The sequence below is a fragment of the Nonomuraea basaltis genome, from assembly GCF_005893125.1.
In the GTDB taxonomy this organism is placed as follows: domain Bacteria; phylum Actinomycetota; class Actinomycetes; order Streptosporangiales; family Streptosporangiaceae; genus Nonomuraea; species Nonomuraea basaltis.
Map to the genome: position 1 here is coordinate 57,033 of NZ_VCJS01000012.1, position 56,942 is coordinate 113,974.

At 70.0% G+C, this 56,942-nt stretch carries 51 protein-coding genes and 1 pseudogene (2 of these 52 cut by a window edge); 29 read left to right on the forward strand and 23 right to left on the reverse strand.

Going from position 1 to position 56,942, the window contains the following annotated elements; translation table 11 throughout:
- The 3 genes in view from EJK15_RS08130 to EJK15_RS08140 are tightly spaced (at most 51 nt apart) and all read right to left on the reverse strand, a layout consistent with a single transcriptional unit that may run on beyond the window.
- Positions 1-772: the 5' portion of a sensor histidine kinase gene (locus EJK15_RS08130; RefSeq protein WP_138709753.1), read on the reverse strand. 347 nt of this gene lie to the left of the window's left edge; the window shows 772 of its 1,119 coding nt (coding positions 1-772); it begins with the start codon at positions 770-772; the stop codon falls past the left edge of the window.
- A complete protein-coding gene (locus EJK15_RS08135; protein ID WP_138709754.1) occupies positions 772-1,887 on the reverse strand; it encodes a sensor histidine kinase in 1,116 nt (371 codons plus the stop codon). Before EJK15_RS08135 ends, EJK15_RS08130 begins: the two co-directional genes overlap by 1 nt.
- 51 nt (positions 1,888-1,938) lie before the next feature.
- Positions 1,939-3,069 carry a glycoside hydrolase family 18 protein gene (locus EJK15_RS08140; protein WP_138709755.1) on the reverse strand — a complete coding sequence of 377 codons (1,131 nt, stop codon included), beginning with the start codon at positions 3,067-3,069 and terminating at the stop codon, positions 1,939-1,941.
- Between the two features lie 219 nt (positions 3,070-3,288).
- Between EJK15_RS08140 and EJK15_RS08145 the strand changes: the two genes are divergently transcribed.
- From EJK15_RS08145 to EJK15_RS08160, 4 genes are all read left to right on the forward strand, one after another.
- Positions 3,289-4,203, forward strand: a complete 915-nt coding sequence (locus EJK15_RS08145) for an LLM class F420-dependent oxidoreductase (protein WP_138709756.1) — start codon at positions 3,289-3,291, stop codon at positions 4,201-4,203.
- Positions 4,204-4,248: 45 nt separating this feature from the next.
- Complete coding sequence (locus EJK15_RS08150; protein WP_138709757.1) at positions 4,249-5,847, forward strand: 3' terminal RNA ribose 2'-O-methyltransferase Hen1; 1,599 nt, start codon at positions 4,249-4,251, stop codon at positions 5,845-5,847.
- Positions 5,831-8,290 (forward strand): polynucleotide kinase-phosphatase, encoded by a 2,460-nt coding sequence (locus tag EJK15_RS08155; RefSeq protein WP_138709758.1) that lies wholly within the window; start codon positions 5,831-5,833, stop codon positions 8,288-8,290. The genes EJK15_RS08150 and EJK15_RS08155 overlap by 17 nt, the downstream gene beginning before the upstream one ends.
- A gap of 70 nt (positions 8,291-8,360) precedes the next feature.
- The gene (locus EJK15_RS08160) at positions 8,361-9,764 is read left to right on the forward strand and encodes a sugar porter family MFS transporter (RefSeq protein ID WP_138709759.1); all 1,404 of its coding nucleotides are present in this window, start codon (positions 8,361-8,363) and stop codon (positions 9,762-9,764) included.
- A gap of 130 nt (positions 9,765-9,894) precedes the next feature.
- Here the strand turns inward: EJK15_RS08160 and EJK15_RS08165 are convergent, their stop codons facing one another.
- Positions 9,895-10,746 (reverse strand): CAP domain-containing protein, encoded by an 852-nt coding sequence (locus EJK15_RS08165; RefSeq protein WP_171074175.1) that lies wholly within the window; start codon positions 10,744-10,746, stop codon positions 9,895-9,897.
- Positions 10,747-11,462: 716 nt separating this feature from the next.
- On the opposite strand from EJK15_RS08165, the gene EJK15_RS08170 reads away from it, so the two are divergent.
- From EJK15_RS08170 to EJK15_RS08200, 7 genes are all read left to right on the forward strand, one after another.
- Positions 11,463-13,220 (forward strand): ABC transporter substrate-binding protein, encoded by a 1,758-nt coding sequence (locus EJK15_RS08170; RefSeq protein WP_138709761.1) that lies wholly within the window; start codon positions 11,463-11,465, stop codon positions 13,218-13,220.
- 72 nt (positions 13,221-13,292) lie between these two features.
- Positions 13,293-14,288, forward strand: a complete 996-nt coding sequence (locus EJK15_RS08175) for an ABC transporter permease (protein ID WP_138709762.1) — start codon at positions 13,293-13,295, stop codon at positions 14,286-14,288.
- Positions 14,285-15,169, forward strand: coding sequence for an ABC transporter permease (locus tag EJK15_RS08180; RefSeq protein ID WP_138709763.1), 885 nt, complete (start codon positions 14,285-14,287; stop codon positions 15,167-15,169). Before EJK15_RS08175 ends, EJK15_RS08180 begins: the two co-directional genes overlap by 4 nt.
- The gene (locus EJK15_RS08185; protein ID WP_138709764.1) at positions 15,166-16,107 is read left to right on the forward strand and encodes an ABC transporter ATP-binding protein; all 942 of its coding nucleotides are present in this window, start codon (positions 15,166-15,168) and stop codon (positions 16,105-16,107) included. The genes EJK15_RS08180 and EJK15_RS08185 overlap by 4 nt, the downstream gene beginning before the upstream one ends.
- Positions 16,107-16,982: an ATP-binding cassette domain-containing protein gene (locus EJK15_RS08190; RefSeq protein ID WP_138709809.1), complete on the forward strand. Its 876-nt coding sequence runs from the start codon at positions 16,107-16,109 to the stop codon at positions 16,980-16,982. Before EJK15_RS08185 ends, EJK15_RS08190 begins: the two co-directional genes overlap by 1 nt.
- A gap of 10 nt (positions 16,983-16,992) precedes the next feature.
- Positions 16,993-18,096, forward strand: coding sequence for a glycoside hydrolase family 2 protein (locus EJK15_RS08195; RefSeq protein ID WP_240776831.1), 1,104 nt, complete (start codon positions 16,993-16,995; stop codon positions 18,094-18,096).
- Positions 18,093-18,299, forward strand: a complete 207-nt coding sequence (locus tag EJK15_RS08200) for a hypothetical protein (RefSeq protein ID WP_138709765.1) — start codon at positions 18,093-18,095, stop codon at positions 18,297-18,299. Before EJK15_RS08195 ends, EJK15_RS08200 begins: the two co-directional genes overlap by 4 nt.
- Here the strand turns inward: EJK15_RS08200 and EJK15_RS08205 are convergent.
- From EJK15_RS08205 to EJK15_RS08215, 3 genes are all read right to left on the reverse strand, one after another.
- Positions 18,289-18,963, reverse strand: a complete 675-nt coding sequence (locus EJK15_RS08205) for a DUF6879 family protein (RefSeq protein ID WP_138709766.1) — start codon at positions 18,961-18,963, stop codon at positions 18,289-18,291. The genes EJK15_RS08200 and EJK15_RS08205 overlap by 11 nt on opposite strands.
- Before the next feature lie 87 nt (positions 18,964-19,050).
- Positions 19,051-19,584, reverse strand: coding sequence for a DUF1707 SHOCT-like domain-containing protein (locus EJK15_RS08210; protein WP_138709767.1), 534 nt, complete (start codon positions 19,582-19,584; stop codon positions 19,051-19,053).
- Positions 19,585-19,587: 3 nt separating this feature from the next.
- The gene (locus EJK15_RS08215; protein ID WP_138709768.1) at positions 19,588-20,304 is read right to left on the reverse strand and encodes a PadR family transcriptional regulator; all 717 of its coding nucleotides are present in this window, start codon (positions 20,302-20,304) and stop codon (positions 19,588-19,590) included.
- Positions 20,305-20,597: 293 nt separating this feature from the next.
- On the opposite strand from EJK15_RS08215, the gene EJK15_RS08220 reads away from it, so the two are divergent.
- Together EJK15_RS08220 and acnA are read left to right on the forward strand one after the other, a co-directional pair.
- Positions 20,598-21,323, forward strand: coding sequence for a metal-dependent hydrolase (locus EJK15_RS08220; RefSeq protein ID WP_276615372.1), 726 nt, complete (start codon positions 20,598-20,600; stop codon positions 21,321-21,323).
- A gap of 144 nt (positions 21,324-21,467) precedes the next feature.
- On the forward strand, positions 21,468-24,200 hold the full coding sequence (gene acnA, locus EJK15_RS08225; RefSeq protein ID WP_138709770.1) for an aconitate hydratase AcnA: 2,733 nt from the start codon (positions 21,468-21,470) through the stop codon (positions 24,198-24,200).
- Positions 24,201-24,364: 164 nt separating this feature from the next.
- Here the strand turns inward: acnA and EJK15_RS08230 are convergent.
- From EJK15_RS08230 to EJK15_RS08240, 3 genes and pseudogenes are all read right to left on the reverse strand, one after another.
- Positions 24,365-24,649: pseudogene (locus EJK15_RS08230) on the reverse strand (neutral zinc metallopeptidase); the annotation flags it as partial.
- Positions 24,650-24,902: 253 nt separating this feature from the next.
- Positions 24,903-25,235 (reverse strand): type II toxin-antitoxin system PemK/MazF family toxin, encoded by a 333-nt coding sequence (locus tag EJK15_RS08235; protein ID WP_138709772.1) that lies wholly within the window; start codon positions 25,233-25,235, stop codon positions 24,903-24,905.
- Positions 25,216-25,446 (reverse strand): hypothetical protein, encoded by a 231-nt coding sequence (locus EJK15_RS08240; protein WP_138709773.1) that lies wholly within the window; start codon positions 25,444-25,446, stop codon positions 25,216-25,218. The genes EJK15_RS08235 and EJK15_RS08240 overlap by 20 nt, the downstream gene beginning before the upstream one ends.
- Positions 25,447-25,636: 190 nt before the next feature.
- Between EJK15_RS08240 and EJK15_RS08245 the strand changes: the two genes are divergently transcribed.
- The 5 genes from EJK15_RS08245 (at position 25,637) to EJK15_RS08265 (ending at position 30,967) form a co-directional block, all read left to right on the forward strand.
- Positions 25,637-26,368, forward strand: coding sequence for a sulfite exporter TauE/SafE family protein (locus EJK15_RS08245; RefSeq protein WP_240776833.1), 732 nt, complete (start codon positions 25,637-25,639; stop codon positions 26,366-26,368).
- 167 nt (positions 26,369-26,535) lie between these two features.
- Positions 26,536-27,645, forward strand: coding sequence for a sugar ABC transporter substrate-binding protein (locus tag EJK15_RS08250; protein WP_138709774.1), 1,110 nt, complete (start codon positions 26,536-26,538; stop codon positions 27,643-27,645).
- Positions 27,646-27,702: 57 nt separating this feature from the next.
- Positions 27,703-28,467: an ATP-binding cassette domain-containing protein gene (locus EJK15_RS08255; RefSeq protein WP_138709775.1), complete on the forward strand. Its 765-nt coding sequence runs from the start codon at positions 27,703-27,705 to the stop codon at positions 28,465-28,467.
- Complete coding sequence (locus EJK15_RS08260; RefSeq protein ID WP_138709776.1) at positions 28,464-29,726, forward strand: sugar ABC transporter permease; 1,263 nt, start codon at positions 28,464-28,466, stop codon at positions 29,724-29,726. The genes EJK15_RS08255 and EJK15_RS08260 overlap by 4 nt, the downstream gene beginning before the upstream one ends.
- A gap of 35 nt (positions 29,727-29,761) precedes the next feature.
- The gene (locus EJK15_RS08265; RefSeq protein WP_138709777.1) at positions 29,762-30,967 is read left to right on the forward strand and encodes an ROK family transcriptional regulator; all 1,206 of its coding nucleotides are present in this window, start codon (positions 29,762-29,764) and stop codon (positions 30,965-30,967) included.
- On the opposite strand, the gene EJK15_RS08270 is transcribed toward EJK15_RS08265, so the two are convergent.
- From EJK15_RS08270 to EJK15_RS08280, 3 genes are read right to left on the reverse strand one after another with little or no spacing between them, the layout of a single operon-like run.
- Entirely contained in the window at positions 30,964-31,713 is a 750-nt protein-coding gene (locus tag EJK15_RS08270; protein ID WP_138709778.1) for a neutral zinc metallopeptidase, read from the reverse strand. The genes EJK15_RS08265 and EJK15_RS08270 overlap by 4 nt on opposite strands.
- Before the next feature lie 36 nt (positions 31,714-31,749).
- Complete coding sequence (locus tag EJK15_RS08275) at positions 31,750-32,562, reverse strand: neutral zinc metallopeptidase (protein WP_138709779.1); 813 nt, start codon at positions 32,560-32,562, stop codon at positions 31,750-31,752.
- 56 nt (positions 32,563-32,618) lie between these two features.
- Complete coding sequence (locus EJK15_RS08280) at positions 32,619-33,467, reverse strand: neutral zinc metallopeptidase (RefSeq protein WP_240776834.1); 849 nt, start codon at positions 33,465-33,467, stop codon at positions 32,619-32,621.
- 168 nt (positions 33,468-33,635) lie between these two features.
- Here EJK15_RS08280 and dxs point away from each other — a divergent pair, with 168 nt between their 5' ends.
- Positions 33,636-35,528, forward strand: coding sequence for a 1-deoxy-D-xylulose-5-phosphate synthase (gene dxs / locus EJK15_RS08285; protein ID WP_138709812.1), 1,893 nt, complete (start codon positions 33,636-33,638; stop codon positions 35,526-35,528).
- Here dxs and EJK15_RS08290 read toward each other — a convergent pair.
- Complete coding sequence (locus tag EJK15_RS08290; protein WP_138709780.1) at positions 35,491-36,111, reverse strand: DedA family protein; 621 nt, start codon at positions 36,109-36,111, stop codon at positions 35,491-35,493. The two genes, dxs and EJK15_RS08290, sit on opposite strands and share 38 nt — an antisense overlap.
- Positions 36,112-36,213: 102 nt before the next feature.
- On the opposite strand from EJK15_RS08290, the gene EJK15_RS08295 reads away from it, so the two are divergent.
- Complete coding sequence (locus EJK15_RS08295) at positions 36,214-37,686, forward strand: amino acid permease (RefSeq protein WP_138709781.1); 1,473 nt, start codon at positions 36,214-36,216, stop codon at positions 37,684-37,686.
- 29 nt (positions 37,687-37,715) lie between these two features.
- Here the strand turns inward: EJK15_RS08295 and EJK15_RS08300 are convergent, their stop codons facing one another.
- From EJK15_RS08300 to EJK15_RS08315, 4 genes are all read right to left on the reverse strand, one after another.
- Positions 37,716-38,096 carry an SSI family serine proteinase inhibitor gene (locus EJK15_RS08300; RefSeq protein ID WP_138709782.1) on the reverse strand — a complete coding sequence of 127 codons (381 nt, stop codon included), beginning with the start codon at positions 38,094-38,096 and terminating at the stop codon, positions 37,716-37,718.
- 89 nt (positions 38,097-38,185) lie between these two features.
- Positions 38,186-40,273: a 3-hydroxyacyl-CoA dehydrogenase NAD-binding domain-containing protein gene (locus tag EJK15_RS08305; RefSeq protein WP_138709783.1), complete on the reverse strand. Its 2,088-nt coding sequence runs from the start codon at positions 40,271-40,273 to the stop codon at positions 38,186-38,188.
- Entirely contained in the window at positions 40,270-41,433 is a 1,164-nt protein-coding gene (locus EJK15_RS08310; protein WP_240776840.1) for a thiolase family protein, read from the reverse strand. Before EJK15_RS08310 ends, EJK15_RS08305 begins: the two co-directional genes overlap by 4 nt.
- A gap of 61 nt (positions 41,434-41,494) precedes the next feature.
- Positions 41,495-42,223 (reverse strand): hypothetical protein, encoded by a 729-nt coding sequence (locus tag EJK15_RS08315; protein ID WP_138709785.1) that lies wholly within the window; start codon positions 42,221-42,223, stop codon positions 41,495-41,497.
- A gap of 332 nt (positions 42,224-42,555) precedes the next feature.
- On the opposite strand from EJK15_RS08315, the gene EJK15_RS08320 reads away from it, so the two are divergent.
- On the forward strand, positions 42,556-43,941 hold the full coding sequence (locus EJK15_RS08320) for an LCP family protein (protein ID WP_138709786.1): 1,386 nt from the start codon (positions 42,556-42,558) through the stop codon (positions 43,939-43,941).
- Between the two features lie 379 nt (positions 43,942-44,320).
- Here EJK15_RS08320 and EJK15_RS08325 read toward each other — a convergent pair whose 3' ends face one another.
- The gene (locus EJK15_RS08325; protein WP_138709787.1) at positions 44,321-45,052 is read right to left on the reverse strand and encodes an SDR family NAD(P)-dependent oxidoreductase; all 732 of its coding nucleotides are present in this window, start codon (positions 45,050-45,052) and stop codon (positions 44,321-44,323) included.
- Here EJK15_RS08325 and EJK15_RS76205 point away from each other — a divergent pair.
- From EJK15_RS76205 to EJK15_RS08355, 6 genes are all read left to right on the forward strand, one after another.
- Positions 45,046-45,177, forward strand: coding sequence for a hypothetical protein (locus EJK15_RS76205; protein ID WP_276615371.1), 132 nt, complete (start codon positions 45,046-45,048; stop codon positions 45,175-45,177). The two genes, EJK15_RS08325 and EJK15_RS76205, sit on opposite strands and share 7 nt — an antisense overlap.
- Before the next feature lie 362 nt (positions 45,178-45,539).
- Positions 45,540-46,622: a hypothetical protein gene (locus EJK15_RS08335; RefSeq protein WP_138709788.1), complete on the forward strand. Its 1,083-nt coding sequence runs from the start codon at positions 45,540-45,542 to the stop codon at positions 46,620-46,622.
- Between the two features lie 278 nt (positions 46,623-46,900).
- Complete coding sequence (locus EJK15_RS08340; RefSeq protein WP_240776835.1) at positions 46,901-47,896, forward strand: LacI family DNA-binding transcriptional regulator; 996 nt, start codon at positions 46,901-46,903, stop codon at positions 47,894-47,896.
- Positions 47,893-48,666 carry a sugar phosphate isomerase/epimerase family protein gene (locus EJK15_RS08345; RefSeq protein WP_138709790.1) on the forward strand — a complete coding sequence of 258 codons (774 nt, stop codon included), beginning with the start codon at positions 47,893-47,895 and terminating at the stop codon, positions 48,664-48,666. The genes EJK15_RS08340 and EJK15_RS08345 overlap by 4 nt, the downstream gene beginning before the upstream one ends.
- Positions 48,667-48,692: 26 nt before the next feature.
- On the forward strand, positions 48,693-49,613 hold the full coding sequence (locus EJK15_RS08350) for an alkaline phosphatase family protein (RefSeq protein WP_138709791.1): 921 nt from the start codon (positions 48,693-48,695) through the stop codon (positions 49,611-49,613).
- Between the two features lie 80 nt (positions 49,614-49,693).
- On the forward strand, positions 49,694-52,264 hold the full coding sequence (locus EJK15_RS08355; RefSeq protein ID WP_138709792.1) for a PEP/pyruvate-binding domain-containing protein: 2,571 nt from the start codon (positions 49,694-49,696) through the stop codon (positions 52,262-52,264).
- A 91-nt stretch (positions 52,265-52,355) separates the two neighbouring features.
- On the opposite strand, the gene EJK15_RS70315 is transcribed toward EJK15_RS08355, so the two are convergent.
- Positions 52,356-52,901 (reverse strand): RNA-guided endonuclease InsQ/TnpB family protein, encoded by a 546-nt coding sequence (locus EJK15_RS70315; RefSeq protein WP_240776836.1) that lies wholly within the window; start codon positions 52,899-52,901, stop codon positions 52,356-52,358.
- A gap of 92 nt (positions 52,902-52,993) precedes the next feature.
- On the opposite strand from EJK15_RS70315, the gene EJK15_RS08370 reads away from it, so the two are divergent.
- Positions 52,994-53,152 carry an Arc family DNA-binding protein gene (locus EJK15_RS08370; RefSeq protein WP_138709794.1) on the forward strand — a complete coding sequence of 53 codons (159 nt, stop codon included), beginning with the start codon at positions 52,994-52,996 and terminating at the stop codon, positions 53,150-53,152.
- Between the two features lie 110 nt (positions 53,153-53,262).
- On the forward strand, positions 53,263-53,547 hold the full coding sequence (locus EJK15_RS08375; protein WP_138709795.1) for an MDR/zinc-dependent alcohol dehydrogenase-like family protein: 285 nt from the start codon (positions 53,263-53,265) through the stop codon (positions 53,545-53,547).
- Between the two features lie 63 nt (positions 53,548-53,610).
- On the opposite strand, the gene EJK15_RS08380 is transcribed toward EJK15_RS08375, so the two are convergent.
- The 3 genes from EJK15_RS08380 to EJK15_RS08390 form a co-directional block, all read right to left on the reverse strand.
- Positions 53,611-54,648, reverse strand: coding sequence for a sugar phosphate isomerase/epimerase family protein (locus EJK15_RS08380; RefSeq protein ID WP_171074176.1), 1,038 nt, complete (start codon positions 54,646-54,648; stop codon positions 53,611-53,613).
- 77 nt (positions 54,649-54,725) lie between these two features.
- Positions 54,726-55,889, reverse strand: a complete 1,164-nt coding sequence (locus tag EJK15_RS08385) for a dihydrodipicolinate synthase family protein (protein ID WP_138709814.1) — start codon at positions 55,887-55,889, stop codon at positions 54,726-54,728.
- Positions 55,889-56,942, reverse strand: partial view of a Gfo/Idh/MocA family protein gene (locus EJK15_RS08390; RefSeq protein WP_138709796.1) — the 3' portion only. Its footprint extends 92 nt past the window's final position; only the last 1,054 of its 1,146 coding nucleotides appear in the window; its start codon lies beyond the right edge, outside the window; its stop codon occupies positions 55,889-55,891. Before EJK15_RS08390 ends, EJK15_RS08385 begins: the two co-directional genes overlap by 1 nt.

Consider the following 56,942-nt stretch of genomic DNA (forward strand, 5'->3'; position numbering starts at 1 on the left):
CCAGGTCGATGGCCCGGTAGTTCTGCACGACGGTACGCACCTCGCGTAACGACCGCCTGGCCAGGTCGCGTACCGCGAACATCTCGGCCGCGGCCGCCGCGGGGTCGGCGCGCAGCGCCTGCTCGGCGTGGGACGTCCGGGCCGCGACGTCGGTGAGACTCTGGCCGAGCAGGTCGTTGAGGTCGCGGGCGAAGCGCAGCCGCTCCTCGGAGACCGCCAGCCTGGCCAGGGCCTCCTCCCCTTCATGAGCCTCCTGGGCCAGCCGCCAGAGCCGCAGGTTGGCCCACACGGCGCCGACGGTGATCACCGTTAACACCGTCTGTACCGCCAGCAACAGCAGCAGTTCCGTGAAGAACCCCTCGACCAGGCCGGCGTACAGGTAGGTGGCCGCGATCGACGCGACGGACAGGGCGATGGCGGTGCGCTTGCGGACGAACGCCGCCATCAACCCCAGCCAGGTCGGGAGCGCCCAGACGATCGGGAAGTAGTACAGGATCGCGACGATCGCCCCGGTGACCGCCAGGATCGCGGTGGGCCGCCTGCCGCCTCTGACAGCGATCCTGAACGGGCGCGTGCTCAGCACGTTGAAGGCCAGCAGCAGCACGGCGCCGCCCGCGGCAAGGGGCCAGGGCATGCCCATCTGCCACTGGACGTGCAGTTGGAAAAAGCCGAAAAGGGGGAGCAGCAGGACGATGTCGGTGGAGAAGACGATCAGCCAGCGGGCCTTGTCCAGCTTCGACGCTCCCCGTAGCCGGTCGACGAGCCCGCGCATCACGCCGGCACCGCCGCGCGCAGCAGGAACTCGCCCGCCGTCGTGGGGATCGCGGAGCAGGAGCCGCCCGCCGTGGCCAGCCGCTCGGACAGGCCGCGCAGCCCGTTGCCAGGTGTGTACGGCTCCCCGCGCGCGCCGTCGTTGAGCATCTCGAGCACCCCACCGGCGATCGTGATGGTGCACCGCGTGGCCTTGCTGTGCTTGAGCACGTTCGTGCCGCCCTCGCGCACCGCCCAGGCCAGCAGTGTCCTGGCGGCCGGTGACAGGCCGTCGGCCCTGACGTCGATCACGCAGCGGGCGCCGGCCGCCTCCAGCGCGGCCCGCACGCCGGCGAGCTCCTCGTCCAGGTCGAGCGCTTGATAGCCGTGCACCGCCTGCTGCACCCTGGCCAGGGAGTCCCCGGCGAGCCCGCGTACCTCGGCCATCTCGGCAGCGGCCCGGCCGGCGTCCTTGGTGGCCAGTTTGGCGGCCAGCTCGCTCTTCAGCGTGATCACCGACAGGCTGTGCCCGAGCAGGTCGTGCAGGTCGCGGGCGAAGCGCAGCCGCTCCTCGGCCACCGTCAGCCTGGTCTTCGCCTCCCTGCTGCGATGGGCGTCCCTGATCACCCACCAGAGCCAGCGCCACAGCAGCATGGCCCCGATCATGACGGCCGCGTTGATCGCGCTGATGAGCAGGACGCCCTGCCACGTTTCCCCGGTCACCAGGACGGTGTGGCCGGTGAGCAGCGCCACGACCGCCGCCGCCAGGCAGGCTGTGGCCCACAGCGGCAGATAGAGCGCGGCCATCGACAGCCACAGCGACTCGGTCTGCATCCAGAGGGTCGAGGAGTCGGTGCTGTGCGGCACGAGCACCACGCTGCCCACCGCGAACACTCCCGCGATCAGCAGCTTGGCCGTGGGCCGCGGCCGCGTCTCGAAGGCGTCCCTGAGGAGAAAGGGGGTAAGCGCGTAGAAGGCGATCAGGCACGTGGCGGTGATCGTCGCGAGTGCGGGGGAGATCGTCCCGTCCATCGCCGCCGCGACGGTGACCACCACGGAGAGGACGGCGAGGAACGCGATCATGCCGTCCATCCAGTAGATCAGGATCTTCCGCGCCGTGTCAGGACGTGCCGCCATCGCCCTCCCCCTGCCGCCGGAAAAGCCTCCAAGGTCACTGAAATCCTATCGTCAGGGCCGGATACCCCAAAGAATCCGCGACACGTCCCGCGATGGGGTGACGCCACGTAGTGACAGCCAGGCGAGCCCGTGGCCGGCGGCGTATTCGGCCAGCGCGCGGGCGTCGGCCTCGCTCAGGTCGCTCTCGCCGGACAGCACCGGGGTCAGGGCGATGTGCCGCCACGCCTCGCCGGGGTCCGCGAGGTCCCGGGTCTGGGCGATCTGGTCCCTGGCCAGCTGGATGGCCGCGGCGAGCCGGCGCAGGCGGCCGCCAGGGGCCGGGCGCGGCTCCATGACGGCCAGCAGGTTGACGGTGCCGACCTCGGCGCCCGCCTGGCGGGTGGTGCGCAGCATCGCCACGTCGCCGGCGCCCAGCCCGTGCGGCTTCAGCGGGAGCGTGAAGCCGACCCGCAGCGGCCGCTCACGCTGCATGGCGCGGATGGCCCGGGCCCTGCGCAGCACCGCGGCGCCGTCTTCGCTGTCGCGGACCTCGAAGTCGATCGCCGCGGCGTCGAACGCGCCGACCACCCGGCGGTAGGCGGCGGCGAGCCCGCCCGGCCTGGTGCAGGCCACGGCCAGTTCTTCGCCTTCTGGGCCGCCGAAGACCGGGGCCGCGTCGCCGCCCAGCGCCCTCAGCCGGCCGATCTTGTTAGCCACCGGGTTCTCGCCGGGATCGAGCGGATCGCTCCGGCCGACGCCCGATTCGGGGGAATCGGTCCCCTGGTCGGGCTCTGTCCCGTCGGCGTCCTGTTCTGGCGAGTCATTCCCGTGATCGGGATCGGTTTCGGCGGCGTCCCGTTCGGGCGGGCCGGTCCAGTGGAGGGACTCCGTCTCGTCGAGCGGTCCGGCCCATTTCGGGGCGCAGCCGTCGTCTCCGCCCGCCACGAGGTGGCCCAGCGCGTAGTGGCGCACGCCGGTACGGCGGGACTCGGCCGACAGGTCGAAGCCGGGCTCGCGGGCGGTGTCGACGAAGCCCACGAACGCGGTGGCGGCCGGCTCCGCGGCCACGGCCCGCGAGACGGTGGGGGAGGGCTGAGCGACCGGCGGCGGCGAAGCGGCGCCCGCGGGCAGCAGGCGGATCGCCACGCTGGTGGCGGCGGCGAGCGTGAGAGCTCCGAGGATCGCGAGAGGACGAGGAAGCACACCCGGCTCCCTCTTCTGCCGTGGCATAGGACACCCCACGTGGTCGTTCGGCTACGTACGGCGCTGACCGTGGACATGGCGATCTCATGCCGACTTCTGAGACCGCTGTGTCATGGCGATCTCATGCCGACTTCTGAGACCGCTGTGAACCTAGCAACCGCGCACCCCACAGCGCGGGCCTTTTCCGGTTCGCGTCCGGGTTGTGCGGATAATGTCGTCATGAAGCTGCGGATCTTCACTGAGCCCCAGCAGGGCGCGACATATGACGACCTGCTCTCTGTCGCCCAGGCCACCGAACGGCTGGGCTTCGACGCTTTTTTCCGGTCCGACCACTACCAGCGCATCGGCGCGGGAGACCCCGGTCCGGGCTCCACCGACGCGTGGATCACGCTGGCCGGCCTGGCCAGGGAGACCTCGAGGATCCGGCTGGGCACGCTGGTGACGCCTGCCACGTTCCGGCTGCCGGGGCCGCTGGCGATCAGCGTCGCGCAGGTCGACCAGATGAGCGGCGGCCGGGTCGAGCTGGGCTTCGGCACCGGCTGGTTCGACACCGAGCACGCCGCGTACGGCATCCCTTTCCCGCCGACGGGTGAGCGGTTCGGGCGGTTCGAGGAGCAGCTCGAGATCATCACCGGCCTGTGGACGGCGGAGAAGACCTACTCGTTCGAGGGCCGCTACTACCGGCTCGCCGACTCTCCCGCACTGCCCAAGCCGGTGCAGCGGCCCGGGCCGCCGGTGATCATCGGCGGCTTCGGCGCGAAGCGCACGCCGAGGCTGGCGGCCACGTACGCCGACGAGTACAACGTGCCGTTCCGCACCCTGGCCGACACCGGTGAGGCGTTCGCGCGGGTACGTGAGGCGTGCGAGGCGACCGGCCGTACCGTGCGGCTGTCGGTGGCGCAGACCACCGTGGTGGGCGCCGACCGGGCGGAGGTCGAGCGGCGCGCGGCCGCCATCGGCGAGAACCCCGAGACCCTGCCCGCAGGCGGCCTGTGCGGCACCCCGGCGGAGGTGCTGGAGAAGATCGGCGAGTTCGCCGAGCTGGGCGCCGAGCGGGTCTACCTCCAGATCATGGACCTCGGCGACCTGGAGCACCTGGAGCTGATCGCCGCTGAGGTGCTGCCGCACGTGTAGGTAATCGGTTGGCGGGGGTTCGCGGGGTTGCGGCAGACTTGGGACGTGCTGCTGACGATCACGACCACCGCGAGCCCCGCCACCGATCTCGGCTTTCTCCTGCACAAGCATCCCGGGCGCGTGCAGGAGTTCGGCCAGTCGTTCGGCACGGCCACGGTGTTCTACCCGGAGGCGGGCGAGGAGCGCTGCACGGCGGCGCTCATGCTGGAGGTCGACCCGATCGCGCTGGTCAGGTCGCGCGGCAAGGGCTCGCCCGACTTCAGCTTGTCGCAGTACGTCAACGACCGTCCCTACGCGGCCTCCTCGCTGCTGGCCGTGGCGCTGGGCGACGTGTTCCGCACCGCGCGGGCCGGCCGGTGCAAGGCCCGGCCCCAGCTGCCCGGCACGGCCCTGCCGCTCGAGCTGCGGCTGCCCGCGCTGCCCTGCCGCGGCGGCCCCGACCTGGCGCGGCGGCTGTTCGAGCCGCTCGGCTGGGAGGTCGACGCGCAGGAGGTGCCGCTCGACGAGGGCTTCCCCGAGTGGGGCGAGTCGCGATATGTCCGGCTCACCCTGCGCGGCACGGTGCGCCTGGCCGACGCGCTCAACCACCTCTACGTGCTGCTGCCCGTGCTCGACGACGGCAAGCACTACTGGATCGCGCCCGACGAGGTCGACAAGCTGATCAGGGCCGGCGAGGGCTGGCTGTCCGGGCACCCGGAGCGCGGCCTGATCACCCGGCGCTACCTGGGGCGGCGCTGGGCGCTGGCCCGCACCGCCCTGGCCCGGCTGGCCGAGCTGGGCGACGAGACGGAGGAGGAGCTGGAGCCCGCTGTCGCGGAGGAGCCGATCCCCGAGGAAACCGCCGCCGCCGAGCTGGCCGTCGCCGAAGCGGAGGCCTCGGCCCAGGCGTTCGCCGCGTCCGGCGAGGCTTACACCAGCACGCTCCACATCACGTTCGACGCACCCGGCCCGCCGGATGCGGCGGTCGGCGCATCCGGCCCGCTGGACAGCGCGCCCGATGCGGCGGTGCAGGAGAGCCCGGCGCCCGAGGCCAAGGCCAGACCGCTCAACGTCCGCCGCCGCGAGGCCGTGCTCGCCAAGCTCGAGGAGCTGGGCGCGGTCAGCGTGATCGATCTGGGCTGCGGCCATGGCGAGCTGGTCGGCGCGCTGCTGGTCAGGCCCGGGTTCGCCCGGGTCGCCGGCATGGACGTCTCGTCGATGGCGCTCACCATCGCCGCCCGCAAGCTGCGCCTCGACCGCATGCCCGACGCCAAGCGCGCCCGGCTCACCCTGTTCCAGGGCGCGCTCACATACACCGACAAGCGGATCAAGGGCTACGACGCCGCCGTGCTCATGGAGGTGGTCGAGCACGTCGACGCGCCCCGCCTGGCCGCGCTCGAACGCGTCGTTTTCGGCCACGCCCAGCCCAGGCACGTGCTCGTCACCACCCCCAACATCGAGCACAACGTGCGCTACGAGTTCCTGACCGGCCTGCGCCACCCCGACCACCGCTTCGAGTGGACCCGCGCCGAGTTCGCCGCGTGGGCGACCCGGGTGGCCGCGGAGCACGGCTACCAGGTCGCGTTCGAGCCGGTCGGCGACGACGACCCCGAGGTCGGCCCGCCCACCCAGATGGGAGTGTTCACCCGTGATCAGCTTTCCTGAGCTCTCCCTCGTGGTGCTCGTCGGCGTCTCCGGCAGCGGCAAGTCCACGTTCGCCAAGAAGCACTTCAAGCCCACGCAGGTCATCTCCTCCGACTTCTGCCGCGGCCTGGTGGCCGACGACGAGAACGACCAGTCGGCCACCCCGGCCGCGTTCGACCTGCTGCACCACATCGTCGGCGTGCGCCTGGCCAGGGGCCTGTTCACCGTGGTCGACGCCACCAACGTCCAGTACGCCGCCCGCAAGAGCCTCGTCGACCTGGCCAGGAAGCACGACGTGCTGGCCGACGCGATCGTGCTCGACGTGCCGGAGGAGGCGGCGATCGAGCGCAACGCCGCCCGCCCGGACCGCGACTTCGGCGCCGGCGTGGTGATCCGCCAGCGCAAGGACCTGCGCCGCTCGCTCGGCAAGATCTCGGGCGACGGGTTCAGGAAGGTGCACGTCCTGCGCGGCCTCGACGAGATCGACAACGCGGTGATCACGTACGAGAAGGCGTGGTCCGACAAGACGGAGCTGACGGGCCCGTTCGACATCATCGGCGACATCCACGGCTGCCGCTCGGAGCTGGAGACGCTGCTGCACGAGCTCGGCTGGCAGGGGAGCAGGCACCCGGAGGGGCGAACGGCGGTGTTCGTCGGCGACCTCGTGGACCGCGGGCCCGACACGCCGGGCGTGCTGCGCCTGGTCATGGACATGGTCGAGGCGGGCACCGCGATCTGCGTGGCGGGCAACCACGAGCAGAAGCTGGTGCGGGCGCTGAACGGCCGCAACGTCAAGATCGGCCACGGCCTGCAGGAGTCGCTCGATCAGCTCGCCGCCCAGCCGCCCGAGTTCGTCGAGCGGGCCAGGACGTTCATGGACGGCCTGCTCAGCCACTACCGGCTGGACGGCGGCCGGCTCGTCGTCGCGCACGCGGGCCTCAAGGAGGCCTACCACGGGCGGGCCTCCAAGCGGGTGCGCGCGTTCGCCCTGTACGGCGACACGACGGGTGAGACCGACGAGTACGGCCTGCCGGTCCGCTACCCGTGGGCCGAGGAATACCGCGGCCGCGCCATGGTCGTCTACGGTCACACGCCCACGGTCAAGCCCGAGTGGGTCAACAACACGATCTGCCTCGACACCGGATGCGTCTTCGGCGGTCACCTGACCGCGCTGCGCTACCCCGAACGCCAGATCGTCCAGATCCCGGCAGAGAAGGTCTGGTACGAGCCGGTGAAGCCGCTCGGCGCCGGCGCCCGCGACCTCGGCATGCTGGACATCAATGATGTCATCGGCACCCGATACGTCGAGACCAGGTTCGGCCCCCGGGTCAAGGTCATGGAGGAGAACGCGGCCGCCGCCCTGGAGGTCATGAGCCGGTTCGCGGTGGACCCGCGCTGGCTGGTCTACCTGCCGCCCACCATGGCCCCGCCGGAGACCTCCCAGCTCGACGGCTACCTGGAGCACCCGCACGAGGCGTTCGAGGAGTTCGCCGCCGCCGGGGTGCGCGAGGTCGTGTGCGAGGAGAAGCACATGGGCTCGCGGGCCGTCGCCGTGCTGGCCAGGACGCCGGAGGCGGCCGCGGCCAGGTTCGGCGTGACCGACGGCGGCGTCGGCGCCGTCTACACCCGCACCGGCCGGCCGTTCTTCGCGGACACGGCGCCGCTGGTCGAGCGGCTGCGCGACGCGTGTGAGCCGCTCTGGGCCGAGCTCGGCTCCGACTGGGTGGTGCTCGACTGCGAACTGCTGCCCTGGTCGGCCAAGGCCGGCGACCTGATCAGGAGTCAGTACGCCTCCGTCGGCGCGGCCGCCCGCGCCGCCCTCCCCGAGGCGGTCTCCGCTCTGGAGGCGGCGGCCGGGCGCGGGCTGGATGTGGGCGATCTGCTGCACCGCACCCGCCGCCGCTCCGGCAACGCTGCCCTGTTCCGGGACGCCTACGCGCGCTACTGCTGGCCGGTCGACGGGCTGGAGGGCATCAAGCTGGCGCCGTTCCAGATCCTGGCCTGCGAGGGGCGGGCCACGGCGCTGGAGCCGCACGCCTGGCACCTGTCCACGCTGGCGCTGCTCGACTCGCCGCTGATCGCCAGGACCGAGCACGTGTTCGTCACGCTCGACTCGCCCGAGTCCAGGGCCGAGGCGACCGCGTGGTGGGAGTCGATGACGGCCGCGGGCGGGGAGGGCATGGTGGTCAAGCCCGCCGCGTACGCACCCGGCCGGGTGCAGCCCGGGGTCAAGGTCCGCGGCCGCGAATACCTGCGGATCATCTACGGCCCCGACTACACCGAGTCGCTGGACGTGCTGCGCAGGCGCTTCCTGGGCAAGAAGCGCTCGATGGCGCTGCGCGAGTACGCGCTGGGCCTGGAGGCGCTGTCGCGGCTGGCGGACGGCGAGGCGGCCTGGCGGGTCCACGAGCCGGTCTTCGCCGTGCTGGCCCTGGAGTCGGAGCCGGTCGACCCGCGCCTGTGACCAAAGATTGGGTAAGCGCCGCCGTACCGGTCCGACCTGCGGGTATGTCCTCCTCCAGGAGAGGACCGGCATGGCGACTCAGCGCACCGAGCATCACGAGCCCCTGGGTCACGTCGTGTTCATCGCGGCGGCCGCCGCGATCGGCGGGTTCCTGTTCGGGTACGACAGCTCCGTCATTAACGGCGCGGTCGTCGGGATCCAGCGGTACTTCCAGGCGGGGCCGGTCGAGACCGGGGCCGTGGTCGCCATCGCGCTGCTCGGGTCGGCCGTGGGCGCGTGGGCGGGCGGCGGGCTGGCCGACCGGTGGGGGCGTACCCGGTCCATGCAGGTGGCGGCGCTGCTGTTCGCGGTCAGCTCGATCGGGCAGATGCTGCCGTTCACCATCTGGGACCTGGCGCTCTGGCGGGTGATGGCGGGCTTCGCGATCGGCATGGCGTCGGTGCTCGGGCCCGCGTACATCGCAGAGGTGGCGCCGCCCGCCTACCGGGGCCGGCTGGGCTCGTTCCAGCAGCTCGCCATCGTGCTCGGCATCGCGGTCTCGCAGCTGGTCAACTACCTGATCGTGCGGCTGGCCGGTGGAGCCGTGAACAACCACCTGTGGCTGCTGCAGGCGTGGCAGTGGATGCTGGGCGCCTGCGCGGTGCCCGCTGTGGTGTATCTGCTGTTCGCCCTGAAGATCCCCGAATCGCCGCGCTACCTGATCATGGCGGGGCGCACGCGGCGGGCGCGCGAGGTGCTGGCCGAGGTCGAGGGCAAGGACGTGGACCTCGACGAGCGCATCTCCGAGATCCAGCACGTGCTGCGGACGCAGCGCGTGCCGGGGTTGAAGGACCTGCGCGGCCCGGCGCTCGGGCTGCTGCCGATCATCTGGATCGGCGTCGTCCTGTCGGCGTTCCAGCAGCTCGTCGGCATCAACGTGATCTTCTATTACTCGTCCGTGCTGTGGCAGTCGGTCGGCATCAACCAGAGCGACTCGCTGCTGATCAGCTTCTCCAGCTCGATCATCAACATCATCGGCACGTTCATCGCGATCTCGCTGGTGGACAAGATCGGCCGGCGGCCGCTGCTCATGATCGGCTCGGCCGGGATGGCGATCTCGCTGGGCACCGCGTCGTGGGCGTTCAGCGCGGCCAGGATCGCGAACGGCGCGGTTTCGCTGCCGGATCCGCAGGGGCCGATCGCGCTCGTCGCGGCCAACGTGTTCGTGCTGTTCTTCGCGCTGTCGTGGGGCGTGGTGGTCTGGGTGCTGCTCGGCGAGATGTTCCCGAACCGCATCCGCGCCGCAGCCCTGGGCGTGGCGGCCGGGGCCCAGTGGATCGCCAACTGGGCGATCACGGTGTCGTTCCCGGCCCTGTCGGCGTGGAACCTGCCGCTCACGTACGCCGGGTACGCGTTCTTCGCGCTGGTGTCGTTCTTCTTCGTGGCCAAATGGATCAGGGAGACCAAGGGCCGCAAGCTGGAGGAGATGGGCTGAGAGCCCGCGCTGCCCGTGCTTGCCTCATACGCGCAGGGCATCACGAACATCGCGGGCGTCTCGGCGTACCGCACCGCCTTCCTTCGGCCCAAGGCGCGGGTCGGGCCGCAGGGACAGACGGTGGGACGGACTATCGGGCGGCGAAGTCCTGGGTCCAGTAGATCCGGCCCTGGGAGCTCTTGGCCGCGCCGACGCCGATCAGGTTGAACCGGCAGTTCATGATGTTGGCGCGGTGCCCGGAGCTGTTCATCCAGCCCTGGACCACGGAGGCGGCCGACGGCTGGCCGAAGGCGATGTTCTCCGCCCAGGCCGACCCCCCGGTGAAGCCGGCCGCCCTGATGCGGTCGGTGAAGCTGCGGCCGTCCCGGGAGGTGTGGTCGAAGTAGTTGTTCTTCGCCATGTCGTCGGAGTGGCCGAAGGCCGCGGCGCGCAGTTGCGGGTCGTGCTTGAGCGGGGCGCAGCCGCCCTTGGCCCGCTCGGCGTTGGTCAGGCGGACGACCTCGTTCTCCTCGGCCGTGCCCACCGTTCCCGACGAGGGCGGCGCGGTGGTCGGCGAGCTCGACGGCGTCGGGGACGGCGTGCCGGAGGGCGTGGGCGTCGGCGTGGCGCTGCCGGGGGCGCAGGTCAGCTTGGCCGCCTTGGACCTGGCGGTGCGGCCGCGGTAGTCGGTGGCGACCGCGTAGTAGGTGCCGGGCGCGCACGGGAGTGCGAGGGTGATGCGGCCGTTCCTGGTGGCCCCGCTCTTGACGACCGGGTCACGGCCCGGCACGGCGCGCTTGATGCGGATGCGCAGCAGCGCGGAATTGAAGCAGCCGCGGCGGGCGGCTGAAGACTCGATCTTGAGGGCGTCGCTGAGCCGGGGCTTGGCGACTTTCACGCGGCAGGCCGTCTCCGACGCGGTCGCGGCCTCGGCCGCGGTGCTCGTCACGCAGAGAGCGGCGGCGCTCACGAGTCCGGCGAGTACCCCTAGGGGTCTACGCATAGGGGGTTTCCTCCAGTTGCGGTAGACGCTGGATGGCTCCGCATTCTGTCGGGACCGCAACCCATTTGTCATCAAATTTGCGACATTGGTGTGATGGACAGGTAAACCAAAGTGCCCTCAGAGACGTCTGGGGAGGTCGGCGCCGGGTTCCGGGGCCCCGACCGAAACCACCTCCGGAGCGCAGAACCGGGGCGCTGCCAATCGGCTGAGCGCCGTGCGCGTCGCGCCGGGCCCCACCGCACGCCTTCTCGCCGACCCGGCGCTCAAACGTCGCCGTCCGTGCCGCCGCGTGTGGGCCCGCCGGCGGTCACGTGCCGTGGGGGCGGTCACAGTGCGGGGCGGTCGCGGGTGTGGGGCGTTGAACCGGTTAGCCATTCCGGTCGGCCTTGCCGTGTTCGGCCTGGACAGGACGCAGGCAGCGGTTGTGAGAGCGTTCCCAAGGCCACGTCTCGAAAGCGTCACGACTATTGACGGCACGGACACGCGGAATTTACGTTCGCGGTACTTATCCGGTTCAGCAGGTCTCGCGACCTGTGACTACTGAAGAGTGATCGCTCACCGGTCTCATCGGCGGGAGCGTGCTTGCGTAACGCATGGGAGCGCTCCCAGAAGAGAGGGCTCCGCGAGCGGCGCGGGCCCGTCCGAGCCCGGCCCATCGGGGGTGTCTAGCCAGATGTGTGAACCTCCGCGCCGGGCGCGGAGGGAAGGAGAAAGCGATGCGTAACCGGGCTCGGATCATGATTCCGCTCGTGGCGGCGGGCCTGCTCGCCACGGCCTGCACCGGCGGCGGATCCACGCCGACCCCGCCGGCGGATCAGACGCAGGGCCAGAGCGCCGTGGCCAGCGCCAACCCCGATCAGCTCCCGCGCAGCGAGACCCTCTACACCACGGGCACGCAGTGGGGCCCGCCGGCCAACTACAACCCGATCAGGGAGTGGGACTCCGCCGTCGGCACCAAGGGCCTGGTGTACGAGACGATGTTCCACTACGACACGAACGCGGCCAAGCTCACGCCCTGGCTGGCCGAGAGCGGCTCCTGGATCGACGACACCACCTACGAGGTCAAGCTCCGCCAGGGCGTCAAGTGGTCCGACGGCCAGCCGTTCACCGCCAAGGACGTCGCGTTCTCCTTCGAGCTCGGCAAGATGGAGACGATCCCGTACAACAACCTGTGGAACTGGCTGAAGAGCGCCGAGGCCACCGACGACCAGACCGTGAAGTTCACCTTCTCCAAGGCCAACTACCAGGAGTGGGACTTCATGCTCTACACCCGCTCGATCGTCCCCGAGCACATCTGGAAGGACCGCTCCGAGAAGGAGGTCCTCGACGGCGTCAACGAGAACCCGGTCGGCACGGGTGCGTACACGTTCATGAGCAAGGGCCAGGACCGCGTGGTGCTGCAGCGGCGCGACGACTGGTGGGGCAAGACGGCGCTGAACATGGAGCCCAAGCCGCGCTACATCGTCGACATCGCCACCCCGAGCAACGAGGTCGCGCTGGGCCTGCTGCTGCAGAAGGGCCTTGACCTGAGCAACAACTTCCTGCCCGGCGTGGCCAATCTGGTGCAGGGCAACTTCGGCCTGACGACGTACTACAAACAGCCGCCGTACATGTTGTCGGCCAACACCGCGTGGCTGGTCCCCAACGCGACGAAGAAGCCGATGAACGACCCCGCCTTCCGCAAGGCGCTGGCCTCCTCGATCGACGTCAAGAAGATCGTCGAGAGCGTGTACGGCAATCTCGTCAAGGCCTCCAGCCCGACCGGCCTGCTGCCGCAGTGGGACAAGTACGTGGACCAGAACGTGGTCTCCAAGTCCGGCTTCACCTTCGACGCGGCCAAGGCCAAGAAGCTGCTGGCGGACGCCGGCTACAAGGACGGCGACGGCGACGGGTTCGTCGAGAACAAGGACGGCTCCAAGATCAGCCTGACCCTCATCGTGCCGTCCGGATGGACCGACTGGATGGAGTCGGCCAGGTCCATCGCGGCCAGCGCCAAGTCCGCCGGCATCCAGATCACCCCGGACTTCCCCGACTTCAACGCGCTGGTGGAGAAGCGCGGCAAGGGCGACTTCGACCTGCTGATCAACAACGAGAGGCAGCTGTCGAACTCGCCGTACACCTACTACGAGTACATGTTCCAGCTGCCGATCCAGAAGCAGCAGAACACCGTCAACTTCGCCCGCTACGAGAGCAAGAAGGCCTGGGGCCTCGTCCAGCAGCTCGACCAGGTCAAGACCGACGACGTCGCGGGCATGACCAAGATCATCTCCCAGCTCCAGCAGATCCATCTCGACGACATGCCGATCATCCCGCTCTGGTACAACGGCCTCTGGGCCCAGTCCAGCACCAGCGTGTGGAAGAACTGGCCGGCCGCCGAGGGCAGCGCGCCCAAGACCGGCGCCGTGATGTGGCGCAACTGGCTCGAACTGGGCGGCTTCGAGACGCTCACCCAGCTCCAGCCCTCCGGCTCCTGACCGCCCACCCGCCACTCCCACTAGCCCCCGCTCCTCGGACAGGGGAGCGGGGCCTTCACGGAGAAAGATCACGTGCGTCGATATTTCGGCAGGAAACTCCTCATATACGGATTGACGTTCTTCGTCGCCGTCACGGTCAACTGGATGATCCCGCGCTTCATGCCGGGCGACCCGGTCGCCAGCATGGTCGCGCGGGCCAACGTCGCCAAGCCCGAGGCCGTGGAGGCGATGCGGGCCTACTACAACAACCTCTTCGGGCTGGACCAGCCGCTGCTGCAGCAGTACGCCAACTTCTGGGGCTCGCTGCTGCGGGGCGACTTCGGGCTCAGCATCTGGCTGTTCCCCACCCCCGTCAGCACCGTGATCGGCGACGCGGTGCCGTACACGCTGGGGCTGGTCGTCCCGGCGGTGCTGCTGAGCTGGGTGGTGGGCAACCGGTTCGGCGCGTACGCCGCCCGCCGCAAACTCCTCGACAACACCGTCCTGCCCGTCGGGTACGTGCTGACGGCCATGCCGTACATGTGGCTGGCGGTGCTCCTGGCCTGGGCGTTCGGCGTGATCGCGGGCATCTTCCCGGTCGCCGGCGGCTACAGCTTCTCGATGCGGCCCAACTGGTCATGGACGTTCCTGCTCGACCTGCTGCACCACTGGACGCTGCCGTTCCTGTCGCTGTTCCTGGTGGCGCTGGGCGGCTGGGCGATCGGCATGCGCAACATGATCATCTATGAGCTGGAGTCCGACTACTCCAACTACCTGTCGGCCCTCGGCGCCCCCGCCAGGCTGATTCGCAGGTACGCCTTCCGCAACGCCGTCCTGCCCCAGATCACCGGCCTGGCCCTGCAGCTCGGCGCGCTGATCGCCGGAGCGCTGGTCACCGAGATCGTCTTCGCCTATCCGGGCCTGGGGAGCCTGATCCTCAAGGCCATCCAGAACAAGGACTTCTTCCTCCTCCAGGGCACGTTCCTGTTCATCGTGCTCGGCGTGCTGATCGCCAACTTCATCATCGACATCGTCTACGTCGTGGTCGATCCGCGGACCAGGGCGGGAATGGCTGGTGCGCAGGCATGACGGCACTTCAGGAAGTCGCCCCGCGCGAGCGCGAAGGCGTGCGGCGCGAGGCGCTCTATTTCGCGGTGCGCAACGGCAAGCTGATGACCGGCCTCGGCATCGTGCTGGCGCTGCTCCTGCTGGGACTGATCGGCCCCCTGCTGGTCGACGCCACGCCCAACGAGTACGGCGCCAAGCCCATGAGCCCGCCCTCCGGCGAGTACTGGCTCGGCACCACCACGTTCGGCCAGGACATCTTCGCCCAGTTCGTACACGGCCTGCGCAGCACCTTCGCGGTGGGCGTGGTCGGCGGCGGCATCGCCGCGGTCATCGGCATGGTCGTCGGCTTCGTGGCCGGCTATCTGGGCGGCATCGTCGACGAGATACTCAACATGCTGACCAACATCATCCTGGTCATCCCCACCCTGGCCGTCCTGCTGATCATCAACGCGTACCTGGGCATCAGGAGCGTGGCCGTGCAGGGCCTGTTCATCGGCCTGACGCAGTGGCCGTGGGCGGCGCGGGCGATCAGGGCGCAGACGTTCTCGCTGCGTACCAGGGAGTTCGTGGACCTGGCCAGGATGAGCGGCTCGGGCACCGGGCGGATCATCACCAGGGAGATCGCGCCGAACATGAGCTCCTACCTGTTCATGACGTTCATCCTGCTGTTCGGCGGCTCTGTGCTCATCGCCTCCTCGCTGGACTTCATCGGCCTCGGCCCCACGGAGGGCGTCTCGCTGGGCCTGATGCTGCAGAACGCCAACCAGTGGAGCGCGCTCCATCTCGGCCTCTGGTGGTGGTTCGTCCCGCCCGGCGCGGCCATCACCGCCATCGTGGGCGCCCTGTACGTGGCCAACGTCGGCCTCGACGAGGTCTTCAACCCGAAGCTGAGGGAGACATGAGCCTGCAGGTCAGCGAGCTGAAGGTTTACTACAGGACGCTGAAGGGCGAGGTGCGCGCCCTCGACGGGATGTCCTTCGAGCTGGCCGACGGCGAGATCATCGGACTGGTGGGGGAGTCGGGCTGCGGCAAGAGCACGCTGGGCAAGAGCCTCATCCGGATGGACAGCCGCATGCACCACGTGGGCGGCCGCGTGGTGCTCGACGGCAAGGAGCTGCCCATCGCCGACGACCGCCGGATGAACGAGTTCCGCTTCAAGGAGGTCTCGCTCATCCCGCAGTACGCCATGAGCGCGCTCAACCCGACCCGCAAGCTCCGCAGGATGGTCACCGAGCTGCTCAAGTCGAGGGGCACGGCCGTGGACACAGCCGAGCTGGAGCGCCGGATGGACCAGGTCGGCCTGCCCCGCGAGGTGCTCGACCGCTACCCGATCGAGCTGTCGGGCGGCATGAAGCAGCGCATGGTGATGGTCATCTCCACCCTCCTCGACCCGTCCCTGCTGATCGCCGACGAGGTCACCTCCGCGCTCGACGTCTCCACCCAGAAGGCCGTCGCCCGCGCGCTGCTCGGCTTCCGCGACAGCGGCTACGTCAAGAGCATGATCTTCGTCACCCACGACATAGCGCTCACCCACCACATCGCCGACACGATCATGGTCATGTACGCCGGCAAGCTGGCGGAGAAGGCGTCCGCCGACGTGATCGTCAAGGCGCCGCGGCACCCGTACACCAGGCTGCTCATCGACTCTCTGCCGGAGGTCGGCGTGCGCTACGCCGAGCGCAGGCTGGAGGGCATCGCCGGCAGCCCGCCGTCGCTGCTGCACCCGCCCGCCGGCTGCCGCTTCCGCGACCGCTGCCCGATCGCCGGAGAGGAGTGCGCCGAGGACCCGCCGGTGGTCGAGATCGCGCCCGCCCACCACGTCGCCTGCTGGAAGGCATGATGCTGAGACTCCACGACGTCACCAAGGAATTCAGGATCGGCGCCTTCGGCGGCAAGAGCGTCACGGCCGTGCGGAACGTCAGCTTTGACGTCGTGCCCGGCGAGGTCGTCTCCCTGATCGGGGAGAGCGGCAGCGGCAAGAGCACGATCGGCCGCATGATCCTCGGCCTGAACCCGGTCACCAGCGGCTCGATCACCTTCGACGGCCTGCCGGCGCGGGCCGGCAAGGAGTACTACCGCCACATCCAGGGCATTTTCCAGGACCCCTTCAGCTCGTTCAACCCGGTGTTCAAGGCCGACCGGGTGTTCGCCATGATCAAGGAGTCCTACTTCCCGGCCGTCCAGGAGCCGGAGTGGGCGGAGCGGGTCCGCGGGTCCCTGCGCGACGTGCGGCTCAACCCCGACCAGGTGCTCGGCAAGTACCCGCACCAGCTCAGCGGCGGCCAGCTGCAGCGCCTGCTCATCGCCCGCGCGCTGCTGCTGGACATCAAGCTGCTGGTGGCCGACGAGATCACCAGCATGCTGGACGCGTCCACCCGCATCGACGTGCTCAACCTGCTGGCCGAGCTGAAGGCCAGGGGCCTGGGCGTGCTCTACATCACGCACGACCTGTCGCTCGGCAACTACCTCGCCGAGCGCACGGTGGTGCTGCGCAAGGGCGGCGTGGTCGAGATGGGGCTGACGGACAAGGTCTTCGGCGACCCGCTGCACCCCTACACGCGCGAGCTGCTGTCGGCGGTGCCGCGCCTGCACGAGGACTGGGCCGACGCCACCGCCGTGGACACCTGCCTCTACCACGAGCGCGGGGCCTCAGGAGGCCTGCTCGAGGCCGAACCCGGCCATTTCGTGGCGTGCGCCCAGCTCGAAACCTGCTAAGGAGACGTCCTTGACGTACCGTCCGCTGCACGACGGCTGGACCCTGTCGTCGCAGGGCGTCGCGCCAGATGTCAAAGGGGTTCCCGCGACGGTGCCCGGCTGCGTGCACACCGATCTGCTCGCGGCCGGGCTGATCGACGACCCCTACCTGGACGACAACGAGCACCGGCTGGCCTGGATCGGCCGCACGGAATGGACCTATCGCACCACCTTCACCTGGTCACCGGATGAGCACGAGTGCACGGACCTGGTGTGCGAAGGGCTGGACACGGTCGCCACGCTCACCCTCAACGGGATACGCATCGGGAGCACCGCCAACCAGCACCGCTCCTACCGCTTCCCCGTCCGCCACCTGCTGCGTGACGGCGACAACGAGCTGACCGCGCACTTCGGCTCGGCCTACGCCTACGCCGAGGAGCGGCGGGCGGCGCTGGGCGAGCGGCCGGGCGCCTACGACGAGCCCTACCCCTTCATCCGCAAGATGGCCTGCAACTTCGGCTGGGACTGGGGGCCCACGCTGGTCACGGCCGGGATCTGGCGCCCCATCGGCCTGGAGAGCTGGAGCCGGGCCCGCCTGGCGGAGGTGCGCCCGCTCGCGCACGCGGACGGCACGGTGGACGTGCACGTCCGCGTCGAGCGCAGCACCGAGGAGCCCCTCACGCTGTCCGCCGAGATCGCGGGGATCACCGTGGAGGAGCGCCTGGACGGGCGGGCCACCGTGCTCTCGCTGAAGGTCCCCGACCCCGAGCCGTGGTGGCCTCGCGGGTACGGCGACCAGCCCCGCTACGACCTGACCGTCCGCCTCGGCGACGACGAGTGGCACACCAAGATCGGATTCCGGTCCGTCGAGCTGGAGCCCGAGGCGTTCACGCTCAAGGTGAACGGCGTCCCGGTCTTCGTCAGAGGCGTCAACTGGATCCCCGACGACTGCTTCCCCGCCCGCGTCACCAGGGAGCGCCTGGCCGAGCGGTTCGGCCAGGCCACGGCCGCCGGGGTCAACCTGCTGCGGGTCTGGGGCGGCGGCCTGTACGAGAGCGATGACTTCTACGACCTGGCCGACGAGCTGGGCCTGCTGACGCGCACGCCGAGCGCTCCTCCGGCGGCTACCGGGTGACCGTCACCGCGATCAGCGTGCTGCGCGAGCTCGCGATCTTCCCCGACCGGCTCGACCCGGACGCGACCGTCGACGACCAGCTCGTCACCCTGCTGCCGGGCGAGAGCGCCGTCTTCCACGTCACCACCGCCAGGGACCTGGACGCCGGGGCGCTGACCGGCTTCCCCGTGCTGCGCTGCGTGAACGAGGCGGTCAGACCCTGAACTCCTCGGTCCGGTGCGCGTACGCGGGCAGCGCGGCCCGCATCTCGTCCGTGACGACCGGCGGCGGCAGCGGCACGATCTCCCGCTCGTGGAAGGCGAGCACGTCCTCGCCCTCGGCGAACAGCTCCTGGACCGCCCCCAGGCAGGGGCCGACCACGCCGGGATCGGTGATCCGCCGGCCGCCGCGGCCCCCGCCGTACCGGTCGTAGAGCACCTCGTACATGAGCGACGGAGAGAAGATCACCAGCTCGGGAAGCGGGTCGAGGGCCGAGACCCGCGAGGCAGGCACCACCCGGCAGGGCGAGCCGGCCCGGGCGCGCACGGCCAGCACGTGCAGCTCCCACTGCAGGTACGCGGTGATCGGGAACTCCACCACCCGCACCCGCCTGACCGGGACGCGGCCGCGGAAGTAGTCGGCCAGCGGCCCGGCCATGCGTGCGGCCAGCTCCAGCGAGCCCGCCCAGTCGCCGTCCATCATGGCCCGCCAGCTCGCCACGTCCGGCTCGTAGAAGACCTGGGCGCGCTCCAGCTTCCACATCGGCTCGGTGCGCGCCGCATGGTCGCGCTCGAAACCGGCTTGGTACTCGGGCACGTCCAGGACCAGGCCGTCGGCGTGCGCGACGGCGGCGAACGGATTGACCGGGCCGGCGCCCTGCTCGATCATGCGGCGTCCCTTCGCGTCTGAAGACCCGCCCAGATCATCAGGTGAGCCCATGACAGGGTCAAGGCCCAAAAATGATCTGCGGGGTGTTCAGGCGCGGCGGTGGAAACGCCGGTGGACCAGGCCGAAGACCATGGCCACGAGCCACACCATGAAGAAGATCTTGAAGACGCCGAACCCGCCGAAGATCAGCGACAGCATCATGAACACGAACAGCACGCCGACGAACGGGTGCGGCCCCCGGTGGTGGCGCCGCGACGGATGGTGTGCCCACTGGCGGCGCATGTCCCGCTGCGCGTGGCGCATGGACTGCATCTGCCGATGGTGCGCCGCCATGGATTGCCGCCAGCCGTCCATGTCGTACTGGGGGGCGGGCTCGCGGTAGGCATGACCCGGCAGGTCGGATGTCACCTGCGCGAGGTCGCGGCCCGTCTTGGCGGTCAGCGTCCGGTCGAGCCGTTCGTCGAGCTCCTCATGGGTCAGGCGGCCCTGCGCGAAGTGCTCGCGCAGGGCGGCCATCGTCTGCTCGCGCTCGGCGTCGCCGATGCGGAGATCATTGCGATCCATGCCTGGTTCCTCGCTCTCCCCGAACCGGTCATCCGGTGCGACGCCGGTCGCGTTCATGCTTCACTCCTCGCCCGGTTCGCCATCGGCCAGGATCTGGTAGAGCTTGCGCCGGGTCTCTACCAGAGTCTTACGCGCTTCGCGGATTTGTGCGTCGTTTCCCGTCTGGAGAATTTGCATCATCGCGAAGGCCGACTGCTTGGAGATCTGCCAGAGATCGGCGGCGTTGTCGTCGACGTCCGGGCGCATGTCGTCCCACGGCGCGCGGACATCGTCGGCGTGCGCCTCGATGTAGTTGCGGCCCTCCTCGGTGAGGCGGAAGCTCTTGCGGCCCTCATGCTCCTCCGAGATCACCAGGCCCTCGTCGGTGAGCTGCTGCAGCGCCGGGTAGACGGCGCCCGGGCTGGGCTTCCAGCCGCCCTCGCTGCGCTCGGCGATCTCCTGGATGATCTGGTAGCCGTTGCGCGGCTCCTCGGCGAGCAGGGCCAGGATCGCGGAGCGTACGTCGCCCCGCTTCGCCTTGCGGGCCCTGCCGCCCCAGCCGCGGTGACCGCCGCCCCAAGGACCGCCTGGGCCGCCCCAGGGGCCGCCGCGCCCGAAGTCGAACGGGAACGGGCCCGGCCCGCCCCTCCGGCCGCGCTCCCGGTGCTCGTGATGATGGTGGTGCCGGCCGCCCATCTGCTCGAAGGCGTCGGCCACGGCCTTGAACGCCTCGCGGGCGGCCCGCTTGTACTCGTGTGCGCCGGGCCAAGGCCCTCCTGCTGCTTGTGCGGAACTCATGTTTCCCCCTATATCGCGATCTGTTCTCGATGCGTCAAAGATATATCGATACTATGTCGTTCGCAAGTCTGGGCGTTGAGTGAGCTAGATCACGAAAAAGTTGCGGAATCCGGGAACATGATGCGGGAAGGCATCGTTATTCACAGCAGACGAGGTCGTTCCGCGTCGGCAGGGCTGGGGGGTGCTGTCGCCGCGGAGACGACCTCGTCTGCGTTTGCGCCCATGGCCGGATCGCCTCGCGCGGCATGCCTCACCGCGTAAAGAGGTTCTTTGCCGTACAGTCCCGGATCATGATGGGGCACACTCACGCGATGACCGGGGCCATCGCCTGGCTGGGGCTGGCGCCGCCCCTCGCGGCACTGCCGCTGCTGAACGAGTCCTCACGGTTCGTCGACACCGGGATCATGGCCACCGCGCTCAACCCCGCCGAACTGGTCGCCGGGGCGATCATCTGCGCGGGCGCCGCGATGCTGCCCGACCTCGACCACCCGAGCGCGACGATCGCGCAGACCTTCGGGCCGGTCACCTGGGTGCTCAGCAAGGGCGTGGCGTGGATCAGCGGCGGGCACCGCGGGGCGACGCATTCGCTGGCCTTCGCCGTGGCGCTCGGGTTAGGGGCGCACTGGCTGGCCAACACCTATCCCATCGGCCGCGACATCATGGTCGTGCTGCTCATCGGCCTCGCGCTGCGCGCGATCGGCGTCGGGATCCCCGGGAACAAGATCGGGTCCGCCATGATCAACATCGGGCTGACCGCGGGGCTCTACGCCGTCTTCCTGTCCCTGACCGTCGGGTACGCCTGGCTGGGGCTGGCCGTGGGGATCGGGTGTCTCATGCACGTCGTCGGGGACTGCATGACCGAGCGGGGATGTCCGGTGTTGTGGCCGCTGGGGGCCAAGTTCATGCTGCCGTGGAAAATCGGCATCAAGACGGGCAAGAAGTTCGAGCAGAAGATCCTGGCACCGATCCTGTCGGTCGCGATCGTCGGGTTGCTGTTCTGGCGGTTGGTGCCCGTTTAACTTGATGCCGAGATACCTTAGGGATATCTTGACATCAAGACATCCGCCGCGGCCTGCGAGTTAGGTTTACCTAACGTACGTGTCGCTTGGGCTGTGCGGCAGGATTTGGTCTGAACACTTGTCTGATGGAGGAGGCGAATCACCGTGTCCGCGAACAGCTTCGGCAGCCGTGACACGCTACGCGTCGGCGACGCGTCGTACGAGATTTTCCGGCTGGATGCCGTCGAGGGCGCCGCACGCCTCCCGTACAGCCTGAAGATCCTGCTGGAGAACCTCCTCCGCACCGAGGACGGCGCCAACATCACCGCCGACCACATCCGTGCGCTGGGGACCTGGGACCCGAACGCGGCGCCGAGCGTGGAGATCCAGTTCACGCCCGCGCGCGTCATCATGCAGGACTTCACCGGCGTGCCCTGCGTGGTCGACCTGGCCACCATGCGCGAGGCCGTCCGCGACCTCGGCGGCGACGCCTCCCGGATCAACCCGCTCGCGCCCGCCGAGATGGTCATCGACCACTCCGTGATCGTCGACTTCTTCGGTCACCCGGACGCCTTCCAGCGCAACGTCGAGCGCGAGTACGAGCGCAACCGCGAGCGCTACCAGTTCCTGCGCTGGGGCCAGACCGCCTTCGACGAGTTCAAGGTCGTCCCGCCCGGCACCGGCATCGTCCACCAGGTCAACATCGAGCACCTGGCCCGGGTCGTCATGACCCGCGACGGGAAGGCGTACCCCGACACCTGCGTCGGCACCGACTCCCACACCACCATGGAGAACGGCATCGGCGTCCTGGGCTGGGGCGTCGGCGGCATCGAGGCCGAGGCCGCGATGCTCGGCCAGCCGATCTCCATGCTGATCCCGCGCGTGGTCGGCTTCAAGCTCAGCGGCCAGCTCCCGGCCGGCGCCACCGCCACCGACCTGGTCCTGACGATCACCGAGATCCTGCGCAAGCACGGCGTGGTCGGCAAGTTCGTGGAGTTCTACGGCGAGGGCGTCTCGTCCGTGCCGCTGGCCGACCGGGCCACGATCGGCAACATGAGCCCCGAGTTCGGCTCCACCTGCGCGATCTTCCCGATCGACGGCCAGACCGTCGACTACCTGCGCCTGACCGGCCGCAGCGAGGAGCAGATCGCCCTCGTCGAGGCGTACGCCAAGGCCCAGGGCCTCTGGCTCGACCCCTCCGCGCCCGAGCCGGCGTTCTCCGAGTACATCGAGCTCGACCTCGCCACCATCGTCCCGTCGATCGCCGGCCCGAAGCGCCCGCAGGACCGCATCGCGCTGTCGGCCGCCAAGGCCACCTGGCGCCACGACGTGCAGAACTACGTGGACGACGACGGCGTCGACGAGGAGAGCGAGGAGTCGTTCCCGGCGTCCGACTCTCCCGCCTCCAACGCCCGCGCCGACGGCGGCCGGCCGCACAAGCCGGTCCCGGTCACGCTGGCCGACGGCACGTCGTTCGAGATCGACCACGGCATCGTCTCCATCGCCGCGATCACCTCGTGCACCAACACCTCCAACCCGTACGTCATGCTCGGCGCGGCGCTGCTGGCCCGCAACGCCGTCGACAAGGGCCTGACCCGCAAGCCTTGGGTCAAGACCTCGCTGGCCCCCGGCTCCCAGGTCGTCACCGGCTACTTCGAGCGCTCCGGGCTCCAGCCGTACCTCGACAAGATCGGCTTCAACCTCGTCGGCTACGGCTGCACCACCTGCATCGGCAACTCGGGACCGCTCCTTCCGGAAATTTCCGAGGCCATCCAGGCCAACGACCTGGCCGTCACGGCCGTGCTGTCCGGCAACCGGAACTTCGAGGGCCGCATCAACCCCGACGTCAAGATGAACTACCTGGCCTCGCCGCCGCTCGTGGTCGCGTACGCGCTGGCCGGGACCATGGACCTCGACCTCGACACCGAGCCGCTCGGCCTCGGCAACGACGGCAAGCCGGTCTACCTGCGCGACATCTGGCCGTCGCCGGAGGAGATCTCCGCGGTGGTCAACTCCTCCATCGGGCGCGACATGTTCGAGCGCGACTACGCCGACGTGTTCAAGGGCGACGACCTCTGGCGCTCGCTGCCGATCCCGACCGGCGACACCTTCGAGTGGGACCCGTCCTCGACGTACGTCCGCAAGGCCCCGTACTTCGACGGCATGCCCCCGCAGCCCGAGCCCGTGACCGACATTTCCGGCGCCCGCGTGCTGGTCAAGGTCGGCGACTCGGTCACCACCGACCACATCTCGCCGGCCGGATCCATCAAGGCCGGCACCCCGGCGGCGCAATACCTGCAGGCCAACGGGGTCGAGGTCAAGGACTTCAACTCCTACGGCTCGCGGCGCGGCAACCACGAGGTGATGATCAGGGGCACGTTCGCCAACATCCGGCTGCGCAACCAGATCGCCCCCGGCACCGAGGGCGGCTACACCCGCGACTTCGCCCAGCCCGACGGGCCGGTGTCGTTCATCTACGACGCCTCCGTCAACTACGCCGCCGCCGGGACGCCGCTGGTGGTGCTGGCGGGCAAGGAGTACGGCTCGGGCTCCTCGCGCGACTGGGCGGCCAAGGGCACGGCACTGCTGGGCGTCCGCGCGGTCATCGCGGAGTCGTACGAGCGGATCCACCGCTCCAACCTCATCGGCATGGGCGTGCTCCCGCTGCAGTTCCCCGAGGGCGCCTCGGCCGCGTCGCTGGGGCTGACGGGCGAGGAGACGTTCGACTTCACGGGCGTCGAGGAGCTCAACAAGGGCGGCATCCCGCAGACGGTGCACGTCAGGGCGGGCGACGTCGAGTTCGACGCGGTGGTGCGCATCGACACGCCCGGCGAGGCCGACTACTACCGGCACGGCGGCATCATGCAGTACGTGCTGCGCTCGCTGCTCGCCAAGTGATTTTCCCGCCTCCACCCGGTCATGAGCCGGGCGGGGGCCGGGGACCCTGGCTGCTTCGCTGAGCCGGGGGCAGGGCGCGATCCTTACGCGCCCGCATCGGGGGAATCACCCGACACCCGAAGAGCCGCCCGGAGGGACAACCCCCGCCGGGCGGCTCTTTGCCGTCAGGCGACCTTGGTGGCAGGCGCAGACCAGGTGTCGCAGGCGGCGGGGGAGACGGCCTGGTAGCCCCGCTTGAGCCAGGAGACCCGGCCGGCGCGCTTGCCATGGCTGCGGTAATCGTCATCGCCGCCGCTGGCCCGGGTGGCGTCGACCAGTGCCGCCCAGTCGGGCTCGGCACGTGCCAGGGAGCCCCACACGCTGCCCAGGAACACGCCGGACAGGCAGTCGGCCTGGAGCTCGTAGCGGCGCTGCAGCTCGTCCTGGTGGGCGTGGCCGGCGCGGCCCCGGGCCTCGGAGGCGCGCCGAACGCCGACGCAGCCAACGACTTATCCAGACATTTCACGACCGTCTCGAGAACGGATTCTTGACGGGGGCGGCCTGGGCGCTCCGGGCGGGTAAGCAGGCGATCGCCAGGATTACGACGAGGGCGAGAGCGCGCTTGATCGGGAGGGAATGCACGGTCGGCAGCTTAATGAGTGGTGGCATGTGGCACGATGAGCATGCCACCCGGCGAAGCGCTATTTCGCCGGGCGGCAACACTCATATCATCCGCATGAGCACGCTGACCGCTTCGGTGACCACCTCGTCGGGCGCGTTGCCGACGAAGAAGTCGAACCTGTCCGGTGAGATGGCGCGGACTTGCTCGATCATCGCCCAGCTCGGCTTGGCCAGCCCGGTGTCGCCGCGCCCCATGCGGACATGCGTGGGATATCCGCGCTCGCGGGTCGTCAGCGGGACTGCCAGGACGAGACCCAGCTTCGATCGGTTGAAGCTGTCGTTGCTGAGGATCAGGGCGGGACGGTCGAAGCCTTGCTCGCGCCCTGTCGGGCTGCCGAACCGGGTGAACCAGATCTCACCTTGCGTTAGTTTCATCCTTCTCCTCGGGGAATGTGACCAAGCCCTCCCACTCGGGAGCTATGCGGCGGGAGCGCGGTCGGGGGCCCAGGACGAGCTCACGCTCTGCGAGGTAGTCGGCCCAGCCCTCCGGATCCTCTCGCTGCGTCCGCTCGACCTGCTCGTTGACCTCTTGCCAGAACTGCTTGTGTTCGTAGTCCTCGATGGCGTCGTTAAGCACCTCGGTCATGGTCCGGCCCTCCTGTCGGGCGATCCGGGCTAGTCGATCTCTTGTCTTGACGCTGACGCGTATAGTCGTTGCTTTAGGCTTCATCGTCATACTCCGCAGGCTACGTCCGCGTCTAAGGGAACACTACACCGCTTCGGTCACGCTTGCAGTATGAATGGCAACAGAGAGTAAAGATGGTTGACTCTCGTCCATGACTAATACGGCATTGGTGCTGATCCTCGGTGGTCTGGCGGTTTTCGTCGGTGCGATCGTCCAAGGCGGTGTGGGTTTCGGCCTGGGCTTGGTGGCGGCCCCCGTGCTCACGATGCTCCACCCCGACCTCATGCCGGGCGCCATCCAGGTCGTCAATATGACGTTACCGCTGTTCACGCTGGCCGCGGAGTGGCGCAAGGTGGACTGGCGCGGGCTCGGCTTCGCGGTGCTCGGCAGGATCCCCGGAAGCGTTCTCGGCGCACTCGTTATTGTCTACGTTTCTGTCTACGCCCGGGGCGTCTTCGTGGCCATCATGGTGCTCATCGCCGTGGGTCTGACGGCCAGGGCCTTGAGTGTGCCGCGCAACGGCGTGACCGTCACCGCGGCCGGGTTCGTGTCGGGCGTCACCGGCACCGCCACGGGCATCGGCGGGCCGCCGATCGCGCTGGTCTACCAGAACGCCAAGGGGCCGCAGATCCGGGCGACACTGGCGATGTTCTTCTTCCTGAGCGCCGCCCAGTCGCTGGCCATCCTCGCCGTGGTGGACGAGTTGCCGGCCCAGGCGCTGACGACGGGGGCGATCCTCATCGCGCCCATGGTGCTGGGTTTCCTGGTGTCGGGGCCGCTGCGGCGCTATCTCGACGGCGGCAAGGTGCGCGTGGCGGTCCTGGCCGTGGCGGCCACCTCCGCCGTGGCGCTGATCGTACAGAACGTGATCATGCCTACGTGAGCGGGTGGGTGACGGGCGGGAGTCGGGGAGATTGAGGTGGCGTTTCTGGATTGTTACCCGAAACAACAAACTCCCGGGCACAAGGCTCTTCCAAAGCAGGCCATCCCGGAATACGTTGCCGCAAACAACATTCATCCGGGCCCCTCCGGAAGAAAGGACCCTGCATCATGCGCAAGGGGATCCTCAGCCTGACCGCCGCGGCAGCCGCGCTCGCCCTCGGTCTCACCGCCTGCGGGGGCGATAGCGGTCAGACCACGTCGACGTCGTCCGCCACGGCCACAGCGGCCCAGGCGGGCAAGATCGGTGTCATCCTGCCGGACAGCAAGTCCTCGGCCCGGTGGGAGACGGCGGACCGCAAGTACCTGGAAGAGGCGTTCAAGGCCGCCGGCGTCCAGTACGACATCCAGAACGCCCAGAACGACAAGACGGCGTTCCAGACCATCGCCGACCAGATGATCACGAACGGCGCCACCGTTCTGATGATCGTCAATCTGGACAGTGGCACCGGTAAGACGGTCATCGACAAGGCCAGGTCCCAGGGCGTGGCCACGATCGACTACGACCGGCTGACGCTGGGCGGCGGCGCCGCCTACTACGTCAGCTTCGACAACACCAAGGTCGGCACGCTGCAAGGCGAGGGCCTGACCAAGTGCCTGACCGACAAGAAGGCCGAGAAGCCGATCGTGGCGTACCTGAACGGTTCGCCCACGGACAACAACGCCACCCTGTTCAAGGCCGGGTATGACGGGGTGCTCAAGCCCAAGTTCGACTCCGGCGACTACGTCAAGGGCCCCGAGCAGTCGGTGCCCGACTGGGACAACACCCAGGCCGGGACGCTGTTCGAGCAGATGCTGACCGAGCAGCCGAAGATCGCCGGTGTGCTGGCCGCCAACGACGGCCTGGGCAACGCCGCCATCACCGTGCTGAAGAAGAACAACCTCAACGGCAAGGTGCCCGTCACCGGCCAGGACGCCACAGTCCAGGGCCTGCAGAACATCCTCGCGGGTGACCAGTGCATGACGGTCTACAAGGCGGTCAAGAAGGAGGCCGACGCCGCGGCCAAGCTGGCGGTGGCGCTGGCCAAGGGCGAGAAGCCGACGGCGAGCTCCAGCGTCAAGGACCCGGAGACCGGTCAGGACGTGCCCTCCGAGCTGATGGAGCCGCAGGCCATCTACATCGACAACGTCAAGGACGTGGTGGCCGACGGTTACGTCACCAAGGAGGAACTGTGCACCGGTGACTTCGCCGAGAAGTGCACCGAGGCAGGAATCCAGTAGAGCCGGTGGGGTACGGTCCGCGCCACGAGCGCGGCCGTACCCCCTTTAGGGAGCGTCATGACCCCCCTCCTTGAAGTGCGCGGGATCGACAAGAGCTTCGGTCCGGTGAAAGTCCTGCACAATGTCGAGTTCTCCGCGTACCCCGGCGAGGTCACAGCGCTCGTCGGTGACAACGGCGCGGGCAAGTCGACGCTGGTCAAGTGCGTCGGCGGGATCTACCCGATCGACGACGGCCAGATCTTCTTCGACGGCCGCCCGGTCCAGGTCCACTCTCCCCGCGACGCGGGCGAGCTGGGGATCGAGATCGTCTACCAGGACCTGGCGCTGTGCGACAACCTCGACATCGTCCAGAACATGTTCCTCGGCAGGGAGCGCAAGACCGGCATCCTGCTCGACGAGGACAGCATGGAGGAGCTGGCCGAGCAGACGCTCAGCAGCTTGTCCGTGCGTACGGTGAAGTCCATCAGGCAGCAGGTCTCCAGCCTGTCCGGCGGGCAGCGGCAGACCGTCGCCATCGCCAAGGCCGTGCTGTGGAACAGCAAGGTCGTCATCCTCGACGAGCCGACCGCGGCGCTGGGCGTCGCCCAGACCGCGCAGGTGCTGGAGCTGGTGCGCAGGCTGGCCGACACCGGCCTGGCCGTCGTCCTCATCTCGCACAACATGAACGACGTGTTCGCCGTCTCCGACCGGATCGCGGCGCTCTACCTCGGCAGGATGGCCGCCCAGGTCAAGACCGCCGACGTGACGCACCCGCAGGTCGTCGAACTGATCACCTCAGGCCGTAGCGGGGATCTCGGCCTCAAGAACGGGGTCACCCCATGAGCAAGGTCAAGGAACTCCCCGGCGAGGCCATCGTCGCCGCGACGCAGGCCCCGTCGATCAACAACAGCTTCCGCGCCTACATCCAGCGGATCCGCGGCGGCGACATGGGGGCGCTGCCCGCCGTGCTCGGCCTGGTCGTGCTCTGCACGGTCTTCGCCGTGGCCCGTCCCTCCTTCCTCACGGCGATCAACTTCGCCAACCTGTTCACCCAGGGCGCCGCGATCACGCTCATCGCGATGGGCCTGGTGTTCGTCCTGCTGCTCGGCGAGATCGACCTGTCGGCCGGCTTCGCCAGCGGCGTGTGCGCGGCGGTGCTCGCCGTCACGCTCACGAACCTGGGCCTGCCGTGGTACGTGTGCGCGCTGGCCGCGATCATCACCGGCGTGATCATCGGCACCGTGCTCGGCACGCTGGTGGCCAAGGTGGGCATCCCGTCGTTCGTCGTGACGCTCGCCGCGTTCCTCGCCTTCCAGGGCCTGGTCCTGGTGCTGGTGGACGAGGGCACGAACATCTCCATCAGGGACAGCGTGATCGTCGCGATCGCGAACCGGAACCTGCCGCCCTGGCTCGGCTGGGCGGCCTATGCCGGGTGTGTGGCGATCTACGCGGGCGTGCAACTGCTGCGGGCCAGGAAGCGCGCCAAGCGCGGGCTGGTGGCCGACCCGCTGTCGCTGATCGCCTTCCGCGTCGGCGCGCTGGCGGTCCTGGCCGGGCTCGCGGTGTTCGCGCTCAACCTGGAGCGCAGCCGCAACCCGGTGCTCGTCTCGCTGACCGGGGTGCCGATCGTGATCCCCGTCATCCTGGTGCTGCTGGTCGTGTGGACGCTGATCCTGCGCCGCACCGCGTTCGGGCGCCACCTCTACGCGGTCGGCGGGAACACCGAGGCCGCCCGCCGGGCGGGCATCCCGGTGGACCGGATCAAGATCAGCGCGTTCGTGATCTGCTCCTCGATGGCCGCGATCGGCGGCATCGTCGCCGCGTCCAGGGCCAGCTCCGTCGACCCGAACACGGGCGGCAGCTCCGTCCTGCTGTACGCGGTCGGCGCGGCGGTCATCGGCGGCACCAGCCTGTTCGGCGGGAAGGGCCGGGTGCTCGACGCCGTGCTCGGCGGCGCCGTGGTGGCCGTGATCGAGAACGGCATGGGTCTGATGGGGTACGGCGCGAGCGTAAAATACCTGGTCACAGGGTCTGTACTGCTGCTCGCCGCGGGCGTGGACGCCCTGGCGCGCAAGCGGGCGGCTGCCGCTGGTTTAAGGTGATCAGCGACTCACAGCCCCTGAAGGAACCCCAGACGATGCGTGCCGGCCCCTCTCAAGAGGACATCAGGCGCCACAACCTCGGCGCGCTGCTTCGCCATGTCCATCTGGGCGGGCCGATCTCGCGCGCCGAGCTGACCTCGAAGATGGGGCTCAACCGCAGCACGATCATGGCGCTGACCTCAGACCTCACCGCCGCCGGGCTGGTGCGCGAGGAGCTGCCCCGCGAGACCGGCCGCGCGGGGCGGCCCTCGCTCGTGGTGCGTCCGGAGTCGTCGCGGGTCTACGTGTTCGCCTTCGACGTGGGTCCCGACCGGCTCGCGGTCGCCCGCGTGGGGCTGGGCGGGGTGATCCTCGACCGCCGGGAGTCGGCCCGGGAGCGCGGCGCGTTCAAGCTGGACGAGCTGACCGGCACGCTGGGCGGGTTCGCCCGCCAGATGCGGCGCAAGACCAGGAACGACACGGTCTGCGTGGGCGCGGCGGCGGCCGTGTCCGGCGGCGTGCGCAAGGCCGACGGCGTGGTCATGTTCGGCCCCAACCTGAAGGCGGAGGAGGTGCCGTTCGGCGAGGAGCTGGGCCGCAAGCTGGGCCTGGGGCTGCCGGTCAGCGTGGGCAACGACGCCAACCTGGCCGCCCTGGCCGAGCACAGCCGCGGCGTGGGGGCCGCCGTCAGGGACCTCATCTACCTGCACGGCGACGTGGGGATCGGCGGCGGGATCATCGCGGGCGGCCACCTGCTCGGCGGGCACGACGGCTACGGGGGCGAGGTCGGCCACATGGTCGTCAACCCGGACGGCCGCGCGTGCGGCTGCGGCTCGCACGGCTGCCTGGAGGCCGAGGTGGGGGAGCGGGCGCTGCTGGAGTCGGCCGGCAGGTTCGGGGCGGGGCAGCACGGGCGCGACGCGGTGCGGGCCGTGGTCGAGGCCGCCGACCGGGGGGACATCGTCGCGCAGGAGGCGCTCAGCAGGGTCGGCGACTGGCTGGGGCTGGGCGTGGCGAACCTGGTGAACATCTTCAACCCGGAAATGGTGATCTTCGGGGGGATGCTGCGCGAGATCTATCTGGGATCGGCGGCGCAGGTGCGCACGCAGCTGACGTTGCACGCCATGGCGCCGCAGCGGGAGCGGCTGCGGTTGCGCACATCGGCGCTCGGGGACGCCGCCACGCTGGTGGGCGCGGCCGAGTTGGCCTTCGCCCACGTCCTGGCCGATCCCCTTGAGGTCCTGGCCAGGGCCAACGCCTAGGTGACCTTGGTCTTCTTCGCCGTCCACGTGTTGCAGAAGCCGGTGGCCCCGCCGCGGTAGCCGCGGTCCTGCCAGAACGCCAGGTTCTTCGGCTTGCCGTGGATCTCGCTCTCGTCCGCCCCGCGTACCGCGTCGATCCACTCCTCCCACTCGATGCCGGGATTGATGGACTCCAGCGTGGCGCTGTAGAAGACGCCCGCATAGCACTCGGCCTGCATCTCCAGCCGGTGGCTGAGCGTGGTCCGGGCGCTGCCGGAGGCGGGCCAGTAGAGCGCGTTCTGCGCGCCCAGCACGCCGGTGAGCTGCTGCACGTGGTGCCCCCACTCGTGGGCGACGGAGTGCGCGATGTTCATCCTGAACGGGTCCCGCAGGTCCTGCTTCGTGATGCGGATGGCGATCGTGCGCTGCTCCGGGCAGTAGTGGGCGCCGCTGCTGGAGATCTTCCCGCAGACGGAGTCCGTACCCGTCGTGACCGTCACCTCGGGCGGGCTGTAGGTGAGCCCGGCGGCGGCGAACCTGCCGGTCCAGAAGCGGTCCGCGCACCTGGCCATCGCCCGGTGGAACGACGTGAGCGAGGCCGCGGCGCCCACCCGGATCGGGGGGATGGCGCACGTCAGGCGGGGCGCGTCACCGCCCATCACGTCCGACAGCCCCGTCTGCGCGGTGCCCGGCGCGGCGAAGGCGGGCCCGGATGAGAGGAGACCCGCGATCATGCACGCAGCAACCGCTACGAGAAGAATGCGCACGATCGCGGATCATAGATCAGTTAGAGGGGATTTGTACTAGGACACCTGGGACTTGGGCGCCTTCCAGGTGTTGCAGCCGCCCGCCGACTCGGTGTCGAAGCCGCGCTTGAGCCACCGCCCGATGTTGGCCGCGCTGCCGTGCGTCTGCTCGCCCCAGCCCTTCACCTTCACGCCGATGGCCGACAGGTCGAGGCCGGTGCCGCCGTGCTTGACGATGTAGTCGAACTCGGTCTGGCGGCGATCGAGCGAGTGCCACACGTTGCCGATGAACACCCCGGCCAGGCACTCGGCCTGGAGTTCGAAGCGGCGCACCGCGTCGAGGAAGGTGGCCTCGCTTTTGCCGCTGTAGCCGCCCATGGCCTTGAACATGCCCGTGAGCTGCTGGATGTGGTGGCCGTACTCGTGGGCGATGACCACCATCGGGAGCAGGTCCCCCGGCTCTTCGACGAGGCCCGGGGTGACCAGGAAGGTGATCTTGTTGTTCAGTGAGCAGTACAGCGCCTGTGCGCCCGCCGGGTATCCGCCACAGCCGGTCGGCGCGCCGATCTTGGTGATCACCTGGAACTTGGGCTTGCTGAAGGCGAAACCGGCCTTCTTGATCTTGGGCTCCCAAGCGGCGTTGAGACAGTCGAGGACGGCGTCCAGATAACCCCTGACCTCGTCCACGCTCCCGGACTCGAGCTTCTGCTCCTCGCAGGTCTCGAGACCGAGCTTGCCCGTCTTGTAGATCGGGCTCTTCGCCAGGGCCGGCTTGTACGCCGGAGCGGAGACGGTGGCCGCATGGGCCGTGCCGGCGAACAGCACGGTCGCCAGGGCGCCCGCCATGAGCGCCAATCGGGAGATACGCATGAGAAGGCACCCTATTGAAGAGGGAGCTCCAGGTAAAGAAAGATTAAAGCGTGGCGTCAGGTGACATTCCGGGAAGCTGTGGACCAGGTGTTGCAGGAGCCCGGAGTGCCGCGATTGAAGCCCCGCGTCATCCACGCCGCCTGCGTCGGGCCCCTGCCGTGGTCGTTCTGCGGCCAGCCCTTGGCGCCGTTCCTCCTGAACCAGTCCACCGTGTACGCCCAGTCCGCGCCGGTGACGAGCGGAGTGTCTCGCATCGTGCTCATGAAGACCGAGGAGAAGCACTCGGCCTGCAGTTCGGATTTGCGCGAGAGCAGCAGCCGCTGGGCCTTGCCCGCCCCGGTCCTGGCCGTCCAGTAGTAGGTCCAGATGCCGGAGATCTGCTGGATGTGGTGGCCGTACTCATGGGCGATCAGGCGCGTGATGCCCAGCGGGAACGGGTTGCGCAGCTGGTCCCGGCTGATCATCAGGTACATCGTGCGGTCGGTGGAGCAGTAGACGCCGTCGGCGCCGGTGTTCCACATGCCGCAGGGCGTCTTGACCTTGCTGGTGATGATGCGCAGCCGCGGCTTGGCGAACGGCATCCCGGCCTTGCGGAACTGGGCGCCCCACGCCTTGTTCAGGCAGTTCGTCACGCGGGTCAGGAAGCGCCGGTACGCGGTCATGCTGCCGGCGGGCAGGGCGCCGGGCGCGCAGTTCACGTCGGCGAGCCGCCCGGTCCGGTAGAGCGGATTCGCCGTCGCGAGCGCCTTGCCGGGCACGGGCGCCCGCTTCTTGTCGGCGGCCTTGGCCGGCGGGGAGACGATCTGCTGGGCCTCGTTGACCGGCCCCGTCGACGTCGTGGCCACGTCGGCCAGCACGAGCACCAGACCCGCCGCCGCCAGGGCGAGAGCCAGCAGGGCGATCACGAGTGCTATGAGCTTACTTATGGGGACGGAGTTCATAGGTACCGAAAGACTAGGTCAAGATCGGACATATGTGGGTGGGATTGACTCGATGGAGTCAGTGAGGCGTCCGCGAACTAGACTCTGGGAATCGGCTTACAAGAGCAGAGGGGAGTCGGATCCGTGAGCGGGTTGCTGGGCTCGGTAAAGGGACCGCACGACGTCAAACGGCTGGCTGTCGAGGAGCTGCCGCGGCTCGCGGGGGAGATCCGTGACCTGCTCGTCGACTCGTGCGCGAGGTTCGGCGGCCATCTGGGGCCCAATCTCGGCGTGGTGGAGCTCACCATCGCCATGCACCGCGTCTTCGACTCCCCGCGCGACCCCATCGTGTGGGACACCGGTCACCAGGCCTACGTGCACAAGCTGCTGACCGGCCGGGTCGCCGGCTTCGAGGCGCTCAAGCAGGAGGGCGGCCTGTCGGGTTACCCCAGCCAGGCCGAGTCCGAGCACGACTTCGTGGAAAACTCCCACGCCTCGACCGCGCTGTCCTACGCCGACGGCCTGGCCAAGGCGTTCAAGCTGCGCGGCGACCACGACCGCACGGTCGTCGCGGTGATCGGCGACGGCGCCCTGACCGGCGGCATGGCCTGGGAGGCGCTCAACAACATCGCCGCCGCCAAGGACCTGCCGATCGTGATGGTGGTCAACGACAACGGGCGCTCCTACTCGCCCACGATCGGCGGGCTGGCCTCCCACCTGTCCTCGCTGCGGGTCAACCGCCGCTACGAGGACATGCTCGAATATGTCAAGGACAAGATCGGCAACGTCCCCGTCCTCTACGACGCGCTGCACGGCTTCAAGAAGGGCGTCAAGGACGTGCTGGCGCCGCAGGCCATGTTCGAGGACCTCGGGCTGAAATACGTCGGCCCCATCGACGGCCACGACGAGCAGGCCATGGAGGCGGCCCTGCGCAAGGCCCGCGGCTTCCGCGGCCCGGTCATCGTGCACGCCCTCACCCAGAAGGGCCGCGGCTACTCGCCCGCGGAGAACCACGACGAGGACCAGTTCCACTCGCCGGGCGCCTTCGACCGGGCCACCGGCGCGGAGAAGCCCAGGCCGCGCATCTGGACCAACGTGTTCAGCGAGGAGCTCGTCAGGCTCGGCAAGGAGCGCGACGACCTGGTCGGGATCACCGCGGCCATGCTGCACCCGACGGGGCTCAACGCGTTCGCCGAGGCCTACCCCGAGCGCGTCTACGACGTCGGCATCGCCGAGCAGCACGCGCTGACCAGCGCCGCCGGGCTGGCCCTCGGCGGCATGCACCCGGTCGTGGCCGTCTACGCCACGTTCCTCAACCGGGCCTTCGACCAACTCCTCATGGACGTCGCCCTGCACCGGCTGCCGGTCACCGTCGTTCTCGACCGGGCGGGCGTCACGGGCGACGACGGCGCCAGCCACAACGGCATGTGGGACCTGTCCATCCTCCAGGTCGTGCCCGGCCTCAGGATCGCGGTGCCGCGCGACGGAGACCGGCTGAGCGAGCTGCTGCGCGAGGCCGTGGAGGTCACCGACGGCCCGACCGTGCTGCGCTTCCCCAAGGGCCCGGTCGCCGAGCCGATCGAGCCGGTCGGCAAGCTGGGCGAGATGGACCTGCTGCGCGCCCCTGAGGGGGAGCCCGGGGGCGGCCCCGACGTGCTGCTGGTCGGCGTCGGCCCGATGGCGCAGGTGTGCATGGACGCGGCCGTCATGCTCGACGCCCAGGGCATCTCGGCCACCGTGGTCGACCCGCGCTGGGTCAAGCCGCTGGACGAGGCGCTCGTGCTGGCCGCCGGCGCGCACAAGCTGGTGGCGGTCGTGGAGGACAACGGCCGCGTCGGCGGCGTGGGCGACGCCGTGGCCCGCCTGCTGCGCGACGCCGACGTCGACGTGCCCGTCCGCACGTACGGCATCCCGCAGGAGTTCCTCGGCCACGCCAAGCGGGCCACGATCCTCGGCAGGATCGGCCTGACCGGCCAGGACCTCGCCCGCCAGGTCACCGAGGCGGTCGCTAAGCGGACCTCCCCCGTGGAGCCCGCCCGCCGTTGACGACCCTGCGGACCGCGGCGCTGATCGCCACCACGAGGATCACCGCCGCGGCCGCCACCGGCAGCAGCCACTCGGCGCGCTGCCGCGCAACGCCGCCCGCGACCGCGCCGAGCGTGACGTACACGCTCACCCACGCCGTGCTGCCGGCCATCGCCCACGGCATGAACCTGCGGTACGGCATCCCGACCGTGCCCGCGACGGCCGGCGTCAGCGCGTGCAGCACCGGCAGGAAGTACGCCAGCGCCAGCGCCCACCCCTTGCGCTCGAACAACCGCTCGGCCCGCACCCACCGCGCCTCGCCGACGCGCCGCCCCAGCCTGCTGTACCGCAGCCGGTCGCCATAGTGACGGCCCAGGAAGTGGCCACCCGAGGCGCCCGCGAAACAGGCCAGCATGCCCGCGCCGATCAGCGCCAGCGCCTCCGCCGGGCTGTCCGCGGAGGCGCCCGCGACGAGCAGCAGGGTGTCGCCCGGGGTGATCAGGCCGACCCCGACCGAGGCGTCCAGCGTCAAGAAGACCAGCAAGAGCGCCAGCACCATTCCGAGGTCTTGCCTCGCCAGCGTGTCGAGCAGACCATTAGTCATGATTTCAGCCTGATACCCCGATTGCGGAACATCATCGGGAAGGTCCCTGAACGATCCCTGACAAAGGAATGATCACCAAGGGTGTGGGAAGGATCGCTGACCGTGGACATCTTTCGCACGAAGACCGTCGAACAGTCGATCCGCGACACTGAAGCCCCCGAGCACCAGCTGCGAAAGCGTCTGAGCGCCGTGGACCTCACGGTCTTCGGCATCGGTGTGATCGTCGGCACCGGTATCTTCGTGCTCACGGGGCAGGTCGCCAAGGAGCTGTCGGGCCCGGCGGTGGCGATCTCGTTCGTCATCGCCGGCGTCGTCTGCGGGCTGGCTGCCCTGTGCTACGCCGAGTTCGCCTCCACGATCCCGGTGGCCGGGTCCGCGTACACCTTCTCCTTCGCCACCCTGGGCGAGTTCCCCGCCTGGGTGATCGGCTGGGACCTGCTGCTGGAGCTGGCGCTGGCCGCGGCCGTGGTGTCGGTCGGCTGGTCGGGCTATTTCGCCTCGATGCTGAACTCCATCGGCATCCCGCTGCCCGCCGCGATCGCCGGCGAGGATCCCGTGGTCAACGTCCCCGCCATCCTCATCGTCGCCATCCTCACCACGATCCTGGTCGCCGGCATCAAGCTGTCCTCGCGGGTGAACCTCATCCTGGTGATCACGAAGCTCGCCGTGGTGCTGCTGGTCATCGTGGCCGGGCTGTTCTTCGTCCGGGCCGCCAACTACACGCCGTTCATCCCCGAGGCGGTGCCCACGGCGCGCGTGGAAGGGCTGAACGCGCCGCTGATCCAGCTGCTGTTCGGGATCACGCCCGTCGCGTTCGGCTGGATCGGCGTCTTCTCCGCGGCGGCGATCGTGTTCTTCGCCTTCATCGGCTTCGACATCGTGGCCACCGCCGCCGAGGAGACCATCGAGCCGCAGCGGGACGTGCCGCGCGGCATCCTCGGCTCGCTGGCCATCTGCACGTTCCTGTACGTCGCCGTCTCCCTGGTCGTCGTCGGCATGCAGCGCTACACCCAGCTCAGCACCGCGGCCCCGCTCTCCGACGCGTTCACCTCGGTCGGCCACCCGTGGCTGGCCACGATCATCAGTGTGGGTGCGATCGCCGGCCTGACCACCGTGGTGCTCGTGCTGCTGCTGGGCCAGACCCGGGTGCTGTTCGCGATGTCGCGCGACGGGCTGATGCCCCGCAAGCTGGCGAAGGTCCATCCCCACTTCGGCACGCCGGCCAGGCTCACCATCGTGATCGGCGTGGTGACGATGGCGCTGGCCGGGTTCGTGTCGTTCGGAGAGCTGGCCGAGCTGGTGAACATCGGCACGCTCTTCGCGTTCGTGGTGGTCTCGGCCGGCGTGGTCGTGCTCAGGCGCACCCGCCCGGACCTGCCGCGGGCGTTCCGTACGCCGCTCGTGCCGCTGCTGCCGATCCTGTCCGTGCTGGCCTGCCTCTACCTGATGCTCAACCTGCCGGTGGAGACCTGGCTGCGGTTCGTGATCTGGATGGTCATCGGCGTGGTCTTCTACTTCGGCTACGGCTACCGGCACAGCAGGAGCGTGGCGCCCCTGCCGAAGGCCACCCGCTGAGGGGTGGGCGGTAGCCCACCCCTCAGCGCTCAGGGGGAGAACAGCGCCCCGCCCGCGGCCTTCAGCGCGCAGCTGTTGCGGTAGCCCTTGCTCCACTGCACCTGCTTGCCGTGCCATCGGCCTGTCACCGCCACGACGTACGGCTCGACCTCCTGGCCGCAGGCCGTGGTCGCCGGGACCCGGATCTGGTTGAGGTCGCCGCCGATCCCGCGCAGCACGTCACAGGCCGCGCGCGGGTTCGGGTGGGTGCCGCCGTCAGGGTTGCAGCGGAGCAGGGCGCCCCTCGCCGGCGCGTTCTTCACCGCGACGATGATCTTCAGCTTGGCCTTGGCGGGACGTGCCGCCTGCGCGGAGGTGGAGCACGCCAGGAACGCAGCGCACAGCGCTATCGTGCCGATTGTTCGCATCATGATTACTCTCCGTTCGTTCTGCGGCACCAAACGCTACGACGGTGGAGGTCATGAAAAACGGAGGCCCTGGGCGGGCCTCCGTAAAGAAATCAAGCGGGGAGCGAGGCCACACCGGGCGGAAGGAACCGAGGCTGGGCGATGCCGATCCTGTCCAGATAAGGCGTGATGCCGCCCAGATGGAACGGCCAGCCGGCGCCAAGGATCATGCACAGGTCGATGTCCTGCGCCGCCGCGACGACGCCCTCGTCCAGCATGATGCGGATCTCCGTGGCCAGCGCCGTCAGGACGCGGTCGCGTACCTGCTCGGCGGTGGACGGTGAGGAGCCGCCGGAGAAGATCGCCACCGCGTCCGGGTCGAGCGAGAAGTCGGGACGGTACACGCCCGGCTTGCTCGCGGCGACCAGCTTGGCCATGTTCGCCGAGACGCCGAAGCGGTCGGGGAACGCCTCGTGCAGCGTCTCGGCCACGTGCAGGCCGACGGCCGGGCCGACGAGCTGCAGCAGCGCGAACGGCGTCATCGGCAGCCCGAGCCCGTCGAGCGCGTGCTCGGCCACCTCGAGCGGCGTGCCCTCGTCCACGGCCGCGACGACCTCGCCCATGAAGCAGGTCAGCAGCCGGTTCACCACGAACGCCGGAGCGTCCTTGACCAGCACCGACGACTTCTTCAGCGACTTGCCGACCGCGAACGCGGTGGCCAGCGTGGCGTCGTCCGTCGCGGCGCCCTTGACGATCTCCAGCAGCGGCATGACGGCGACCGGGTTGAAGAAGTGGAACCCGACCAGCCGCTCCGGGTGCTTCAGCCCGGCGCCCATCTCGGTCAAGGACAGCGAGGAGGTGTTCGTGGCGAGCAGGCACTCGGCCGGGACCACGGCCTCCACCTCGGCGAACACCTGCTTCTTGACCGCCATGTCCTCGAACACGGCCTCGATCACGAAGTCGGCGTCGGCGAAGGCGTCCTTGGTCAGCGAGCCGGTCACGAGGGCCTTGAGCCGGTTGGCCTGGTCTCCGGTGACGCGGCCCTTGGCGAGGAGCTTGCCGACCTCGGCCCGTACGTACTCCACGCCCTTGTCCAGCCTGGCCTGGTCGAGGTCGGTCATGACGACGGGCACCTCAAGCCGGCGCGCGAACAGCAGCGCCATCTGCGAGGCCATCAGCCCAGCGCCCACGATGCCGACCTTGGTGACCTTGCGGGCCAGCGACGCGTCCGGCGCGCCCGCGGGCCGCTTGGCCCGGCGCTGCACCAGGTCGAAGGAGTAGAGCCCGGCCCGCAGCTCGTCGCCCATCAGCAGGTCGGCCAGCGCCTCGTCCTCGGCGGCGAAGCCCTCGTCGCGGGTGGCGGTCTCGGCCTGGGCGATCAGGTCGAGCGCCCGGTAGGGGGCGGGGGCCGCGCCGTGCAGCTTCATGTCCAGCAGGAAGCGCGCGTCGGCGACGGCCTTCTCCCAGCCGTCATGGGCCCTGCGCTCGACGGTCACCTCGCCCTTGAGCACGCGGGCGGCCCAGCGCAGCGACTCCTCCAGGAAGTCGGCCGGCTCGAACATCGCGTCGGCGACGCCCAGCGCGAAAGCGTCCGTCCCCTTGATCATGCGGTTCTGCGACAGCGGGTTCTCGATGATCAGCTTGATCGCGTTCGCCGGGCCGATCAGGCGCGGCAGCAGCTGCGTGCCGCCCCACCCCGGCACGAGGCCGAGGAAGCACTCGGGCAGCGCCACCGCGGGCACGCCTGAGGAGATCGTCCGGTACGCGCAGTGCAGCGCCACCTCCAGCCCGCCGCCCATGGCCGCGCCGTTGACGAACGCGAACGACGGGATCGGCAGCTCGCCCAGCCGGCGGAACACGTGGTGGCCGAGCGCGCCGATGGCCAGCGCCTCCTCGCGCGAGGTCAGCGCCGCCGCGCCCTTGAGGTCGGCGCCGACGGCGAAGATGAAGGGCTTGCCCGTCACGCCGACCGCGGCCAGGTCGGTGCGCTCGGCGATCTCCGACAGCGCCCCGTTCAACGCGAACAGGCCGTGCGGGCCGAACGTGTTGGGCTTGGTGTGGTCGAAGCCGTTGTCCAGCGTGATCAGCGCCATCGTGCCCGCACCGCCGGGCAGCTGCACGTCCCGCACCAGCGCCTTGGTGACGACTTCGTCCGTGTTGCGCTCGCTCAGCAGCGCCCGCCAGTTCTCGATATTCCTCACGCCAGGTTCTCCCAGATCACAGTGCCGCCCATGCCCATGCCGACGCACATCGTGGTGATGCCGTAACGCACGTCGGGACGCTCGCCGAACTGCCGGGCGAGCTGCGTCATCAGCCGCACGCCCGACGAGGCGAGCGGGTGGCCGTAGGCGATCGCGCCGCCGTAGGGGTTCACGCGGGCGTCGTCGTCGGCGATCCCGAAGTGGTCCAGGAAAGCCAGCACCTGTACGGCGAACGCCTCGTTGATCTCGAACAGCCCGATATCCGAAATTTCGAGATTTGCCAGGCGGAGCGCCCGCTCCGTGGACGGGATCGGCCCCACGCCCATGACCTCGGGGTCGACGCCCGCGAACGCGTACGACACCAGCCGCATCTTCGGCGCCAGCCCCAGCTCCTCGGCGACGTCCCTGGCGGCCACGATGCAGCCGGTGGCGCCGTCGTTGATCCCGGAGGAGTTGCCCGCGGTGACGTTGCCGTGCGGGCGGAACGGCGTCTTGAGCCCGCTCAGCCCCTCCATCGTCGTGCCCGGCCGGGGCGCCTCGTCCTCGACCGCCAGCCCCCAGCCCTTCTCGGCCGTCCTGATCGCGGTCGGCACCAGATCGGGCTGGATCTTGCCGTCGGCGTACGCCTTGGCCGCCTTCTCCTGCGACACCACCGCGTACGCGTCCGCCCGCTCCTTGCCGATCCCCGGGTAGCGGTCATGCAGGTTCTCCGCGGTCATGCCCATGACCAGCGCGCTCGGGTCGACCAGCTTCTCCGACAGGAAGCGCGGGTTGGGGTCGACGCCCTCGCCCATCGGGTGGCGGCCCATGTGCTCGACGCCGCCCGCGATCGCGACGTCGTACGCGCCGAACGCGATGCCGCCCGCGACCGTGGTGACCGCGGTCATCGCGCCCGCGCACATGCGGTCGATGGCGTAGCCGGGCACGCTCTTGGGCAGCCCGGCCAGCACCGCCGCCGCGCGGCCGATGGTCAGGCCCTGGTCGCCGATCTGGGTGGTCGCGGCGATGGCGACCTCGTCCACGCGCTCGGGGGGCAGGGTGGGATTACGCCTGATGAGCTCGCGGATGACGCGGACGACCAGGTCGTCGGCGCGGGTCTCCGCGTACAGCCCTTTCGGCCCTGACCTGCCGAAAGGCGTGCGCACGCCGTCGACGAACACGACGTCACGAGAGGAAGGCACAGACTCGCTCCTCGTTGCTGGAAGGTGTTCCGAGGCTATGCTACTCGTCGGTAACTACTCCGCACACGAGGGCGGCGGTGAGCAGCCCGTAGATCACGCCGGTCGCCGGCTCCCAGAGATGGGCGCGGGCTCCGAGCAGCGCGGCGACCGCCACGGCCGCGCCCGTCCAGAGCACCGCGCCCGCTCGCGGACGCGCGCCCGGCCCGGGATCCCATGGATCGCCAGGAGATCCTCCCGATCGCCGGGCACGCGCCAGCATCCCCAGAGCGTCCCGTGCCCACCAAATGAGGAACGACACCCCGGCCACGAGACCCGCCACCGCGATCGCCTCGGCGGCCCGGCCCAGAGCGTCGGCGAGGCCATAGAGGGCGGCCTCGCGGAAGAAGCGCGGCGCCGCGCACCCCAGCAGCAGCGTCACCGCCCAGCCGCCGGCCAGCCCCATCCGGCTCAGGGGTCGTGCCCTCTCGGACGGGGCGACGGCGTAGAGCTCGCGTTCCCGGCGGTGTACGAGGCGGGCGCGGGCGCCCCAGACGTACTGGGTGATCGCCAGCGTGGGCAGGGCGGCGGCGAAGACCGCCAGGGACAGCACGGCGAGCGGCAGCATCTGCTCCCTGCTCGTGGCCCTGTCGGCGAGCAACTGGGCGGTGGCCGGCAGCGTGATGGAGGCGCAGAGCGCGACGAGCGCGGCGCGCCGGGCGGACCTGGTCCTGGCCCGCAGGCCGGCCAGCTCCTGGGCGCCGGGAGGGGGCGCCATCTCGGTCAGCAGCATGGAGGTCATGATGGCGGCACTGTGCGTAGCGGTGCCCGGGAATCGCGCGCTTTGGATGGAGCCCTCGTTCGGCCCGGTGGTGACGGAGAAGTATCCGGAAGGTCATAGTCTCCCCGTCGGCGGACAGGCGAACTAACGAGTAGGGCCAGCGAGAAGAGCTGTTTGCAATTGTGAATTCCTGTTTGTGACTATGCTGCGCGATCATGGCGCAAGGGGTGAACCGCATGAGAGAGCGACCCGGCAGTGCGGTTCGGGATCCTCGCATCGCCCCGACGCCACGCGGCCGGCGTGATCCCCGGCCGCGGCGAAACCCGCTGACCCCGTTGGGATGGGTGAGCGTGGCGCTGACGTTCGTGCTGGTGACCACCGTTCTCGGCGCGTACGCGTACTACCGGAACCTTGAGGGCGACATCCCCCGAGAGCCCATCGATCCCGGCGCGAGCCGCCCGCCGGAGACCGGTGCGCTCAACGTCCTGCTCGTCGGCTCCGACTCCCGCGACGGCGACAACAGGAAGTACGGCGCCACGTCCGTGGGAAAGGGGGAGCGCACCGACACGATCATGATGCTGCACATCTCCCCGAACCGGGACAAGGCCACCATGATCAGCTTCCCCCGCGACTCCATGGTCGTGATCCCCGAGTGCAAGGGGCGGAACGGCGCCGTGCTCCCCGGCGGGATCCGCCAGATCAACTCCGCCTTCAACGACGGCGGCATCAACTGCACGGTCAAGACCCTCGAGGCGCTCACCAACATCAAGATCAACCACTTCGTGAAGGTCGACTTCACCGGCTTCAAGGGCATCATCGACGCCATCGGCGGCATCGAGATCTGCCTCCCCAAGCCGGTCAACGACCCCAAGGCGAAGCTGGTGCTCGGCGCGGGCAGGCACGTGGTGAACGGCGAGCAGGCGCTCGGCTACGTCCGGACGCGCTACGCGCTGGGCGACGGCAGCGACCTGAGCAGGATCCAGCGCCAGCAGGTGTTCCTCAACCAGGTGCTGGAGAAGGTCACCGACGGCGGCCTGCTCACCGACCCCATCAAGCTGAACGGCTTCCTGCAGGCCGCCGTCCAGGCCGTCACCGTGGACGACGGGCTCACGCTCGACCGGATGCTCGACATCGCCAACAGCGTCAAGGGCCTCACGGCCAAGGAGCTCAAGGGCATCACGGTGCCCGTCGAGTCGTACCCGACGGACAAGAACCGGGTGCAGTTCAGCCAGCCGGCCGCCGGCAACTTCTTCGAGAGCGTACGCAACGACGACGAGGTCACCGCCAGCCCCACCCCCGGCAAGTCGGCCGCGCCGAAGATCGAGAACGAGCAGGTACGCGTCCAGGTGCTCAACGCCACCGGCGAGACGGGGAAGGCCATCCAGGTGGCCGACGAGCTGGCCGCCCAGGGCTTCGCCGTCATCGAGGTCGGCAACGCCCCCGCCACCGAGACCACCGCGATCCGCTACGCCAAGAAGGATGAGCAGGACGGCCAGGCCTACGCGGACGCGGTGGCCGGCCGGCTGTCCAAGGACAAGCGGACGCCGGTGGCGGGCAAGGTGAAGCCGCTCAATACGCAGCCGTACACGTCCAAGGCCGCCAAGGTCCCGGAGGGCCCGATCGTCCAGCTCGTCATCGGGAAGGACTGGCCGGGCGTGCGCGTCGTCTCGGCGATTCCGGATTCACTCAAGGACAAGGTGGTCGACAACACCACCGATCCATGCCTCTGACGGCGAGGGCGCTTCGCCGATTCGTCAGGCAATTACGCCGGGAAGAGTGTTGCAACGACAGGGAATGCGCCAATTGAAACCTCCAATGCCGAATAGTTATCCCGTTCAGAAGTGTGCTGCTTGACCCCTGGCTGGAGCGGTCCAACTCCTGCGTACAAAGGACGTTGAGCAATTCCGCTCGTACGTGGCCTGCGCGACGTTCACGTGTCGCCATGCGGCAACCTTCTGGTCCATGAAAACATTCACGTGCTCGAAGTGACCAGGAAGGATATATGCGCCCTTCTCGACTTATTCGGCCTGGAATTCGGCTGTGCGCCGAGAACGCCGAATACGATCGCGCTCATCGCAGCGCTTCGGCTCGTTTGCCTGGATGACAGGCTTAGGCCGTGACGCCGGCGTCCACGGGGATCGAGGCGCCTGTGATGGCGCGGCCGCCCTCCCCGGCGAGGTGGGCGACGGTGGCGGCGATGTCGTCTGGAGAGCAGTAGCGGCCGAGCGCTGTCAGGCGGCGCTCCTCCTCCGCCTCCGGGGCGTCGGCCGGGTTCATCTCAGTCTCGGTCGAGCCCGGGTTCACGACGTTGGCGGTGATGCCGCGGGGGCCCAGGTCTCGCGCCAGGCCCTTGGCGAGGCCGATGAGGGCGGACTTGCTCATCGCGTACGCCGTCCAGCCCGCGTACGGCACCCGCTCGGCCAGGCTGCTGCCGATGAGGATGATGCTGCTGCCTCGCTCCATGTGCCGGGCCGCCGCCTGCGCCAGCACGAACGAGGCTCGGGCGTGCACCGCCAGCAGGTGGTCCACCTCGTCGAGCGTCACCTGCTCCAGCGGTCCGTACGGTGCGATTCCGGCGTTGCTCACCAGCACGTCGAGCCGCCCCAGTTCGCGGACCGTCCGCTCCGCCGCGTCGACCAGCGCGCCGGCGTCGGCGGACTCGGCCCGGATTCCGAGGGCACGCCGTCCCGCCGCCGCTACCTCGTTGATCACCGTGGCGGCCCGATCGCCCGCGGTCCGGTGCGTGATCGCCACGTCGAAACCGTCGCCCGCCAGCCGCCGTGCGATGGCCGCGCCGATTCCCCTGCTGCCGCCCGTGATCAGGGCAACTTTGCGTGTCATGCGCGTACGCGCTGATCGACCGGCGGGAGCGTGCGTTCCAATTGGCGTTCATCGAGGGGCCGCCGCCGCTGGGGCCCGGCGCGGAGGATGCCCTGGGCGACGTGCTCGAGGGCCTCGTGGGCTGACCGGCCGCGATCCCGGTCCCCGCCCGTCCTCGGCTGCGACTCTGTCCATCCATGCCGGCCGGCGCGTGGTCCGAAGGTTTACCGATCCGGGACCGGCCGGGTTCCCCCGGGCCCGCGACCCAGTCAGGCAAGGGATGGGGGAGCCCGCTCACATGGGGGGCCGGGTGGGGTGGCAGGGGCTGGAGCTGGCCTATGTTACGGAGAGTAGTTTTAGGGAAACGTGTGAAATTTCCGGACAATGGGTGGTCGACTCTGCTAGGAAGGGGCGCGGTCAGAATTCGTATTAGAGAGGTTCCATCGTGGCGCGCGACGAGAATGACAGGCCATTCGAGGATGGGCAGGGGAGGTCGTTAAACCCGGAGATGACGGGTGACGTGCTGTCCCCGCGGTGGAGCACCGATGACACCGACGAGCAACCCGCCATCCAGGTCGTCGGCAACGAGACCTACATCCTTCCGCCCGGCAAGGGCGAGCCCCAGTTGATCGGTGAGGGCCTGCGTGACGTGCTCGACGACGCCCCGGCGGCCTCGCACGACATGCTGAGCGGCCCCAGCGACCCGCACGACATGCTGGGCGGCTCCGGCGGTCCGCATGACCTGGGCGGCTCCAGCGACTCGCACGACGTGCTCGGCGGCCACAGCGGCCCCCACGACGTGCTGGGCGACCCCGGCGGCTTGTATGACGGGCTGGGCGGGGCGAGCGGTCCGCACGACACACTGCGGGAGCCGAGCGATCCGCACCAGGTGGAGGACGGGAATCCGTACCTCCCGCTCGACCGCGGGTATGAGGGCGGGCACGACGATCGCGAGCAGGAGCAGCCCAAGCGCGGCTTCCTCGGCTCGGGCTGGACCGACGACTCGCAGGACGGGCGCTCCCGCGGCGGCTCGCGCGGCGGCGACGGTGAGGTGCGCCGCCGCACCAGGTTGCTGCTGGTGGCGGCCGTCGCGGTGGTGCTGGTCGGCGTGGGGGCCGGCTTCATGCTCACCGGCACCTCGTCGGATGACCCGTGCGCGGGCGGCCAGTGCGCCAGCGCCGGCGAGGTGACCTCGCCCTCCGACTCCGCGGTCCCCGAGGACACGGAGCCGGTGGAGGAGTCCACCCCTGAGCCCGACGATTCGGCCACCGGCGACCCGACCGAATCCGAGTCCGCAAACCCCGACCCGACGACCCAGCGGCCGCAGCCGACGCGCGAGCCGACCACGCGTCCAACCCGCACGCGCATCGGCGAGCCGACCGCGAAGACCAGCAGCAGGACCACCAGGGCGCCGCAGAACGAGATGCAGGACGCCGACACCCAACCCGACTCGCCGACTGACAAGCCGGCGACCAAGCCGCCCGTTCAGCAGCCCACCAGCCAGACCACGCAGGCGCCCCCGACCCAGGCGCCCGCGCCCACGCCGACGCAGGAGAAGAAGGGCCTGCTCGACATCCTCTTCCCCTGGTGAGACGTCCTTTGACGGCGGCCTGAGACGTCCCCCCGTCCCACGGGGTCGAGGGGTCCGTGTCCTCGAGGTGGGCGACATCCCGAACCCGGGGGCCGAGTCCCCGGGGGACGTCCCGGTCTCCGGGCCCGAGTCCCCGAGGCGGGGGCGCTGTGTCCCCCGGATCCAGGGCGTACGCGTCCCTGATGGCCGGGCGTTCTGTTCCCCCGGGCCCGGGGCGTGTAAGGATGCGGATCCAGGTGCTGATCTGGCACACTGGAAACCGCTTTCCGGGAGGTCACGTGGTCACGCTTGAGGACGTCGCCAGGCAGGCGGGCGTCTCGCTGGCGACCGCCTCGCGGGTGCTCAACGGCAGCACCCGCCAGGTGGGCGCGGCCCTGCGGGCCCGCGTCGAGCAGGCCGCCGACGAGCTGGGCTACCGGGCCAACATCGCGGCCCAGACGCTGGCCCGCGGCGCCGGTAACGTCATCGGCATCGTCGTACACGACCTGACCGACCCCTACTTCGCGGCCCTGGCCGACGGGGCGATGCGGGCGGCGGCCACTGAGGGGCTGCTGGTCATGGTGGGCACCACGCATCGCGACCCGGAGCAGGAGATCGCCTACGTGGCCACGCTCAACGCCCAGCGCGTGCGGGCGGTGCTGCTGGTCGGCTCGCGGGTGGCCGACCCGGGCGTCACCGGGCGGCTCCGCGACGAGCTGGCCAAATACCGGTCGGGCGGAGGCCGGGCCGCCTGCGTCGGGCAGGACCTGCTCGGCGTGGACACCGTCGCGCCCGCCAACCGGGAAGGGGCGGCGGAGCTGGCGCGGGCGCTGGCCGGTCTCGGGCACACGCGGTTCGCGGTGCTGGCGGGGCCGCCGCACCTGGTCACCGCGGCCGACCGCTGTGCCGGTTTCGCCGGCGCCCTGGAGGAGCTGGGACTGCCCGCGCCGCACGTGATCCACGGGCCGTTCGACCGCGACGGCGGCTACGCGGCGGCCCAGCAGGTGGGGAAAGACGCGACTTGCGTGTTCGCGGTCAACGACGTGATGGCCGTCGGGGCGCTGGCGGCCTATCGGGAGCGTGGAATCCGGGTGCCCGAGGACGTGTCGGTGGCCGGATTCGACGACATTGTCACTCTGCGTGATCACGTACCGGCGCTGACGACCGTGCGGCTGCCGTTGAAGAACATGGGGGCGCGGGCTCTGGAGCTGGCGCTGGGCGAGGAGGACGCGGTAGTGGTCGAGCAGGTCGCCGGCGAGGTCGTGTTGCGGGAGAGCGTACGGAGGTTGGGGTGAGGCTGGCGGTCAGCACGCTGGGGATGCCCGGCGAGGGACTCGACAGGGCGATCGAGATCGCGGCCGGGCATGGTTGCCAGGGGCTGGAGCTGCGCCTGCACCCGGACACCGGCGTGCACGCCGGACTGGACGCGGCGGAGCGCCGCTCGGTGCGGGAGCGGGTGGAGGGCGCGGGCCTGGAGATCTCCGCCCTGGCGGGATATGTCGGGGTCTGCGAGCCGGGGCCGGACGAGCCGGTCGTCGAGGCGCTCCTCGCCGACCTGCGTCTCGCCGCCGACCTGGGCGCGCCCGGGGTGCGGGTGTTCCCGCGCGGCGACGACGCCGCCGTCGGAGCGCGACGGCTCAAGGCGGTCTCCGGTACGGCCGCCGCGATCGGCCGCCGCGTGCTCGTCGAGACGCACGACAGCATGGCCACCTGCGCGGCCGTGGCCCGGCTGCTCGCCGAGGCCGGCTGCCCCGAGACCACCGGTGCGATCTGGGACCTGCTGCACCCGTGGCGGCACGGCGAGTCCCCGGCCGATTCCCTGGCCGCGCTCGGCCCGTATCTGTCCTACGTCCAGGTCAAGGACGCGGTCTCGGCGCAGGACACCACGCCGGTGCCCATGGGGACCGGGTCCGTGCCGCTGACGGAGGCGGGCGAGCTGCTGCGCGCGGCCGGCTATGACGGGTGGGTGTCGCTGGAGTGGGAGCGCACGTGGTATCCGCAGGTCGCGCCCGTCGAGGAGATCCTCCCCGGAGCGGCTGACTGGGTGCGACGCTTCACCTCTTAGATACGTTTCGCCGCTTAGATGGGGGGATGTCCTCATCGAGAAACAAGGTCCTCGTGGTCGGCATGGACGGGCTGCGGTTCGACCTGCTGACCTCCTCGGGCGCCCCCGTCCTGACGTCGTTGATGTCCACCGGTGCGTACGGCACCAGCAAGCTCCCTTACGGCGAGGCCGACGCGCCGCGTACGGAGTCGCCCGGCGAGGTCGTCCCCAAGAGCCCGGAGCCGGGGGACGGCGGCCGGGTCATCAGATCGCGTACGGACTCCGGCCCGGGCTGGTCGTCCATCGCGACCGGGGTCTGGCCCGACAAACACGGCGTCGTGGACAACGGTTTCGCTGACCCCCAGTTCCTGAAATTTCCGGACTTCCTGACTCGTGCGAAGAATGCCAGGCCCGAGCTGACCACGTCCGCGTTCTTCTCCTGGGCGGCCCTCGACGAGCACGGCGCCTTCGGCCCCGCCATCGACCACCGGTTCGTCCTGAACGGCTACGAGTGCGGCTGGGCCGACGCCGACAAGCAGGTCGCCGAGGCGGCCGGGCGGCACCTGGCGCAGGAGGACCCCGGCGCCGTGTTCGTGTACCTCGGCGACACCGACGAGGTGGCCCACGACCTCGGCCCCCACTGCCCCGAATACGCCGCCGCCCTCCAGGCCCAGGACACCTATCTGGGCCGCCTGCTGGACACGATCCGCGCGCGGCCCTCGTACCCGGACGAGCGCTGGACCGTGCTGGTCACCACCGACCACGGGCACGTGGACGAGGGCGGTCACGGCGGCCCGTCGGACGAGGAGCGCACGGTGTTCGTGATCGCGCACCGGCTGGGCGAGGACCTCGGCGGGCGATCGCTCGGCGAGCCCCGGCTGGTCGACGTGGGGCCGACGGTGCTGACGGCGCTGGATGTGGCGATCGACCCCTCCTGGGAGTTGGACGGGGTGACCCTGCTGCCGTGACATAGTTCATCAAGTGTTGAATTCTTTGCCGGAAAGCGTGAGACTGGGTGACAAGACGCTGAACGGCAGGAGTGCATTCGATGAAAACGGCACTGGACTTCTCCGAGATCGACGCCGGAATGCTGGCCGAGGTGGGAGGCAAGGCCGCCAACCTCGGCGAGCTGACCAGGGCCGGGCTGCCCGTGCCGCACGGGTGGGTGCTGACCACGGACGCGTACCGGCAGGTCGCGGAAGGGCTGGAGGCGGACGGCGCCGGGCTGGCCGAGCGCGCCAGGCGGCACCTGCTTCAGGCCCCGGTGCCCGGCACCGTGTACGAGACGATCGTCAAGCACTACGCCGCGCTCGGCGGCGACGTCCCCGTGGCGGTGCGCTCGTCGGCCACGGCCGAGGACCTGCCGTTCGCCAGCTTCGCCGGGCAGCAGGACACCTACCTCAACGTGGTGGGCGCCGAGGCGGTGGTCGACGCCGTACGCCGCTGCTGGGCCTCATTGTGGACCGACCGCGCCGTCGCCTATCGCGAGTCCAACGGCATCGACCACGCCGCCGTCCGCCTCGCGGTGGTCGTCCAGGTCATGGTGGACGCGCAGGTCGCCGGGGTGATGTTCACCGCGAACCCGGTCACCGGCCGGCGGCGCGAGGCCGTCATCGACGCGAGCCCGGGGCTCGGCGAGGCCGTCGTGTCCGGAGCCGTCAACCCCGACCGCTTCGTCGTCCACGGCGGCGAGATCCTCGAACGCCACGTCGGCGACAAGCGGCTGGCCATCCGCTCCCTGCCCGGCGGCGGCACCGAGCGCGTCGAGACCACCCACGACGGGCTCTGCCTGACCGACGCCCAGGTACGCGAGCTGGCCGAACTGGGCACCCGCGTCGAGGACCACTACGGCGCGCCCCAGGACACCGAGTGGGCCATCGACGAGGACGGCAAACTCTGGCTCACCCAGGCCAGGCCGATCACCACGCTCTACCCGCTGCCCGAGACGACCCGGCCGGGCCTGCGGGTCTACTTCTCGGTCAACGTCGCCCAGGGCGTCATGGGGCCGCTCACTCCGATGGGGCGGTCGGCGTTCGGGCTGATCAGCGCCGGCGGCGCGAACCTGTTCGGGCACGGCCCGGCCGACCCGCTCGACGGCGCCCCCTTCCTGTCTGACTCGGGGCAGCGCATGTGGGTCGACCTCACCACGGCCGTGCGCAGCCGCCCCGGCCGGGCCATCCTCCCGCGCCTGCTGACGCTCGGCGAAGCCCGTACCGCGACCGTCATGGAGCGGCTGTTCGAGGACCCGCGCCTGGCACTGGCGCACACCTCCCGCCGTCCCTTACTGCGCGGCCTGCGGCGCTTCGCCCGCCGCGTCCACGCCCCCTCCCGCGTCCGGATGGCGCTGACCAGGCCGGACCAGGCCCTCGCGTACACCGTGCGCCTCGGGGAGGAGCTGGACAGGCGGCTCCGGCTGCCTGACTCGTCGAGCCCCGCGCAGCGCCTGGACCATGCCGAGCGCGTGCTCTTCGGAACCTTCCCGATGATCCTCTCGATCATGCCCATCGTGATCACCGGCTACGGCCTGTTCGCCCTGGCCTCCAGGCTCTCCGGCGTGCCGCTGGCCGAGATGCAGGACGTTCTGCGCAGCGTCCCGCACAACCCGACCACGGAGATGGATCTCGAGCTGTGGGAGCTGGCCACCCGCGTCGAGCCGGAGCCGTTCAAGGAACTGCCCGTCGCCGAACTGGTCCGCCGCTACCAGGAGGGCGTGCTTCCGCCGGTCGCGCAGCGCGAGATCGCCGCGTTCCTGGACAAGTACGGCCACCGCGGCGTCGCCGAGATCGACCTGGGCGTGCCGAGGTGGTCGGAAGCGCCCGCGCACATCCTCGGCGTGCTGGCCAATTACCTGCGCATGGACGGCGGTGCCGGCATCGCGCCCGCCGCGCTGTTCGCCAAGGGCGCGGAAGACGCGAGTGCCGCGATCGCCCGCGTGGTGTCGCAGGCCCGGCGCAGAGCCCGCTGGCGGGGCGCCGTGGTGCGGTTCGGGCTCCGGCGCACCAGGAAGTTCGCCGGCCTGCGTGAGCTGCCCAAGTTCTACCTGGTCAAAACGCTCGCCGCGATCCGGCACAGCATGCTCGCGGTCGGGGAGCACCTGGTGGGCCTCGGCGTGCTCGACTCGGCCGGGGACGTGTTCTTCCTGGACCTGCGGGAGGCCAGGGCCGCGCTGGGCGGGGGCGACCTGCGGGAGCTGGTGGCGGAGCGGCGGGCGGCGTACGAGCAGGAGTCGCGCCGCAGGCACGTGCCCAGGGTGCTGCTCTCCGACGGCACCGAGCCGGAGGCGCTCGCGCCCCCCGCGACGGAAGGCGCGCTGACCGGCACGGCGGCCTCGGCGGGCACCGTCACCGGCGTGGCCAGGGTCGTGCTCGACCCGGTGGGCGCGCACCTGGAGCCCGGCGAGATCCTTGTCTGCCCCTCGACGGATCCCGGCTGGACGCCGCTGTTCCTGACGGCGGGCGCACTGGTGATGGAGATGGGCGGCGCGATGTCGCACGGCGCGGTGGTGGCCCGCGAGTACGGCATCCCCGCCGTCGTCGGCGTCCCCGACGCCACCCACCGCATCACCACCGGCCAGGAGATCGAAGTGAACGGCGCGGCGGGCACCGTGACGCTAGTTTGACTGCTCCCCGCCTAAGGTGGGGGATTCCTGGCTCACGCTGCCTGGCTGTCCGGCGGACAGTCGGGTCCTACGCGATCGGCACCAGCCGGGTTCAGACCAGCCCGGACGAGCAGGGCAGGGGCTCGGATCGGGTGGGGACGATGAACGAGGCGTACCAGTGGCCGAGACTGTCACGGTACACGCGCACCGACGACGGCTCGGCGGGCAGGTCCCGCGACCACACCACGGTCGCCACGATGCCGCCGGCCAGGTGCAGGCGGCCGTCCTTGAGGCGGAAGCCGCGCTTGGTGTAGTTGAGGGTCGGGTCGGCCAGGTCCTTCTTCTTGAAGCGCGGCATCCCGGCCCGCTGCCGCATCGACAGGCGTTCGGTGATGTCCTTCAACGCCTTGGCGCGGGCCTTGCCGAAGTCCCGGGTGATCTGCTGCTGCGGGACGCTGGAGCCCTCGCGCAGCCACGGCGTGATCCGGCGGGCCTCGGTCAGCATCTTGTCGAGCTGAGCCGGGCCGCAGGTCCGCTTGTCGCCGGGGTTGGCCTTGTTGTTCAAGTAAGTCTGCTGGGACTTGGCGACGCACTCGTTCCAGATCCACCGGCAGCGGTCCCACTCGGCCAGCAGCGCCGTTCGAGCGGTGGACGACACGCGAAGCCGGTAGGTATACCGGGCGTTCTCGGCCCCTTCCCCACCTTCTTCTAGTGTCGCGATGACACCATCCTACCACTACACTCGGTGGTGTGGATCACGAAGTGCGCATCACTCTCAGACTCCCCGCCGACCTGCACGCGTGGCTGGTCGGCCAGGCCAAGACCGCCCGCCGGTCCCTCAACTCCGAGATTCTGCACCGGCTGGAGACCAGTCGCAGCGGGCCTGCCACCGACGGCGAATCGCCCTGACGGCGATTCGTCCTTTTCCTGCCCTGCTCCACAGGAGTCCGATTCCTTCCCGGCCTGAAGGCTGGGGCATCTTCGAAGAAGTCTGGTGATCGAATGCCCGCGACGAGGCCGTGAACGCCCTGGTCCGGCTGCTCGCGCCGGGTGGGCGGCTGGTGATCGTCGGCCATGGGAAAGAACGGACGCCGCTGGACTGGGCCGTCTGTCTCGCGGGCCAGGCGGTCTCGCATGTGCTGAAGCTGTTCCACGGAGGCAAGAGCGGACCCGGCGTGCCGACCATGACTCCGGTCATGCCGTGGGGAGAGATCGCGCGGGCGGCGCGCCGGCTGCTGCCCGGCTGCCGCTTCCGACGCCTGCTGCTTCGCCGCTACCTGCTGACCTGGGACAAACCGGCGTAGCCGGCCCCTCGAGGGGAGGGGGAGCGGGGGCACGCCTGGCCGCGGCCCGCCGCTCCCGGAGGCTCACGCCGTGGGAAGCACCACGTCCTCGTAGCGGGCCTTCATCGTGGCCACCACCTCGTCCGGGTCGGCGGCCCAGAGGTCGGCGTTGAAGATCTCCACCTCGACGTCGCCGGTGTACCCGGCGTCCAGGACCGCTCGCGTGATCGGCTGGAAGTCGATCACGCCGTCGCCCATCATGCCGCGCCCGAGCAGTATGTCCTCCGGCAGCGGGTGCAGGTAGTCGCACACCTGGTACGACGCGATCCGGCGGCCGGCCCGCGCGATGTCCTCGAACAGCCTCGGGTCCCACCACACGTGGAAGGTGTCGACCACCACGCCGACCTGGTCCTCCGGGTAGGCCAGGCTCAGGTCGAGCGCCTGGCCCAGGGTGGACAGGACCGCCCGGTCGGGGCAGTAGATCGGGTGCAGCGGCTCCAGAGCCAGCTTGACGCCCCGCTCCCCGGCGTACGGCGCCAGCTCCGCCAGCGCCTCGGCCACCCGCTCCCGCGCCCCGGCCAGGTCACGAGAGAACCGCCCGGTCTTCCCGGTGGCTTCGCCCTCGGTGCTGACGGTGGTCGTGCGCACCGTGACGCCCGCGGCGGTGGTGCTGGTCGTGACGGTGGTGCCGGGGCCGACGGTCGCGCTGGTGACGGTCACCGTCGTGGTGGAGTGATCCCGGCCGCCGGAGGCCGCGAACGCGCTCGAACTCGCGAACCCGTGCGTGCCCGCCCCTGCGTCCGTGTCCTGGGGGAGCGGCTCGCCCGGCTTCACGCCCGGCAGTCCGCCGACCACCATCACCAGGCAGGCCGCGCCCAGCTCGGCCGCCTCGTCGATGGCCCGGCGGTTGTCGTCCAGCGCCGTGGCGAAGGCCCGCCGGCCCTCCTCGCCGGGCAGGCCGCCCGCCGTGAGGAAGCCGCCGCGGCACAGCGACGACACCCGGAGCCCGGCGTCCCGTACCAGCTTGACGCTCTGCGCGAGCCCGTGCTCGGCCACCTTCTCGCGCCACAGCCCGACCGCCTCCAGGCCGTGCCGCGCGCAGCCGTCCACGGCCTCGGACACGGACCAGCGCCTGGTGGTCCACTGGTTCAGTGAGAGACTCGGACTGCTGTGCCTGATGGTTCCCTCGCTTCGCTCGCTCACAGGCCGTTCACCGCCAGCAGCGCCTTCATCCGGCGCACGGCCAGCTCCTGGTCGGCCAGCAGTCCGGCCTGGTCGGCCAGCCGGAACACCTCCGAGAGGTGGATCAGGGAGCGGGCCGACTGGGCGCCGTTCACCATGGCGAACGCGTCCTGGTGGCCGTTCAGCCAGGCCAGGAAGACGATGCCGGTCTTGTAGTTGTACGTCGGCGTCTCGAAGATCTTCCTCGACAGCGGGACGGTCGGGGCCAGGATCTCGTCGTAGGAGGCCAGCAGCCGATCGCGCTCCGCCTCGTCACCGGCCGCCTCGGCGGCGTCCAGCACCTGGAGCGCCGCCGCGGCCGCCGGGGCGATCGCGTCGAAGATTCCGAGCAGGGCGTGCGAGCCGGTCCTGATCAGCGACGGGTAGTTGAAGTCGTCGCCCGTGTAGAGCTTGACGCCCTCGGGGAGCGCGGCGCGCAGGCCCACCTCGTGCTCCTCGTCCAGCAGCGACACCTTCACGCCGTCCACCATCGAGGCGTGCGCGTGGATCAGCTCCAGGAACGACTGGGTCGCCGCGGCCACGTCGCGCGAGCCCCAGTAGCCGGCCAGCTGCGGGTCGAACATCTCGCCCAGCCAGTGCAGGATCACCGGCCGGTCGGCCAGGCCGAAGAGCTTGCCGTAGACCTGGTGGTAGTCCCGCGGGCCGGTGGCCACCCTGGCGAGCTGGCGGGACGCCATGACGATCACTCCGGCGCCCGCCGACTGGACGGTCTCCACCTGCTCGGCGTACGCGGCGGTGATCGCGTCCAGGTCGGCGGCGCCGGGCGCGTGGTCGGTGCCCGCGCCGCAGGCCACCAGCGTCACCGGGTCGCCGAACGCGCGGGCCTCGGCGGCGCTGCGCTGGATGAGCTCCTTGGTCGCCGCCCAGTCCAGGCCCATGTTGCGCTGGGCGGTGTCCATGGCGTCCGCGATCCGCAGGCCGTGCGACCACAGGTGGCGGCGGAAGCGGAGGGTGGCCTCCCAGTCCACGGCGGCGGGGGAGCCGGGCGTGTTGTCGCCGAGCGGGTCGGCCACCACGTGGGCGGCCGCGTACACGATGCGGCTGGTGGCCGGCGTCGGCGACACCGGCCAGACCGTCGGCTCGCTCAGCGCGTACGCGCCGAAGCCGGGCAGGTCGATCATCACAGCCCCGGCACCTCGATCCTGCGGCCCTCGGCGTTCGAGCGCAGGCCCAGCTCGGCGAGCTGCACGCCGCGGGCGCCCGAGGCGAAGTCGTTCGGGAACGGCGCGTCCTCCACCACGTGCCGGACGAACGCCTCCCACTGGATCTTGAACCCGTTGTCGAACTCGGTGTTGTCCGGCACCTCCTGCCAGCCGTCGCGGAAGCGCGCCGTGACCGGCAGGTCGGGGTTCCAGACCGGCTTGGGGGTGGCCGAGCGGTGCTGCGCGCGGCAGTTGCGCAGGCCCGCCACGGCGCTGCCGTGCGTGCCGTCCACCTGGAACTCGACCAGCTCGTCGCGGTTCACGCGAACCGTCCAGGACGAGTTGATCTGCGCGACGATGCCGCCTTCGAGCTCGAAGATGCCGTACGCGGCGTCGTCGGCGGTGGCCTGGTACGTGTTGCCCTGCTCGTCCACCCGCGCGGGAATGTGCGTCACGGCGCGGGCGTAGACCGACTCGACCCGGCCGAACAGGTTCTCCAGCACGTAGTGCCAGTGCGGGAACATGTCGAGCACGATGCCGCCGCCGTCCTCGGCCCGGTAGTTCCACGAGGGGCGCTGCGCCTCCTGCCAGTCGCCCTCGAACACCCAGTAGCCGAACTCGCCGCGCACCGACAGGATCTGGCCGAAGAAGCCGCCGTCGATCAGCCTCTTCAGCTTGAGCAGGCCGGGCAGGAACAGCTTGTCCTGCACGACGCCGTTCTTGACGCCCTTGGCCGTGGCGGCCTCGGCCAGCGAGAGCGCCTCCTGCGTCGACTCGGCCGTCGGCTTCTCGGCGTAGATGTGCTTGCCCGCCTCGATCGCCTTCAGCACGGCCTTGACCCTGGCGCTGGTGACCTGGGCGTCGAAGTAGATCACATTGTCGTCGTCGGCGAGGGCCGAGTCGAGGTCCGTGGTGAAATCCGAAATCCCATGCTTAGACGCGATATCTGCCAATTTGTCGGCATTTCTACCGACCAGTACTGGCTTGAGGCTGACCCGGCTGCCGTCCGAGAGCGTCACACCGCCCTGCTCG

Coding starts and splice junctions, on each gene's coding strand:
- EJK15_RS08135 (WP_138709754.1), bottom strand. CDS start 1,887: ATGGCGGCACGTCCTGACACGGCGCGGAAGATCCTGATCTACTGGATG.
- EJK15_RS08145 (WP_138709756.1), top strand. CDS start 3,289: ATGAAGCTGCGGATCTTCACTGAGCCCCAGCAGGGCGCGACATATGAC.
- EJK15_RS08160 (WP_138709759.1), top strand. CDS start 8,361: ATGGCGACTCAGCGCACCGAGCATCACGAGCCCCTGGGTCACGTCGTG.
- EJK15_RS08165 (WP_171074175.1), bottom strand. CDS start 10,746: ATGCGTAGACCCCTAGGGGTACTCGCCGGACTCGTGAGCGCCGCCGCT.
- EJK15_RS08170 (WP_138709761.1), top strand. CDS start 11,463: ATGCGTAACCGGGCTCGGATCATGATTCCGCTCGTGGCGGCGGGCCTG.
- EJK15_RS08180 (WP_138709763.1), top strand. CDS start 14,285: ATGACGGCACTTCAGGAAGTCGCCCCGCGCGAGCGCGAAGGCGTGCGG.
- EJK15_RS08185 (WP_138709764.1), top strand. CDS start 15,166: ATGAGCCTGCAGGTCAGCGAGCTGAAGGTTTACTACAGGACGCTGAAG.
- EJK15_RS08190 (WP_138709809.1), top strand. CDS start 16,107: ATGCTGAGACTCCACGACGTCACCAAGGAATTCAGGATCGGCGCCTTC.
- EJK15_RS08205 (WP_138709766.1), bottom strand. CDS start 18,963: ATGATCGAGCAGGGCGCCGGCCCGGTCAATCCGTTCGCCGCCGTCGCG.
- EJK15_RS08210 (WP_138709767.1), bottom strand. CDS start 19,584: ATGAACGCGACCGGCGTCGCACCGGATGACCGGTTCGGGGAGAGCGAG.
- EJK15_RS08215 (WP_138709768.1), bottom strand. CDS start 20,304: ATGAGTTCCGCACAAGCAGCAGGAGGGCCTTGGCCCGGCGCACACGAG.
- EJK15_RS08220 (WP_276615372.1), top strand. CDS start 20,598: ATGGGGCACACTCACGCGATGACCGGGGCCATCGCCTGGCTGGGGCTG.
- EJK15_RS08235 (WP_138709772.1), bottom strand. CDS start 25,235: ATGAAACTAACGCAAGGTGAGATCTGGTTCACCCGGTTCGGCAGCCCG.
- EJK15_RS08240 (WP_138709773.1), bottom strand. CDS start 25,446: ATGACCGAGGTGCTTAACGACGCCATCGAGGACTACGAACACAAGCAG.
- EJK15_RS08245 (WP_240776833.1), top strand. CDS start 25,637: ATGACTAATACGGCATTGGTGCTGATCCTCGGTGGTCTGGCGGTTTTC.
- EJK15_RS08250 (WP_138709774.1), top strand. CDS start 26,536: ATGCGCAAGGGGATCCTCAGCCTGACCGCCGCGGCAGCCGCGCTCGCC.
- EJK15_RS08255 (WP_138709775.1), top strand. CDS start 27,703: ATGACCCCCCTCCTTGAAGTGCGCGGGATCGACAAGAGCTTCGGTCCG.
- EJK15_RS08260 (WP_138709776.1), top strand. CDS start 28,464: ATGAGCAAGGTCAAGGAACTCCCCGGCGAGGCCATCGTCGCCGCGACG.
- EJK15_RS08265 (WP_138709777.1), top strand. CDS start 29,762: ATGCGTGCCGGCCCCTCTCAAGAGGACATCAGGCGCCACAACCTCGGC.
- EJK15_RS08275 (WP_138709779.1), bottom strand. CDS start 32,562: ATGCGTATCTCCCGATTGGCGCTCATGGCGGGCGCCCTGGCGACCGTG.
- EJK15_RS08290 (WP_138709780.1), bottom strand. CDS start 36,111: ATGACTAATGGTCTGCTCGACACGCTGGCGAGGCAAGACCTCGGAATG.
- EJK15_RS08300 (WP_138709782.1), bottom strand. CDS start 38,096: ATGATGCGAACAATCGGCACGATAGCGCTGTGCGCTGCGTTCCTGGCG.
- EJK15_RS08315 (WP_138709785.1), bottom strand. CDS start 42,223: ATGCTGCTGACCGAGATGGCGCCCCCTCCCGGCGCCCAGGAGCTGGCC.
- EJK15_RS08325 (WP_138709787.1), bottom strand. CDS start 45,052: ATGACACGCAAAGTTGCCCTGATCACGGGCGGCAGCAGGGGAATCGGC.
- EJK15_RS08335 (WP_138709788.1), top strand. CDS start 45,540: ATGACGGGTGACGTGCTGTCCCCGCGGTGGAGCACCGATGACACCGAC.
- EJK15_RS08350 (WP_138709791.1), top strand. CDS start 48,693: ATGTCCTCATCGAGAAACAAGGTCCTCGTGGTCGGCATGGACGGGCTG.
- EJK15_RS08355 (WP_138709792.1), top strand. CDS start 49,694: ATGAAAACGGCACTGGACTTCTCCGAGATCGACGCCGGAATGCTGGCC.
- EJK15_RS08385 (WP_138709814.1), bottom strand. CDS start 55,889: ATGATCGACCTGCCCGGCTTCGGCGCGTACGCGCTGAGCGAGCCGACG.